Below are 57,294 nucleotides of genomic sequence, written 5' to 3'. Positions count from 1 at the left end.
GGCACGCTCGCGCCCCACACCCGGCTGCCGTCCGAGCGCGACCTCGCCGCAGCGCTCGGCGTCTCGCGCACCACGACGGCCGCCGCCTACCGCCGCCTGCGCGAGCTGGGCTTCGCACGCTCGCGCACGGGGGCGGGCACCGTCGTCGTGCTCCCGGACGGCGGCCGGCGACGTCCTGCCGCGCGGACAGCGGGCGGGGACGTACCCGCCGGGACACCGGGCGACGGGACGCCCGTCGACCTGGCCGACCTGTCGCAGGCGACCTCGGCGGCGCCGTCGGGACTGCACGCGGCGTACGCCCGCGCGCTGGAACGCCTGCCCGCGTACCTGGGCGACGGCGGCTACGAGCCCTACGGCGTCGCCGCCCTGCGCGAGGCGGTCGCGGCCCGCTTCACCGAGCGCGGCACACCGACGGGGGCGGACCACGTGCTCGTCACCACGGGCGCGCAGCACGCCATCACGACGCTCGCCACGACCCTCCTGCGCCCGGGCGACCGCGTCGTGGTGCAGTCGCCCACCTACTACCACGCGATGGAGGCGCTGCGCCGCGCGGGGGCACGCCTCGTCCCGCTGCCCGTGGGGCGGGGCGGGCCCGGTGCGACGCCCGGCTTCGACGTCGAGCTCTTCGAGTCCACCCTCCACCAGGTCGCGCCGCGGCTCGTCTACCTCGTGCCGGACTTCCACAACCCCACCGGCTACACGCTCACTGCCGCGGAGCGCGCCGGCGTGCGGGAGGCCGCGGCGCGCCACCGCGTGACCGTCATCGGTGACGAGACCCTGACGGACCTCGCGCTCGACGCTCCACCGGACGCGACGGACGACGTCGCCCCACCGCTCGCCGGGGACGGCGCCTCGCCCCACGTCGTGACGGTCGGCTCCGCGTCGAAGTCGTTCTGGGGCGGCCTGCGGGTCGGGTGGGTGCGCGCCCACCCCGACCTCGTCGCGCGGCTCGCCCGCACGCGGCAGTCGGCGGACATCGCCACCGCCGTGCTCGAGCAGCTCGCCGTCGTCGAGCTCCTGCGGGAGCGCGGCGCGGTCCTCGCCGAGCGCCGCGCCGCCCTGCGGGCGCAGCGCGACCTGCTGTGCGGGCTCCTCGCGGACGCCGTGCCGGACTGGCACGTGCCCGTCCCGGCGGGCGGCCTGTCCCTCTGGGCCGATCTCGGCGCGCCCCTCGCGCACGCCGTCGCGGCAGCGGCCGCGGCGCAGGGCGTGCTCGTCAACGCCGGGCCGACGTTCACGCCCGACGCGAGCTCGACCGACCGGCTCCGCATGACGTTCTCGCGGCGCCCCGAGGACCTCGAGCGGGCCGTACCCCGGCTCGCCGCGGCGTGGTCGCGCGTGCAGGGCTGACGTCGCGGACGACCGGGGTCAGCCGGCGCGCAGCTCCACGGGGGCCGTCGCGAGCGCGCCGTCGTGCAGCAGCCGCGCCACCACGGCGCCCGACGCCGCGAGGGACCGCCACGTCTCGCCGAGCCACTGCTCGGCGTCGAACTGCGTCGTGAAGACGGGGCTCACGGGCGCCGCGAGCGGTCGGCCCTCCGCGTCGTCGAGCTCCCAGACCCACTGCGGGCGGATCATCGCTGCGTGCCCTCCCCTGCCGTGCCGGTGGCGCCGGCCCTCGCGTCGTCGCCCGAGCGGGTGCTCGTGCCCGTGCCGCTCGCGCCGGCCGCGTCCGCCCCGAGGTGCAGCCGCGGCTCCGGGTGGCGCACGAGCGAGCGGTTGATGCGCGCGGCCCAGAACGGCCCCTGGTAGAGGAAGCCCGTGTATCCCTGGACGAGATCCGCACCGGCGTGCAGGTAGTCGCGCGCGTCGTGCGCGGTCGTGATGCCGCCGACACCGATGATCGCGCGCCGGGCGCCGAGGCGCTCGCGCAGGCGCGCCACCACCGCCAGCCCGCGCGGACGCACCGGCGGGCCGGACAACCCTCCCGGACCGCGGTCGTGGTCGACGGTGGTGTTCACGGCGACGACGCCGTCGAGGTCGAGCTCGTCCACGAGGTCGGCGACCGCGTCGACGTCGGCGTCGGCGAGGTCCGGGGCGATCTTCACCAGCAGCGGCACCCGGGGCAGGCCGGCCGATCGCGTCGCGACGTCCGCGGCCTCGCGCACCGCGACGAGGATCGGCCGCAGCGACTCGACCTCCTGCAGGTCCCGCAGTCCCGGGGTGTTCGGGGACGACACGTTGACCACGAGGTAGTCGGCGAACGGGGCGAGCAGGCTCGCGCTCGTCGCGTAGTCGCCCGCCGCCTCCGCGGCCGGGGTGACCTTGGTCTTGCCGATGTTGGCGCCGACCAGGACGGCCCGCCCGGCGGACGTCGAGCGCAGCGCCTCGAGCCGGCGGGCCGCCGCGGCAGCGCCCTCGTTGTTGAAGCCCATCCGGTTGCGCACGCCCCGCACGTCGAGCTCGCGCCACAGGCGGGGCCGCTCGTTGCCGGGCTGGGCGTGCGCGGTGACCGTGCCGACCTCGACGAACGCGAACCCGAGCATCGTCAGCCCCCGCACGCCGCGCGCGTCCTTGTCGAACCCGCCCGCGAGCCCGAACGGTGCGGGGAACACGCGCCCGAGCACCTCGACGCTGCCCGGGCCGCCCGCGCCACGCCCGAGGTACGGCGCGAGCGCACCCTGCACGACGTCGCGCAGCAGCGGGACGGCGCCCACGGTGCGGACGAGCGCGAACGCGACCTCGTGGGCGCGCTCGGGGTCCATGCGCCGGAAGACCGTGTCGAACAGGATCGAGTACAGGAACGGGCGGCGGCTGCTCACGCGGCGTCCTCCGGGGTAGGGGTCTCGGACGGGTCGGTGCGGACGTGCGCGGGCGGCACCGCCGCGTGCCGCGGGCGGGTGCGCCACAGCCACCACAGCCCCACGAACGGCAGGACCAGCGGCACGTAGCCGTAGCCGCTGCCGAAGCCCGACCACACGGTCGCACGCGGGAACGCCGCAGGGTCGACGAGCGACAGCGTGCCGACGGCGAGGACGCCCACGAGCTCGAACCCGACCGCCGCCCACGCCACGCGACGCGCGGTGGCGCCTCCCCGGGCGAGCGCGACGGTCGCCACCACGTACACCGCGGCCGCGAGCGCGGACAGGGCGTAGGCGAGCGGCGCCTCGTGCCAGTCGCGCAGCAGCTGGACGGCGGCGCGCGCCGTCGCCGCGAGGGCGAGGATGCCGTACGCCGCGACGAGGACGCGGCCGAAGCCGGTCCCCGTGCGCCGGGCGGTGCCGGGTGCGGTCATCGCGTCCTCCGGGTCACGAGTTCCAGATCTGCCACAGCCGCCACTCCAGGAAGGCGACCGTCAGCGCGGCGACGGCCAGCACGACGGAGCTCCAGCGCGAGCGCTCGGCGAACGCCCACAGCGCGGCGACGGGCAGGATGACGAGCGCAGTCACGTAGTAGCCCCACAGGAGCACCGGGTCCGACGGCGCCGTGCCGGTCGCGCCCAGCACGGCCAGCACCACCCCCTGCACCAGCAGGAGCCCCTCGACGACCGCGCCGCCCCAGAGCTGGCGGAGCACGACGGCACGGTCCTGCACGACGAACACGACCGCCCACGCCGCGAGAGCGAGGCTCGTCGCGACGACGACGAGCAGGAGGGCGAGGACCACGGCCCCGAGCGTACCGGCGCGCGGACGGCCGGACGGAATCCCGGGCCGGCCGTCGCCGTCGCGGTGCCCGCACCGGCTCGCGGGATAGCATCACGGCTGTGGCTGAACTGACCGTCTCCAGCAAGAGTCCCGCCGGTGCCAAGGTCGACGCGCTCGTCGTCGGCACCCACACGACCTCGGACGGCGTCGCGATCCTCGGCGACGACCTTCCCCGCGCGGTCGTCACCGCGCTCGAGGGCCTGGCCCCGACGCTCGGCGTCACGGGCGCGGCCGACGAGGTGCGCAAGGTGCCCGCCGGGCCCGACCTCAAGGCCGACGTGCTCGTCCTGGTGGGCCTCGGCGCCCGTCGTGCCGACGGCACCTTCGGCGCCGAGTCGCTGCGCCGCGCCGCCGGCGCGGCAGTGCGGTCCCTGGCCGGCACCGGGTCGGTCGCCGTCGCGCTGCCCGTCGAGGACGACGCCCAGCTCGGCGCCGTGGCCGAGGGTGCGCTGCTCGGCGCCTACGCGTTCACGCGCTACCGCACGGGCGAGTCCGCGACGTCCGCGGCGTCCCGGCCGCCGGCGACCGTCGAGGTGCTCGCGCCCAACGCCCGCAGCGCCGCCGCGCGGACGGCCGTCGAGCGGGCGCACGTCGTCGCCGACGCGGTCAACGCGACGCGCGACCTCGTCAACGCCGCACCCAACGACCTGTTCCCCGCGGCGTTCGCGGACGTCGCCAAGCAGGCCGTGAAGGACTCCGGCGCGAAGGGCCTCAAGGTCACCGTGCTGGACGACAAGGCGCTCGTCGCGGGGGGCTACGGCGGCCTCGTGGCTGTCGGCCAGGGGTCCGCCCGCGGGCCGCGCCTCGTCAAGGTCGCGTACACCCCCGCCCGGCCGGCGGCCAAGGTCGCCCTCGTCGGCAAGGGCATCACCTTCGACTCGGGCGGCATCTCGATCAAGCCCGCCAAGGGCATGGAGGCGATGAAGTCCGACATGGCCGGCGCCGCCGCGGTGCTCGGCACCGTCGTCGCCGCGGCGCGGCTCGGGCTCCCCGTCGCCGTGACCGGCTGGCTGTGCCTCGCGGAGAACATGCCCTCGGGCACCGCGCAGCGTCCCTCCGACGTCATCACCATCCGCGGCGGCAAGACCGTCGAGGTGCTCAACACCGACGCCGAGGGCCGGCTCGTCATGGCCGACGGTCTCGTCGCCGCGATCGAGGAGAAGCCCGACGTGGTCCTCGACGTCGCGACGCTCACGGGCGCGCAGGTGGTGGCGCTCGGCAACCGCGTGTCCGCGGTGATGGGCGCGGACGACGTCCGGGCCGAGGTCGTGGCGGCGGCCGACGCGGCGGGCGAGCAGTTCTGGCCGATGCCGCTGCCCGAGGAGCTCGGCGCGTCCCTCAGGTCGAAGGTCGCCGACCTGGCGAACATCGGCGACCGGTTCGGCGGCATGCTCGTCGCCGGGCTGTTCCTCCAGGAGTTCGTCGGCTCCACGCCGTGGGCCCACCTCGACATCGCCGGCCCGGCCTTCAACGAGGGCGCGGCGCACGGGTACACGCCCGTGGGCGGCACCGGCGTGGCGGTCCGCACGCTGCTCGGTCTCGTCGAGGCCCGCGCGGCCGGCTCAACGGCGCCGCTGGGCGGAGTTCCAGTCCCGCATGCGCTGCGGGTACCCGGTGAACCGGACGTTGTACACCGGCACGCCGAGGGAGCCCGCCACGTCGAAGGCCGTCCGCTCGTCGGGCACGCGTCGGCGGGTCCACTCGCCCGTGGTCGCGATCAGCAGGAGCGTGGCGCTCGTGTCCTGCGTGGGCGGCTCGACGTAGGCCTCGACGCCGACGCGGGTGCGCACGAAGTCCTCGAGGTGCACGAGCGTCGCGCGGCGCGCCTCCCCCGCCGAGGCCGGTGCGCCCGGCTCGGCCGCGCGCGCGGCGGGTCGGCGGGAGAACAGTCGCGAGAGCCGGGACACACGGGCAGGGTACAGGCCCTCGCCGGGAGCTTCCCGGGCGCCGACCGGGAGCGAGCGGGGAGCGTCCCGGTGCCGCCGCGGCGGGCGCCCGCCGCGCTGCGGGACGCGGCGCAGGGGCGTGGCTGTCTGCATCGTCACAGCCCTGGTCCGCGGGTTCGATTGGGGAGGCGGTCCCCGAGGTGCCAAGATGGCTCACGGAGAACGTCCACGCACCGCGGTCGGCCGCCGGCCGGTTCCTTCCCGCCGAGACCGTGCCGCGGGTGACGCTGGACGTCCGACACCGCTCTCCCCTGCTGAAGGAGTCGTACGTGGCCGATCCGGGCACACCCTCGGACGTCGTCGTCCTGGGCGGAGGCAGCGCCGGTTACGCGACGGCGCTGCGAGCCGCCCAGCTCGGCCTCGACGTCGTGCTGGTCGAGCAGGCCAGGCTCGGCGGCACGTGCCTGCACGACGGCTGCATCCCGACCAAGGCGCTGCTGCACGCCGCGGAGCTCGCGGACGGTGCGCGCGAGGGTGAGAAGCTCGGCATCCGGACCACGTTCGACGGCGTCGACATGGCGGGCGTGAACCGCTACAAGGACCAGGTCGTCGCAGGTCTGCACAAGGGCCTGCAAGGACTCGTCGCGTCGCGCGGCATCACGTACGTCGAGGGCCGCGGCCGGCTCGTCGCGCCGGACACGGTCGAGGTCGACGGCACCCGCTGGACCGGCCGCCACGTCGTCCTCGCCACCGGGTCGACCTCGCGCACGCTGCCCGGCCTGGAGATCGGCGGCCGCGTCATCACGTCCGACCAGGCGCTGCGGCTCGACCGCGTGCCCGCGTCGGTCGTCGTGCTCGGCGGAGGAGTCATCGGCTGCGAGTTCGCGAGCGTCTGGCGCTCGTTCGGCGCCGAGGTCCAGATCGTCGAGGCCCTCGACCACCTCGTCCCGAACGAGGACGTCGCGCTGTCCAAGGCTCTGGAGCGCGCGTTCCGCAAGCGCGGCATCGGGTTCTCGCTCGGCGACCGGTTCGCCGGCGTCAAGGAGACCGACTCCGGTGTCACCGTCACGCTCGAGTCGGGCCGGACCGTCGAGGCAGAGCTCTTGCTCGTCGCGGTCGGCCGCGGTCCCCGCACCGCCGACCTCGGCTACGAGGAGCAGGGCGTACGCCTCGACCGCGGGTTCGTCCAGGTCGACGAGCGCCTGCACACCGGCGTCGGCGACGTCTGGGCCGCGGGCGACATCGTCCCCGGCCTCCAGCTCGCGCACCGCGGCTTCGCGCAGGGCATCTTCCTCGCCGAGCAGATCGCCGGCCTGTCCCCCGCACCGGTCGTGGAGTCGTCGATCCCGCGCGTGACCTACTGCGACCCGGAGGTCGCGTCCGTGGGCCTCACCGAGGCCGACGCGCGCCGCACCTACGGCGAGGACGCCGTCGAGACCCTCGAGTACAACCTCGCGGGCAACGGCCGGAGCAAGATCCTCGGGACGAGCGGCTTCGTCAAGCTCGTGCGCCGCGTGGACGGCCCCGTCGTCGGCGTGCACATGATCGGCGCACGAGTCGGCGAGCTCGTCGGCGAGAGCCAGCTCATCGTGGGCTGGGAGGCGTACCCCGAGGACGTCGCCTCCCTGGTCCACGCCCACCCGACCCAGAACGAGGCACTCGGAGAGGCACACCTGGCCCTGGCCGGCAAGCCTCTGCACGCCCACAACTGACCCCCACAACGATCGAAGGAGACCAGGCAGGTCATGTCTGAGAACGTGCAGATGCCGGCACTCGGCGAGTCCGTCACCGAGGGCACCGTCACCCGGTGGCTCAAGTCCGTCGGCGACACCGTGGAGGTCGACGAGCCCCTGCTCGAGGTCTCCACCGACAAGGTCGACACCGAGATCCCCTCCCCCGTGGCAGGCGTCCTCGAGCAGATCCTCGTCCAGGAGGACGAGACCGTCGAGGTCGGCGCCGACCTCGCCGTGGTCGGCTCGGGCGAGGGCGGCGGCGGCGCCGCGCCCGCCCAGGACGAGCAGCCGCAGCAGGCCGAGGAGCCGCAGCCCGAGGCTCCGGCCGAGCAGCCCCGGCAGGAGGCCCAGGAGCAGGCCCCGGCCGAGCAGCAGCCCGCGCCGGCCGCGGACACCGCCCCCGCGGGGGACGGCGGCGAGGAGATCAAGCTCCCCGCGCTCGGGGAGTCCGTCACCGAGGGCACCGTCACCCGGTGGCTCAAGTCCGTCGGCGACACCGTGGAGGTCGACGAGCCCCTGCTCGAGGTCTCCACGGACAAGGTCGACACGGAGGTGCCCTCGCCCGTGGCGGGCACGGTCCAGCAGATCCTCGTCCAGGAGGACGAGACCGTCGAGGTCGGGGCCGTGCTCGCGATCGTCGGCTCGGGCGCTCCTGCCGAGCAGCAGGCGCCCGAGCAGCAGGCGCCCGAGCAGCGGGAACCCGAGCAGCCGGCCGCCCCCGAGGCGCCGACCGAGCAGGAGCCGCGTCAGGAGGCGTCGCCGGTCGAGGCACGGACGCCGGCCTCGGAGGCCGACGTCCCGGCGCAGTCCGCGCAGGAGAGCACCCCGGCGGCCCCGCAGACGGCGTCCACGCAGGCACCGGAGCAGCAGCGGTCCGAGCCGGCCGCCGCGCAGTCCGCCCCGGGCGCCACCCCTGCCCCGGCCGCGAAGGCGGGCGGGACGTACCTCACGCCGCTCGTGCGCAAGCTCGCGGCGGAGAAGGGCGTCGACCTGTCGTCGCTCGAGGGCACGGGAGTCGGCGGGCGCATCCGCAAGGAGGACGTCCTCGAGGCGGCGCGCAAGGCCGAGGAGTCGAAGGCTCCCGCGGCGGCCGCGCCCGCTGCGGCCCCGGCCGCCGCGAAGAAGCCGTCGGTCCCCGCGGTCTCGCCCCTGCGCGGCACCACCGAGAAGACGAGCCGCCTGCGCAAGCTGGTGGCGAGCCGCATGGTCGAGGCGCTGAGCACGCAGGCCCAGCTCACGACGGCCGTCGAGGTCGACGTCACGCGCGTCGCCGCGCTGCGCAACCGCGCCAAGGCGGACTTCAAGGCGCGTGAGGGTGCCAACCTCACGTTCCTGCCGTTCTTCACGCTGGCCGCGGTCGAGGCGCTCAAGGCGTTCCCGAAGATCAACGCGACCTTCGGCGAGGACGAGATCGTCTACCACCCGCAGGAGAACGTCGGGATCGCGGTCGACACCGAGCGCGGCCTCGTCGTGCCGGTGATCAAGGACGCGGGCGACCTCAACCTCGCCGGCATCGCGCGCAAGATCGCGGACCTCGGTGCGCGCACGCGTGCCAACAAGGTCGGCCCGGACGAGCTCGCCGGCGCGACGTTCACCATCACGAACACCGGTTCGGGCGGCGCAGTCTTCGACACCCCGATCGTCCCCGTCGGCCAGGTCGCGATCCTCGGCACGGGCACCATCACCAAGCGCGCGGTCGTCGTGACCGACGCGGACGGCAACGACACGATCGGCATCCGCTCGACGTGCTTCGTGTTCCTGTCCTACGACCACCGCCTGGTCGACGGCGCGGACGCCGCCCGCTTCCTCACCGCGATCAAGAACCGCATCGAGGAGGGCGCGTTCGAGGCCGAGGTCGGCCTCTGACGGACCGCTCGTCCCGCCGAGGGCCCCGACCGCGTCGCGGTCGGGGCCTTCGGCCGTCCCGCTCGGGCACGTCTCCGACCAGCGGTGTCCGGGACGGACGCCGACCCGTACCGTGATCCCCATGGACATCGTCGTGGCAGGCTCGCACGGGCTCATCGGCAGCGAGCTGCTCGAACGGCTGCGCGCGGACGGGCACCGCGTGCGCCGGCTCGTGCGCCGGCCGCCCCAGACCGCGCACGAGCGGGAGTGGGACCCTGATCGCGGCATCCTCGACCCCGCGGCGCTCGAGGGCGCGGACGCGATCGTCAACCTCGCCGGCGCGGGCATCGGCGCCCGACGCTGGACCGCCGCCTACAAGCGCGTGCTGCTCACCTCGCGCACCCGCACGACGGAGCTGCTCGCCCGCACGACGGCCGGGCTCGACACCCCGGTGCCGGTGCTCGTGCAGGGGTCGGCGATCGGCTACTACGGGGACCGCGGCGCCCAGGTCCTCACCGAGACCTCCAGCTCCGGCGACGGGTTCCTCGCGCGCCTGGTGCGCGAGTGGGAGGCCGCCACGCGGCCCGCGGAGGAGGCGGGCGTGCGGGTCGTGCACGCACGCACCGGCATCGTCCTGGCGCCCGAGGGCGGGGCGCTCGGTCGGTTGCTGCCGTTCCTGCGGCTCGGCGTCGGCGGTCCGCTCGGGCGTGGGACGCAGTACTGGAGCTGGATCACCCTGCGCGACGAGGTGGCCGCGCTGTGCCACCTGCTCACCGCGCCCGTCCACGGGCCCGTCAACCTGTGCGCCCCCCAGGCGGCGACGAACGCCGACGTGACCCGCGCGCTGGCCCGCGCGCTGCGCCGCCCGTCGGTCGTGCACGTCCCGTCCGTGGCGCTGAAGGTCGTGCTGGGCGAGCTCGCGACCGACATCCTCGGCTCGCAGCGCGCGCGGCCGACGGTGCTGGAGGCGAGCGGATTCCGGTTCGGCGACACGGACCTCGATGCCGCGGCGCGACGGGTCGTCGAGCGCTGACGTCAGCGCACCTCGGCGACACGCCAGGAGTCGTCCGTCCACCGCAGGACCAGGACGACCGTGGTCCGCGGTCCCTGCGGCACGTGGACGTCCTCGCCGCCCGAGCGCTGCCGGTGTGCGGCGACCGCGTAGTCCACCTCGACCGCGACGTCCTGCTCCTCGTCGGTCCCGTCCACCGCCGCGTCGTCCGGACCGTCGGGCGACGACGCCGGGGCCGCGCGCACCTCGAAGACCTCGGCGCGGGCGTCGAGCACCTCGACGCCCTCGAGCTCTTCCAGCAGCGCGGTGTCGCTCGCCTCGGCAGGTGATCCCGGGACGACGACGGAGCCGAGCTCACCCGGCCCGCCTGCCAGGAGCGCGAGACGCCGCACCGTGAGCTCGCGCGCGGCGGCGAGGGGATCGGCACGGTCGGCCGTCGGGTCCTGCCCCGGTGCGGCCGTGCTGCCGCCGGGACGCGCACCCAGGCCGTCGTCGGCGACCACGGTCGCCGTGCCGTCGGGCGAGGAATCGTCGCCCGTCATCCGCAGTCCCACGACGACCAGCACGGCGCAGCCCACGAGGACGCCAGCCGTCGTCAGCACGGCCCGCCACGGACCGGGAGCCGCACCGCTCCCGGTCGATCCACCGGGAGCGGTGCGGCCGTGCGCGCTGCGGACGGTCGTCGGCCGGGACGTCCCACCGGCGCCCCGCCGCGTCCCGCGGGCGTCACGCCGGGAGGGGACCGTCGGTGCCGTCGCCTCGCCCCGCGGGCGCCGCCGCCCTCCACCGAGGGCGACCGCGACCAGGTGCGCGGGGTCGGGCATCGTGACCGGGTGCGGCTCCGCCGCGTCGTAGCACCGGGCCGCGAACGTGCCGGCGGCAGGGCGCCCCCGCGGGTCGTCCCGCAGGGCCACGACGAGCTCGGCGTGGAGGGACGCGAGCGCCTGCGCCTCCTCGGTGTCGGCGGGCGCACCGGCCGCTGCGGGATGGCTGGACACGGGCGGCGGGACGAGGTCGACCACGAGCCGCGCGAGGTCGCGCACGTCGTCCTCCGCCGTGCCGGACGCGGGCTCCAGCGGGGGGTGCACGACGGCACGACCGTCCGCGGACAGCGTGACCGCTCCGGGCCCGACGCGCCCGTGCGCGCGGCCGGTGCGGTGCAGCGCCGCGAGCGCCTGCGCGACCGGCACGAGCACGGTCACGGCCTCGCCCGCGGAGAAGGGTCCGCGCGCCGCGGCGAGCTCGTCGAGCCGCAGCCCGTCGACGTGCTCGGTGAGGACGGCGAGCCCCGCGTCCCCGACCTCCACCACGGCACGTACTGCGGCGAGGTGCTCGTCGTCGTGCCCCAGCGCCTCGAGGTGCGCGACGAGCGCGGCGCGTGCCGCCGGGTCGTCCGGGACGTGGACCAGGCCGACGGTGCACTCGCTGCCGGACGCGTCGCGCGCGAGGAGGTCGCCGTGCCGCCCGGGGTGGTCGCGCACGCTCCAGCCCGCCGCGTCGAGCGCGGTCCGGACCTCCTCGGTCCCGACGGGGTCGGGGACCGCCGCGCGGCGGGCCGACGCGTCGCGCCGGTCGGTGCGGCGCGAGGGCCGCGGTCGGGGGTCGGGCGCGACGGGCATGTGCCCATCCCACCCCATCCAGGACCGCGGCCCGCGGTTGTCCACAGGACGGGGGCGCCACCGCCTCACACGCTGAGGCGACGACCCTCGGCCGCGCTGCGGCGGGCCGCGTCGAGCACCTCGGCCGTGCGGACCGCGTCCCACGGGTCGACGGGCACGGGCCCGTCGGCGAGCAGCCAGGCCGCGACGGCGCGGTAGAAGTCGGCGTGGCCGCCGTCGGCGCGCGGGACCGCCGCGCGCTCGCGGCCGTGCGTCAGCCACCCCTCGGTGCCCTCCGGTGCGCCGTCGTCGAGCGCCTCGAACGGCGAGGCGTCGTTCTCGAATGTGGTCACGACGTACGCGCCCGCCGTGCCGAGCACGCGCGTGCGCGGCCCGGGCGCGCCGACGACCGAACCGGCCCACAGCCGGCTGACGACCGCGTTCCCGGACGCGTCGGGCGCGTGGTGGAGCACGAGGAACACGTCGTCCTCCGTGGGCGTGGTCAGGCTCCGCAGCTCGGCCCACACGGACGTGACGGGGCCGAAGAGCTGCGTGGCCGAGTCGACGAGGTGGGGCCCGAGGTCGAGGAGCAGCCCGCCCCCCACGGGATCGTTCTCCTTCCAGCGCTGCTGCGGCACGGGGCGCCAGCGCTCCCAGCGGCGCTCGAACGTGTGCACGGTGCCGAGCCCGCCTCCCTCGAGGACGCTGCGCAGGGTGAGCTGCTCCGGGTCCCAGCGCCGGTTCTGGAACACCGTCAGGGGCGCGCCCGCGGCCTCGGCGGCCTCGACGACCGCGCGCGCCGACGCGGTGTCGAGCGCGAGCGGCTTGTCCGCGACGACGGGCAGGCCCGCGGCGACGACGGTCGTGACGTGCTCGGCGTGCAGCGCGGTGGGGCTCGCGACGACGACGACGTCGTACGCGTCGCGGTCCGCCACCAGCGCGGCGAGGTCGTCGTGCAGGTGCACCCGGGGCCAGTCCTGGGCGGCGGCGGCGCGGCGCTCGGGCGAGCGCACGACGACGGCCGTGACCGTGTGGCCCGCCTCCCTCACGAGGCGCGCGTGGATGCCGCGCCCCGCTCCCCCGTACCCGACGATCCCGACCCTGAGCGAACGACCCGCGCTGTGCATGGCGACCAATCTAGCGGGCGCCCGCCCGCTGACCACGACGGCCGCCGGCCTGCCGAGAGTGGTCCACGGCCGGCGTCCTCGCGGATGGTCGGGTGTTGCGGAATGTACCTGTTGGTCCGGTATGGTCTCCACCGTGCCGGGTCGGCACGATGGGTACCCGGTGTCGTCGTGGGGAAGGTTCGGTCGGTGAGCGCCACGCGTGGTCGGGTCCCCCGCCGCACGGTCCTGCGGTACTCCCTCATCTGCCTGGCGCTGCTCATCGTGCTGGCGAACGTGCTCGGGGAGCGCTCGGCGGCGAGCGACGCCGACGTCGCCGGTCCCGTGCCCGGCAGCGCGCTGGAGGCCCTGGCCGGGCTCAAGGTCGCAGGGCCCGCGTCGGGCACGGACTTCTCCCGCACGGCCTTCGGCGGAGCCTGGACCGACGCGGACGGCGACGGCTGCGACGTGCGCGACGACGTCCTCGCACGGGACCTCTCGAACGCCACCTTCTCGACCCACGGGGACCCGTGCCGGGTCCGCACGGGCACGCTCGTCGACCCGTACACCGGCGAGGCGCTCGTGTTCCACCGCGGGCTCGACGCGGCCGGCTCCGTGACGGTCGACCACGTGGTGCCGCTGCTCGACGCGTGGCACACCGGCGCGCGGGCCTGGGACGACGGTGCGCGCGAGCGCTTCGCCAACGACCCGCTCAACCTCCTCGCGGCCGACGAGGGCGCGACGCGGGCGAAGGACGCGCGCGACGCCTCCGCCTGGCTGCCGCCGGACCACGCGTCCCGCTGCCCGTACGTCGCCCGGCAGATCGCGGTCAAGTCGGTGTACGGGCTCGCCGTGACTCCCGCGGAGTCCGACGCCATGGCCGCCGTGCTCCGCGACTGCCCGTCCGAGCCGCTGCCCCGGGGCTGACCGTCAGCCGGCCGTCACCCGGCCCCGGTCCGCCCGGCCCAGCGCGCTCGGCCACCACGACCGGCGCCCGATGTCGTGCACGAGGGCCGGCACGAGCAGGCTGCGCACCACGAGCGTGTCGAGCAGCACGCCGAACGCGACGAGGAACGCGATCTGCGCGAGGAACAGCAGCGGGATGATCCCGAGCGCGGCGAAGGTCGTGGCCAGCACGACGCCCGCCGACGTGATGACCGAGCCAGTCACGGCGAGCGCGAGCAGCACCCCTCGTCGCGTCCCCACCCGCAGGCTCTCCTCCCGCACGCGGGTCATGAGGAAGATCGAGTAGTCCACGCCGAGCGCGACGAGGAAGCAGAACGCGTAGAGCGGCACCGCGGGGTCCGCCCCGGGGAAGCCGAGCAGGTGCTCGAACACCAGCGCCCCCACGCCGAGCGCGGCGCCGAACGACAGCACGTTGGCCGCGACGAGCAGCAGCGGTGCGAGCACCGAGCGCAGCAGCAGCACGAGGATGACCAGGATCACGGCGAGCACGACGGGGACGATGACCCGCAGATCGCGCTGGCCGGCGAGCTGCGTGTCGAACCGCTCGGCCGCGGCGCCGCCCACGAGCGCGTCGGGCGAGACGTCGTGGACCGCGGTGCGCACCGCGGACACGGTCTCGACGGCCTCCTGGCTGTCCGACGGCGCGTCGGTGGTGACGTCGACCCGCACCCGGCCGTCGACGACGAGCGGGTCTCCCTGCGGCGGTGCGCCGGGGGCGGCGGCGGGCTGGTCGGTCACGGGGGTGGCGGCGGCGACGCCCTCGGTCGCGGCGGCCGCGTCCACGACGGCCTGCAGGTCGTCCTGCGGGGCGACGACCGTGACGGGCTGCGCGGAGACGCCCTCGAAGTGCTGCGTCAGCACCTCCTCGCCGTCGACGGAGTCCACCTGGGTGAGGAAGACCTCGGAGTCCCCGGTGCCGTCCGCGTCGAGCGTGGGGACGAAGGCCGCGCACGCGGCGAGCACGAGCGCGGTGACCACCCACACGCGGCGGTCGTGCCGCCCGACGAAGCTCGCGACGCGGGACCACAGCCCGTGCCCCTCGACCTCGACGCGGTCGTCGCCCTCGGCCTGCCCCCGCTCCTCCGCTCCCACCGCGTGATCGCCGGCGTACCGCGGCATGCGGGGCCAGAACAGCGCGCGCGACCGCTGTCCCGCGACGAGCAGCAGCGCGGGCAGCAGGGTGAGCGACGCGACGAACGCGGCGGCGATGCCGATCGCCGCCACGGGACCGAGGCTGCGGTTGGACGACAGGTCGGACAGCAGGAGGCACAGCAGGCCTGCGACGACCGTGCCGGCGCTCGCCGCGACGGGTTCGACCGAGGCGCGCACGGCGCGGCGCAGCGCGGTCGTGGTGGACCGCACCGTGCGCAGCTCCTCGCGGTAGCGCGCGACGACGAGCAGCGAGTAGTCGACCGCGGCCCCGACGACGAGGATCGACAGGATGCCCTGGGACTGCCCGTTGAGCGTCAGGACGTCGTTCGCGGCCAGGTGGTAGACGACGAGCCCGGCGAGGGTGAGGGCGAGCACCGCCGTGAGGATCACGAGGAAGGGCAGGACGGGCGACCGGTACACGACCGCGAGGATGACGAGCACCGCACCGAGCGCGACGAGCAGGAGGACGGTGTCGATGCCGCCGAACGCCGTGACGAGGTCGGCGACGAACCCCGCCGGACCGGTCACGTAGACGTCGAGGCCCGTGCCGGCGAGCCCGCCCTCGGCCGCGTCGGCGGCGGCGAGGTCGCGCAGCGCGCCGACGGCCAGCTCGCTGATGCTGCTCTCGTCGGCGCCCACGCGGTCGGACGCCACGGCGGCGTCGAGCGAGACCACGACGAGCGCCGCCTCGCCGTCCTCGGACGGCACGACGACGGGGTCGGCGACGGACACGTCCCCGACGGTGGCGGGCTCGTCCCCGGTGGTGCCGTCCAGGGGGGCGTCGGGGACGGCGGCGGCGTAGGCCTCGAGCGCGGCGAGCCCGTCGGGCGCGAGGGCGGACCCGTCACCCGTCGTGGCGACGACGAGCGCGGGCAAGGCCTCGCTGTCGACGAACTCCTGCGCGAGCTCGGCGGCGCGCGTGGACTCCGCGCTGGCCGGCAGGAACGCTGCCGCATCGTTCGTCTGCACCGTGCTGAGCCGCCCCTGGGCCTGGCCCCCGAGCGCGCCGATCGCCATCCACAGACCGATGACTGCGACAATGATCAGTCCGCGGAGGAAACCGCTCGTCCGTTTGCTCAGCATGCTGAGCAATGGTGCCATGGTCGAGGGAGGAATGCACGTGGAGCGACCGCTCACCGGCGTCACCGACGGGTCCGAGGCCGACCCGGTCTTCGCCGACCCCGCCTCGAGCGACCCGGCACGGTGGCCCACGGGCCGCCTGCTGTTCGCCGTCGCCCGGAGGATCGAGCGCGAGTGGAACGCCCACCTCGGTCAGTGGGACCTCAACCACGCGGGCTTCCCCGTGCTGATGCACCTCCTCGCCGGTGCGCGCTCCCAGCGCGAGCTCGCCGCCGAGTCGGGCGTGACGGAGCAGACGATGAGCCGGATCGTCGCCCGCCTCGAACGCTCGGGGTACGTCACGCGGACCGGCGACCCCCTCGACCGGCGCCGTCGCGCGGTCGGCCTCACCGACGCCGGCCGCACCGCGGCGACCGCCGCCGCCCGCCGCCGGCCCGCCGAGGAGCTCGCGACGCGCGGCCTCGACGACGCCCAGGTCGCCGCGCTGCGCGAGGCGCTGGTCGCGATGCTCGAGCACCTTCCGCGCGACCCGCGCGAGGACGGCTAGCCTGGCCCGATGGAGGTGCTCACCCTGCCGGGGCTGACCGACTACCACGACGCGTGGGCGCGCCAGCGGGCCGTGCACGAGGCGGTCGCCGCCGGCACGCAGGAGGACACGCTGCTCCTCGTGGAGCACCCCGACGTCTACACCGCCGGGCGGCGCACGAACCGCTCCGAGCGCCCCGACGACGGCACCCCCGTGGTCGACGTCGACCGGGGCGGCAGGATCACGTGGCACGGCCCCGGCCAGCTGGTCGCCTACCCGGTGGTGCGCCTCGTGGAGCCGGTGGACGTCGTCGCGTACGTCCGCGCGCTCGAGGACGCGGTGATGGCGGTGTGTGCGGACCTCGGGCTCGCGACAATGCGCGTGGAGGGCCGCAGCGGCGTGTGGGTCGCCGCCGACGCGACCCGCCGCGAGCGCAAGGTGTGCGCGATCGGCGTGCGCGTGGCCCGCGGCGTGACGATGCACGGTCTCGCGCTGAACTGCTGCCCGGACCTGGCGCGCTTCGACCGCATCGTGCCCTGCGGCATCGACGACGCCGACGTCACCTCGCTGACCGCGGAGCTCGGACGCACCGTGGCTCCCGACGACGTCGCCGCGCCGCTGGTGGACGCGCTCGGCACCGCCCTCGCGCCGCTGCGGGCCGCGCCGGCGGCGCCCGTCGCCCCCACGGCAGGCTAGCGGCGGCGCTCGCGCGCACCGGCCCTGCGGCGCCGCGCGCTACCCTGGAGGCACAGGGACGTCTTGCGCGCCGGAGTACGGGTGGGTCGGCGCGCGACTGGTCGAACCCTGGACACCCCATGTCGCGCACCGCTCCCCGTCCCCCGGCGACCCCTCCTGCGGCCCACGCCGCCGGGGCACCGGCGGACGGGCCCCCGCACCCGCCCGCACGCACCGGCCCCTACGCCAGGCTCCCCCGCCTCGCCGGACCGTGGTTCCTGCCGGTCGCGTTCCTCGGCCGCCTGCCGTTCTCGATGCTGACCATCGGCACGCTGCTGCTGGTCACGACCTCGACCGGGTCCGTCGCCCTCGGCGGCCTCGCGTCCGCGGCGACGGCGCTCGGCACGGCGCTCGGCGGACCGGTGCAGGGCGCGGTCGCGGACCGCGTCGGCCAACGACGCGTCGTGCTCGCGTGCGCCCCGGCGTCCGCGCTCGCCGTGCTCGGGCTCCTCGCGGCGAGCTCCGTGCCCTCGACCCCGGGGATGCTCGCCGCAGCGGCCGTCGTGGGTGCGAGCGTGCCGCAGGTCGGACCGCTCGCGCGCGTGCGCTGGCTCGCCCTCGCCGCGGACGAGCCCCGCACGCTGTCGGCGGCGATGAGCTACGAGAGCACCGCCGACGAGGTGAGCTTCGTCCTCGGCCCCGCCCTCGTCGGGGTGCTCGCGGCGGCGGGCTCGCCGCAGGTGCCGATGGTGGTGGCCGCGGCGCTGCTCGCCACGGCCGGCACGGCCTTCGCCCTGCACCCGACGGCGCGCGTGGCGGCCGGCCCGGGGACGGCGCCGTCCGCGGCGCCCGGCGGGTTCGGTGCGGCGTGGCGGCTCGTGCGCCTCGAGGCCGTGGCCGTCGTCGGCATGGTGGCGATGGGACTGCTGTTCGGCGGGACGCAGGCCGCGCTGACCGCCCTCACGCGCGACGCCGGCTCGCCGGACCTCGCGGGCCTCGTCTACGCCGTCATGGGCGTCGGCTCGGCGGCGACCGCGCTGGCCGTCGTCGCGCTCCCCGAGCGCTGGTCCCTCGCCGGCCGCTGGACGGCGTTCGCCGGCGGGCTGCTGCTCGGCACCGCCGCGCTCGTGGGCGCCGCCGCGACGGGCTCCGTCGGCCCCGTGGTGGCCGTGGTCGCGGTGGTCGGCCTGTTCGTCGGTCCGGTCATGGTCACCGTCTTCACGGTCGCGGGCGAACGTGCACCGGTCGGCCGCACGGCGGCCGCCATGACGCTGGTCGCGAGCGCGAACGTCGTCGGGGTCGCCCTCGGCGCGTCGGGCGCCGGGCAGCTCGCCCAGGGCGTGTCGACGACGGCGTCGTTCGCGGTCCCCGTCGTCGCCGCCGCCCTGCTGCTCGCGTGCGGGGTGTCGCTGACGTCACGTCCACGGGCTGGTCGTCGACCGGGGGTCGACGTCGACGCTGCCGTACGCTGACCTGAGTCCGACGTCGTACCGGGCGCCGCGCCGACCAGGCACGACACCCACCGGGCCGCTCCGCGGTCGGACGCCGGCGACCAGCACCGCCACGACGACCGGGAGACCCCGTGACGATCGCACCAGAGGGCCGGCGCATGCTGCGGGTCGAGGCCCGCAACGCCGCGACGCCGATCGAGAAGAAGCCGGAGTGGATCAGGACCCGCGCGTCGACGGGCCCGGAGTACTCCGAGCTCAAGGGCCTCGTGCGGCGCGAAGGACTGCACACGGTCTGCGAGGAGGCGGGCTGCCCCAACATCTACGAGTGCTGGGAGGACCGCGAGGCGACGTTCCTCATCGGCGGCGACCAGTGCACGCGACGCTGCGACTTCTGCCAGATCGACACCGGGAAGCCCGCCGACTTCGACGCGGACGAGCCGCGCCGCGTCGCGGAGTCCGTCCAGGCGATGGGGCTGCGCTACTCGACGGTCACCGGGGTGGCGCGCGACGACCTGGCCGACGGCGGCGCCTGGCTCTACGCCGAGACGGTCCGCCAGATCCACGCGCTCAACCCGGGCACCGGCGTCGAGCTGCTCATCCCCGACTTCAACGCCGTCCCCGAGCTGCTCGACCAGGTGAACGAGTCCCGGCCCGAGGTGCTCGCGCACAACCTCGAGACCGTGCCGCGCATCTTCAAGCAGATCCGCCCGGGCTTCCGGTACGAGCGCTCGCTGTCCGTGCTCACCCGGGCCCGCGACGCGGGCCTGGTCACGAAGTCGAACCTCATCCTCGGCATGGGTGAGACGACCGACGAGGCGCGGGCCGCGCTGCGCGACCTGCACGAGGCCGGCTGCGACCTCGTGACGATCACGCAGTACCTGCGGCCGTCGCTGCGTCACCACCCGGTGGACCGCTGGGTGCGGCCCGAGGAGTTCGTCGAGCTGTCGCAGGCCGCGGAGGAGATCGGGTTCCTCGGCGTCATGTCGGGCCCGCTCGTGCGGTCGTCGTACCGCGCCGGGCGGCTGTGGGGCCAGGCGATGGCCCGCCGCGGCATGCCGGTCCCGGCCGCCCTGGCGCACCTGGCCGAGCCGACGACGTCGCGCCAGGAGGCCGCGAGCCTGCTGGCCCGCGCACCCCACTAGACTGACCACCATGGCCCGCAAGAACTCTGGCAGCACCGGCGCGCCCGCCGCCGGCGAGCAGGTCGCCACGCAGAAGAAGCCCAAGAAGCAGCGCTGGTACCACCAGGTGTGGGCCGCCTACCAGATGACGCGCAAGCAGGACCCCGCGGTGACGTGGGTGATGCTCGGCGTGTTCGTCGGGGTCCTCGCCGTCGCGCTGGGGATCGGCCTGTGGTGGGGCCAGTGGGTGTACACCCTCATCGTCGGCGTGCCCTTCGCCGCGCTCGGCGCGATGTTCGTGCTGACGCGCCGCGCCGAGCGCGCGGCGTACCGGCAGATCGAGGGGCAGCCGGGCGCCTCCCGTGCCGCGCTCGGCACCATCCGCCGCGGCTGGACGTTCGACGAGGAGCCCGTCGCGGTCGACCCCCGCACGCAGGACCTCGTGTTCCGCGGCGTGGGTCGCGCGGGCGTCGTCCTCGTCAGCGAGGGCCCGCCGCACCGCGCCAAGCGCCTGCTCGAGAGCGAGCGCAAGCGCGTGACGCGCGTGCTGCCGAACGTGCCGGTCACCCTCGTCCAGGTCGGCGACGACGAGGGCCAGGTGGCCCTGCCGAAGCTGCCGCGGACGGTGCAGAAGCTCCGGCCGACGCTCACCAAGCCCGAGACCGCGGAGGTCTCCAAGCGGCTGCGCGCGCTGGGTGCCGCCCGGCTCCCGATCCCCAAGGGCGTCGACCCGTCGCGCGCGCGCCCCGACCGCAAGGGGCTCAAGGGCCGCTGACGGCTCACCGGACACCGGCGGACGTCGGACGCACGCGGGGCGCGGACCACGAGGTCCGCGCCCCGCGTCGTGCTCGGTGCCCGGCGCTCGGCACCCGGTCAGGTGCGGAGATCAGGTGCGGACGAGCACGGTGCCGGCGGCGCGGTCGTGCAGGCCGCGGCCGTCGGCGTCCCAGACGACGGCTGGGATGACGAGGCACAGCAGCACGGTGCGCAGCAGGGCGCGCCCGACGCCGACCGTGCGCGCCGGCTCGGCGACGCGCCGCACCCGCATGCCGAGCAGACGGTGCCCCACCGTGAAGCCGAGCGTGCTCACGAGCAGCACGTTCTCGACCGCGAACACGAGCGGCTGCGACCACGCGGGCAGCGCGGAGATGCTCTCGAAGAAGCCGCTCGCGTCCGGCCGGAAGAACAGGAACGCCACGAGCGTGGCGAGGAGCCAGTCGACGACGAGCGCGACCAGGCGCCGGCCGATCGTGGCGAGGCACCCGGGCCCGTCCGGCGGGAGGCCGAGGCGCTGGCCGCGTCCGTCGTCGCGGCCTCCCGGGGTGCCCTCCAGCCACGAACCCATGTCCTCGCGTGAAACCACGGTCCCAGCCTACGTGCCGCGACGTGGACACCCTCGACCCCACCGGCCGGGACGGCGATAGGGTGCGTCCGGCGCACCAGAGCGCCGAGGGCTGAGCGCGCCCCCGCGTAGCACGACCGTCACACGGGGACGCCGGACGTAACACGACGGAAACAACGGGTACACGGCGGGGAAACCGCTGCGCCCTAGGTTCGTGGGCACCACGTCAGCGGCTCGTCGCCGCGCAGCCCGACGGCACCACCCGATCAAGGAGCAACGGATGTTCAACAACGCGGAGGAGGCAATCGCCTTCACGCGGAACGAGGGCGTCGAGTTCGTCGACGTCCGCTTCTGCGACCTGCCCGGCATCATGCAGCACTTCAACATCCCCGTCGCACAGTTCGACGAGGCCGCCTTCGAGGACGGCCTGATGTTCGACGGATCGTCGATCCGCGGCTTCCAGGCGATCCACGAGTCGGACATGAAGCTCGTGCCGGACGTCAAGACCGCGTTCGTGGACCCGTTCCGCAAGCGCAAGACGCTCGTCGTGAACTTCTCGATCGTCGACCCGTTCACCGGTGAGCCGTACTCGCGCGACCCCCGCAACATCGCCGCGAAGGCGGAGGCGTACCTCGCGTCGACCGGCATCGCCGACATCGCGTACTTCGCGCCCGAGGCCGAGTTCTACGTCTTCGACGAGGCCCGCTTCGCGACGAACCAGCACTCGAGCTTCTACCACCTCGACTCGGTCGAGGCGGCGTGGAACACCGGTCGCGAGGAGGAGGGTGGCAACCTCGCGTACAAGACGCGCTACAAGGGTGGCTACTTCCCCGTCTCCCCGTCGGACCGCTTCGCCGACCTGCGCGACGACATGGTGGCCGTGCTCGGCCAGGTGGGCCTCGACGTCGAGCGCGCGCACCACGAGGTGGGCACCGCCGGGCAGCAGGAGATCAACTACCGCTTCAACACGCTCCTGCACGCGGCCGACGACCTGATGAAGTTCAAGTACGTCATCCGCAACGTGGGCTTCGAGGCCGGCAAGTCGGTGACGTTCATGCCGAAGCCGATCTTCGGCGACAACGGCTCGGGCATGCACTCGCACCAGTCGCTGTGGCTGAACGGCGAGCCGCTGTTCTTCGACGAGAAGGGCTACGGCGGTCTGTCCGACACGGCCCGCTGGTACATCGGCGGCCTGCTCAAGCACGCGCCGTCGCTGCTCGCGTTCACGAACCCGTCGGTGAACTCCTACCACCGCCTGGTCCCCGGCTACGAGGCCCCGGTCAACCTCGTGTACTCGGCGCGCAACCGCTCCGCGTGCATCCGCATCCCGGTCACCGGTTCGTCCGCGAAGGCCAAGCGCGTGGAGTTCCGCGTGCCCGACCCGTCGGCGAACCCGTACCTCGCGTTCGCGGCGCAGCTGCTCGCCGGCATCGACGGCATCAAGAACCGCATCGAGCCGCCGGAGCCGATCGACAAGGACCTCTACGAGCTGCCGCCCGAGGAGCACGCGCAGATCGCGCAGGTCCCCGCGTCGCTCGGCGAGGCGCTCGACGCGCTCGAGGCCGACCACGACTACCTGACGCAGGGCGACGTGTTCACGCCCGACCTCATCGAGACGTGGATCGACTACAAGCGCACCAACGAGATCGACCCGATCCGTCTGCGCCCGCACCCGCACGAGTTCGAGCTCTACTACGACATCTGATCGGACCGGCTCCTCGTGAGCTCCTGATCCTCAGCGTGGCCCCCGACCGCCGACCGGTGGACGGGGGCCACGGTCGTGCCCGGCGCCGCGGCGGCTCAGAACGACCAGATCAGCGGGACGTACAGGACCGCGGCGGCGAGGAAGACGAGCGCGAGGGGCAGGCCGAGGCGCCAGTAGTCGCCGAAGCGGTAGCCGCCCGGCTGCAGCACCATGAGGTTGACGGGTGTCGCGATCGGGGTGAGGAAGGCCGCGGCACCGGCGACGGTGAGCGCCATCATGAACGGCTGCACGCTCACGTCGAGCGTCTGCGCGAACGACGCCGCGACCGGGGCCATGACGAGCACCGTCGCGACGTTCGAGATGAACTGGCCGAGCACGAGGGTGAGCACGCACACCACGAGGAGTGCGAGCCGGGGCGAACCGCCGCCGATGAGGCCGAGCACGAGGTCGGCGATGACGTCGGCCGCGCCGGAGGCCACGAACGCCCTCGAGAGCGGGATCAGCGCAGCGATGAGTACGACGGTGTCCCACGAGATCGCGCGGAACCCCTGGGGAACGGCGACGACCCGGGTGACCACGAGGGCCATCGCCGCGAGGAGCCCCACGATCACCGGCTGGATCACGCCGGTCGCGAGCAGCACGATCGTCACCGCGAGCACCGCGAGGCAGCGACGCCACCCGCGCCCGAGCGGGACGCCGCGCTGCAGGCTCAGCGGCGGGTCGACGGCGATGACGTCCGGCGACTGGGTGTACCGGTGCAGCGCTTCCCACGGGCCGCGCACGAGCACGGAGTCGCCTGCCTGGAGGGTCATCGCGCCCGACGGGGCGGCAGTGCCCGGAGCGGTCGACCGCCCGTCGCCGCGGCGGAGCGCGACGACGACGAGGCCCTCGTCGCGCGTGGTCATGCCGGGGCTGACGGTGCGCCCGACGAGGGTCGAGCGTGGGGCGATGAGCACCTCGGCGACGCCCGACCCGCCGGTGAACAGGCTCCGGGGGTCGAGGTCGGTCGCGTAGCTCTCCCGCCACGAGCGCACCCGCTCCCGCGGGTCGGTCGCGGTGCCAGCGTCACGACGAGCACGGCCGTCACGAGGACGAGCGGGACGCCCACGAGCGCGAACTCGAAGTAGCCGAACTCGCGCCCACCCGCCTCGGCCGCCGCCTCGGAGACGATGATGTTCACGGGCGTCCCCGTGAGCGTGAGCAGCGAGCCTGCGCCGGCGGCGAAGGCGAGCGGGATGAGCATGTGGGACGGGACCATGCCGGCCCGCGCGGCCGCGACGACCGCCACCGGCAGGAGCGCCGCGACGGCGCCGTTGATGCTGATGACCGCCGCGAGCACGGCCGCGACGCCCACCATGACGAGGAGAAGCCCCGTGCGTCCCCACGAGGCGCGCCGCTCGAGCCACTGCCCGATCCACGCAGTGATCCCGGTGGAGTCGAGGGCCTCGCTGAGCACGAACAGCGACGCGATGAACAGCACTATGGGGTCGCTGAACCCGGCGAGCGCGTCGCCGAGCGGGAGCACGCCGGTCGCCCACAGCGCGACGGGGACGAACAGCGCGACAACCACGAGCGGTAGCCGGTTGCTCATGAAGCCCGCGACCGCCAGCGCCAGGACCGCGAACGTCGCGACCGCCGGATCGACCATGCGCACCCTCCCGGGACGTCGGACGTCAGGATGCCATGCGCCGTCGGACGGGCCGGCGCGTCACGGGCGAGGCGGCACGCTCAGTCCTCGCCGTAGAAGAGCCGCTCCATGACGGTGCGTGCGCGGCGCGCGGTGCGCAGGTAGAGCTCCTCGAGCTCCGCGCCGGTCGCGACGTCGGGCAGGTCGAGCACCCGCGCGAGACCGAAGAGCGCCTGGCGGTCGTGCGGCAGCACGTCGGCGGTCGAGCCGCCGGTCCGCCCCGACCACAGCACGAGCGCGCTGCGCAGGCGCGACGCGAGGTGCCACGCCTCGCCCAGCACGGCGGCGTCGTCGGCGTCCACGAGCCCGGCGTCCACGGCGGCCTCGAGCGCCTCGACGGTCGACGTGGTCCGCAGGCCGGCGACCTCGTGCGCGTGCTCCAGCTGGAGCAGCTGGACGGTCCACTCGACGTCGGACACTCCCCCGCGGCCGAGCTTGAGGTGGCGCGACGCCTCGACGCCACGTGGCAGCCGCTCCGACTCCACGCGGGCCTTGATGCGACGCACCTCCCGCACCTGCGCCGCGTCGAGACCGCCGGCCGGGTACCGCACCGCGTCGACGACGGTCCGGAACTCCTCCCCCAGCCCGCCGACGTCGCCCGCGACGGGCCGAGCCCGCAGCAGCGCCTGGGCCTCCCAGACGCTGGACCAGCGCTGGTAGTACTCGGCGTAGGACGCGAGCGAGCGCACGAGCGGTCCGTTGCGGCCCTCGGGTCGCAGGTCGGCGTCGACGGGCAGCGCCGGCTCGGGCCCGACGGCGGACAGCAGCTGGCGCAGCCGTGTCGCCACGGCCGTGGCGTACGCCTGGGCGTCCGCGTCCGACGCCCCGGGGGCGGGGTCGTGCACGAACATCACGTCGGCGTCCGACCCGTAGCCCATCTCGCAGCCGCCGAGGCGGCCCATGGCCACGACGAGCATCCGTGCGGGCGCCGTCGCCGGGTCCTGCTCGACGTACCCGAGCTCGCCGCGCGCGACGAACTCGGCGACGCGCAGCGCACCGACGAGGACGACGTCCGCGGCCTCGGAGACGCTGCGCGCCGCCGTCACGGCGTCGATGGTCCCGAGCAGCTCCGCCGCGCCCGTGCGGGCGAGCTCGCGGCGACGCACGGCGCGCAGGCTCACCGTGGCCGGCTCCACCTGGTCGGCGCGCGTGAGGATCGCGTCGGTCTCGGACGCGAGCCGCTCCGCGCCGCGCGGCACGAGGTCCGCGTCGTCGGCCAGCCACCGCACGGACTCGGGCGAGCGCGCCAGCGCCTCCGCGAGGTAGCGCGAGCTCGCGAGGATCTGCGACAGACGGTGCGCCGCCGACCCGGAGTCGCGCAGCAGCTTGAGGTACCAGTGCGTGCTGCCCAGCTTCTCGGACAGCGTGCGGAACGCGAGCAGACCGGCGTCCGGGTCCGCCCCCTCGGCGAACCAGCCGAGCATGACGGGCAGGAGCTGGCGCTGGATGGCAGCGCGCCGGCTCACGCCCTCCGTGAGCGCGTTGACGTGGCGCATCGCCCCCGCCGGGTCGCGGTAGCCGATCGCGGCGAAGCGCGCCTTGACCGCCTCGGGCGCGAGGCTCACCTCGTCGGGCGAGAGCTGGGCAGTCGCCGGGAGGAGCGGGCGGTAGAACAGCTCCTCGTGCAGCCCGCGCACCTCGCGCCGCGTCGCCCGCCACCGCTCGACGAGCCCCTCGGCGCCCTCGGTGCGCATGCCGAGCGACCGGGCGAGGCGGCGCAGCTCGTCGTCGGCCGTCGGGACGAGGTGCGTGCGGCGGAGCCGGAAGAGCTGGATGCGGTGCTCCAGGGCGCGCAGGAACCGGTAGCACACGGCGAGCCGGGCGGCGTGCTCGCGGCCGACGTACCCGCCCGCGGCGAGCTCGGCGAGCGCCGTCAGGGTGCTGCGGCTACGGATCGTGTCGTCGGCCCGGCCGTGCACCAGCTGCAGCAGCTGGACCGTGAACTCGACGTCGCGCAACCCGCCCTTGCCGAGCTTGAGCTGCCGGTCCGCCTCCGCGGCGGGCACGTGGTCCTCGACGCGGCGGCGCATCGCCTGCGAGTCCTCGACGAAGTGCTCGCGCCCCGCGGCCGACCAGACGAACGGCGCCACGGCCTCCTCGTACTCCCGGCCCAGCGCGCGGTCGCCCGCGACCGTGCGCGCCTTGAGCAACGCCTGGAACTCCCAGGTCTTCGCCCAGCGCTCGTAGTACGCGACGTGGCTCGCGAGCGTGCGTACCAGCGGGCCCTGCTTGCCCTCGGGGCGCAGGGCGGCGTCCACGGTCCACAGCGCCGGCTCGCCCGACGTCCCCGAGCACACCCGGGCGAGGGCCGTCGCGAGCCGCGCGCCGACGCTCGTCGCGTACGCCTCGTCGGCGTCGTCGGTGGGCTCGACGACGTAAATGACGTCGACGTCGGACACGTAGTTGAGCTCGCGGGCACCGCACTTGCCCATGCCGATGACCGCGAGGCGCACGCCCGCGCCGTGGTCGTCGAGCTCGGCACGGGCGACGGCGAGCGCCGCCTCGAGCGCGGCACCGGCGAGGTCCGCGAGCGCCGCGCCGACGGCGGGCATGCGGGTCAGCGGCTCCGCGACGGTGAGGTCGGTGGCGGCGATCCGCAGGAGCCGCTCGCGGTACGCCCGGCGCAGCGCGTCGACGCGGGCGGGCCCGGCCTCGTCCGCGACGGGCACGTCGGCGCCCGGGTCGGCGCCGACGGCGCGCAGGAGCTCGGCGCGCACGGCGCCGGAGTCCACACCCGTCCCGGAGGTCGGGTCGGCGAGGAGCCGCAGCAGCCCGGGGCGCCGGACGACGTCGTCCCCGAGCGCGACGGACGCCCCGAGCACGGCGAGCAGGCGCTCACGCTCCGTCCCCGGCGCGAGGCACCGCCGCGCGAGCGCGAGGAGGTCCGGGTCGTCGTCCCGCAGCAGCGCGGTCGCGAGCCGGACGACCTGGAGGAGCGCGAGGTCCGGGTCGGCGCTCGCGCCGAACGCCGCGAGCAGGTCGTCGTCCGCCGCGCCCGCACCGGGCGCCGGCCCGCCCTGGGCCGCGGCCCCCGGTGCGCCGTCGAGCAGCCGCGCCAGGTCGGCGTCGTCGAGCAGGCCCGCCGACCGGGTGATGTCGGCGAAGCCGTAGCGCGCGAGCCGTGCCGTGCGCGTCGGGCGCCGCGGGGGGCCGGACGGGCCGGGCGTCGTCGTGCTCACAGGACCTGGAGGAACCGCTTCAGCTCGAACGGCGTGACCTGGGCGCGGTACTCGTCCCACTCCTGGCGCTTGTTGCGCAGCACGTAGTCGAAGACGTGCTCCCCGAGCGTCTCGGCCACGAGCTCCGACTTCTCCATGACGGCGATGGCGGCGTCGAGCGACTGCGGGAGCGGCTTGATGCCGAGGGCGCGCCGCTCGGCGTCGGTGAGCTCCCAGACGTCGTCCTCGGTGGCCTCCGGCAGCTCGTAGCCCTCGTCGATGCCCTTGAGCCCGGCGGCGAGCATGACCGCGAACGCGAGGTACGGGTTGGCGGCGGAGTCGAGCGCGCGGTACTCCACGCGGCTCGAGTTCCCCTTGCCCGGCTTGTACATCGGCACGCGCACGAGGGCGGAGCGGTTGTTGTGGCCCCAGCACACGTAGCTCGGCGCCTCGGCGCCGCCCCACAGGCGCTTGTAGGAGTTGACGTACTGGTTGGTGATCGCGGTGATCTCGGCCGCATGGACCAGCAGGCCCGAGATGAACTGGCGCGCCGTCTTGGACAGCTCGAACTGGGCACCGGGCTCGTGGAACGCGTTGCGGTCGCCCTCGAAGAGCGACAGGTGCGTGTGCATGCCCGACCCGGGCTGGTCGGCGAGCGGCTTCGGCATGAACGACGCGAACACGCCCTGCTCGAGCGCGACCTCCTTGACGACGGTGCGGAACGTCATGAGGTTGTCCGCCGTGGTCAGGGCGTCGGCGTACCGCAGGTCGATCTCGTTCTGGCCCGGCCCGGCCTCGTGATGGGAGAACTCGACCGAGATCCCCATCGACTCGAGCATCGTGATCGCGGCGCGGCGGAAGTCGTGCGTGGACCCGCGCGCGAGGTGGTCGAAGTACCCGCCCTGGTCGACGGGGACGAGCGGCGCGTCGGTCGTGGCCGGCTGGTTGAACAGGTAGAACTCGACCTCGGGGTGCGTGTAGAACGTGAACCCCTTGTCGCTCGCACGGGCCAGCGCACGCTTGAGGACGTTGCGCGAGTCCGCGAGGGACGGCTCGCCGTCGGGCGTGAGGATGTCGCAGAACATCCGCGCGGTGCCGTGCCGGTCCCCGCGCCAGGGCAGCACCTGGAACGTCGTGGGGTCCGGCTTGACGATCATGTCGGCCTCGTACACGCGCGTGAGGCCCTCGATCGCGCTGCCGTCGAACCCGATGCCCTCCGCGAACGCGGACTCGAGCTCCGCCGGAGCGATGGCCACCGACTTGAGCATCCCGAGCACGTCGGTGAACCAGAGCCGGATGAAGCGGATGTCCCGTTCCTCGACCGTGCGGAGCACGAACTCCTGCTGCCTGTCCATGCGGTACATCCTGCCTGATCCGCGCGCCCGACGAGTGACGCGCCCGGGTGGCGGACCCGGTGCGTCCCGGACGGGGCGGACGTCGGGTGCTCGTCTAGGCTGGCGGCATGGCTGATCTGCGCGTGGCGCTGGCACAGGTCGACACGTGCGTGGGGGACCTCGACGGCAACGCCGCTCTCGTCCTCGAGCGCACCCGGCAGGCCGCCGCGGCCGGGGCCGACCTCGTGGTCTTCCCCGAGATGACGCTGACGGGCTACCCCGTCGAGGACCTCGCGCTGCGCGCCTCGTTCCGGCGGGCGGCGTGGGCCGCGGCCGCCGAGGTCGCGGCGCAGCTCGCCGCCGAGGGGCTGGGCGCCACGACCGTCGTGCTCGGGACGGTGGGCACCGCCGGCGCGCCCCGCGGTGCGGGTGCCGCGGAGCGCGAGGCGTCGGGCAGCCCCGCCGACCTGCCGACCAACCGCGCCGTCGTGCTGCGCGACGGCGCGGTGCAGGCCGCGTACGACAAGCACCACCTGCCGAACTACGGCGTGTTCGACGAGTTCCGCATCTTCGCGCCCGGGCGCACGACGACGGTCGTGGAGGTCGCCGGTCGCCGTGTCGGCGTCGCGATCTGCGAGGACATCTGGCAGGACGGCGGCCCCGTCGCCGAGATGGCCGCGCTCGACGAGGCGGGCGACGGGCTCGACCTGCTCGTCGTGCTCAACGGGTCGCCCTTCGAGGAGGGCAAGGGGCACGTCCGCACCGACCTCGCCGCGCGCCGGGCCCGCGAGGTCGACGCCCCGGTCGTCTACGTCAACATGGTCGGCGGGCAGGACGACCTCGTGTTCGACGGCGGCTCGTTCGTCCTGGACCGCACCGGCGACCTGCTCGCCCGCGCGCCGCAGTTCGTCGAGGACCTCCTCGTGTGGGACCTGCCGGACGGCGCACCGCCGGGCCGCGGCCCCGTGGCCCCCGAGCTGCACCCCGACGAGGAGGTGTACCGGGCGTGCGTCACCGGCCTCGCGGGCTACGTGCGCAAGAACGGCTTCCGCTCCGTCGTGCTGGGCGCGTCCGGCGGCATCGACTCGGCGCTCACCGCGACGATCGCCGCGGACGCGATCGGCGGGGAGAACGTCGTCGCCGTGTCCATGCCGTCCGTCTACTCCTCCGAGCACAGCAAGGACGACGCCGCCGACCTCGCCAAGCGCCTCGGGGCGGACTACCGCGTCCAGCCCATCGCGCCGATGGTCGACGCGTTCCAGGGCGAGCTGCACCTGACCGGCGTCGCCGAGGAGAACCTCCAGGCCCGTGTGCGCGGCGTCGTGCTCATGGCCGTCTCCAACACCGAGGGGCACCTCGTCATCGCCCCGGGGAACAAGTCCGAGCTCGCGACCGGGTACGCGACCATCTACGACGCCGGCAGCATCGGCGGCTTCGCGCCCATCAAGGACGTGGACAAGTCCCGCGTGTGGCAGCTCGCGCGGTGGCGCAACGACGCGGCGCTCGACGCGGGCGAGATCCCGCCCATCCCCGAGTCGTCGATCACCAAGCCCCCGTCGGCCGAGCTGCGCCCGGGGCAGAAGGACCAGGACTCGCTGCCGCCGTACGACCTGCTCGACGAGGTGCTCGACGCGTACATCGAGCACGCCGAGGGGCGCGCCGAGCTCCTGGCGCGCGGGTTCGACCCCGAGGTCGTGGACACGGTGGTCCGGCTGGTCGACCGTGCCGAGTGGAAGCGCCGCCAGTACCCGCCGGGCACCAAGGTCACCGCCCTGGCGTTCGGGCGCGACCGCCGCCTGCCCATCACGTCCCGCTGGCGCGAGCCGCTCGCCTGAGCCGCGCGCCCTGGCCGGTGGCGCGACGCGCCGCCGTGCCGACCGAACCCCACCGTGGAAAGGCCGTCATGTCCGCACACACCGCCCCCGAGCCGTCGGCACCGGACCGCGCACCGACCCCCCGCCGCGTGCGCGTCCACCACCTCGCGGAGGCGAAGGCCCGCGGCGAGAAGATCACCATGCTCACCGCCTACGACGCCGTCACGGCGCGCCTGTTCGACGACGCGGGCATCGACGTGCTGCTCGTCGGCGACTCGATCGGCAACACGATGCACGGGCACGCCACCACGCTCCCCGTCACCGTCGACGACATGGTCCCGGCGGCACGCGCCGTGGCCCGCGCCGCCCGGCGCGCCCTGGTCGTCGTCGACCTGCCGTTCGGCTCCTACGAGGCCGGGCCGGAGCAGGCGCTCGCGACCGGCGTGCGGTTCCTCAAGGAGACCGGCGTGAGCGCGGTCAAGCTCGAGGGCGGACGCCGGGTGGTGCCGCAGGTGCGGGCGCTCACGGAGGCGGGCATCCCGGTCGTCGGCCACCTGGGGTACACGCCGCAGTCGGAGAACGCGCTGGGCGGGCCGCGCGTGCAGGGCCGCGGGGACGACGCCGCGGAGCGGCTCAGCGAGGACGCGCTCGCCGTCGCGGAGGCCGGGGCGATCGCGGTCGTCCTGGAGATGGTCCCCGTCGAGGTGGCCGCACGCGTCACCGAGATCCTCGCCGTGCCGACCATCGGCATCGGCGCCGGGCCGCAGTGCGACGGCCAGGTGCTCGTGTGGACGGACATGGCGGGGATGACGGACTGGTCGCCCCGGTTCGCGCGGCGCTACGCGGAGCTGGGGCAGGCGCTGCAGGGAGCGGCCCGGGCGTACGCCGACGACGTGCGCGCGGGCGCCTTCCCCGACGACGGCCACAGCTTCGCCCAGTGACGCGGCGCGTCCGTCAGCCGCCCGAGCCGGTGCCGTCGCGGTCCGCGGCCCACGCGACGAGCCCCGCCGCGACGGCCGCGGCGTAGCGCTCGCGCCCGTCCTCGGACTCCATGAGCGCCGCCTCCTCGGGGTGGCGCATCTGGCCGAGCTCGAGCATCACGGCGGGGCGCTCGGCGTGGTTGAGCGTCGCCAGGTCCGCGCGGCGCGAGATCGCGTCGTCGTACCGGTCGGACGGCACGAAGCCGGCCGCTCCGAGCGCGGCGACGAGGTCCGCCGCGAGCGCGGCGCTCGGCTCCCCCTGCGCCTCGTGGACCGGCGGGTCGGCCACGATCGCGAAGAAGCCGCGCACGCCGCGGTCCTCGGCACCGTCGGCGTGCAGGGACACCAGGACGTCGGCGCCGTGCTCCTGCGGGAAGCGGCCCCGCGCGTCGACGCACGGGCCGACGCCGTCGTCGTCGGACCGCGTGAGCACCACGACGGCGCCGAGCGCGGTCAGTCGCTGCGTCAGCCGGGACGCCGCGTCCCAGGCGAACGCGTGCTCCGGGTAGCCGCCGTCGGTAGCCGTGCCGACGGTGTTGCACGCCTTCGTGCTGCCGCGGCCGTCCGGGACGGGGGCGTTCACGGTGAGGGGGTGCTCGGCGTTCGCGCCGTTGTGCCCCGGGTCGAGGGCGATCGTCAGGCCGGCGAGGGGGGCGGCGTCGTCGGCGGACCCCTCCTCGGTGTCGCCGGCCCCGGTGTCGTCCGAGGCGCCGTCGGTCGCCTCCGGCGTCCGCGGCCCCGGGGCGGTGGCGGACGGCGACGCGGTGGTCGCCGGGTCCCCCGACGTCCCCGCCCGCACCTGGAGCGCGACGAGGAACGTCAGCGCACCGACGGCGATCCCGGCGAGGAGCAGACCGAGCCGGCCCGCCCACGCGCGGCGTGGTGAGGGCACCGGCGCGTGCGTCACTCCTCGCGCTCGCGGCGGTCTTCCTCGTCCCACGCCTCGGAGCGCTCGTGCGCCGTCTGGAGCGCGCGCTCGGCCTCCTCGCGCGTCGCGTACGGACCCATGCGGTGCGACCACGAGCCGCTCGGCCCCCGGTGCACCTCGCCCGTGCGCGTGTCGAAGTAGTACTGGTCCTGGCTCGCCGGGTCGCCGTCGTCGGAGAAGCGTGAGGTGCTCATGTCCTCGATCCTCCCGCAGATCGGTACCGCGCACACGCCTTCGTAGACTGGCCGTCATGCCCCCGACGTCCCCCGCCGCCCACCCGGGCGCGACCCACTCCCCGACCGGCCGCCCTCCCGGGCGGCGTGCGCCGCTGCAGCCCGGGACGGTCGGACCGCAGCGCCCGGTGCCGGCGTCGATCGTCCGGCCCGAGTACGTCGGGCGGCCCGCTCCGCGGCCGTACACCGGCAGCGAGGTCAACGACCCCGAGACGATCGAGCGCATCCGGACCGCGTCGCGGGTCGCCGCGCAGGCGCTCGCCGAGGTCGGGCGGCACGTGGCGCCCGGCGTCACCACCGACGAGCTCGACCGCGTCGGGCACGCGTTCCTCCTGGACCACGGCGCGTACCCGTCCACGCTCGGCTACCGCGGCTTCCCGAAGTCGCTGTGCACGTCCGTCAACGAGGTGGTCTGCCACGGGATCCCGGACTCCACCGAGCTCGTCGAGGGCGACATCGTCAACGTCGACGTCACGGCCTTCGTCGGCGGCGTGCACGGCGACAACAACGCGACCTTCGCCGTCGGCGAGGTCGACGAGGAGTCCGCGCTGCTCGTCGAACGCACGCGCGAGGCGCTCGAGCGCGGGATCAGGGCCGTCGCCCCCGGCCGGGAGGTCAACGTCGTCGGCCGCGTCATCGAGCGCTACGCCGCCCGGTTCGGGTACGGCGTCGTGCGCGAGTACACCGGTCACGGCGTCGGGCGGGCGTTCCACTCCGGGCTCGTCATCCCCCACTACGACGCCGCGCCGTCGCACAGCACCGTGATCGAGGCGGGCATGGTCTTCACCATCGAGCCCATGCTCACGCTCGGCACGTCCGAGTGGCGGATGTGGGACGACGGGTGGACCGTAGTCACCGCAGACACGTCACGGACGGCTCAGTTCGAGCACACCCTGCTGGTGACCGACCACGGAGCGGAGATCCTCACACTCCCATGAACGCGCACACCTCCTCGCACGGCGACGCGGACACGTCCCGACCCGCCCTGGCGTTCGGCGTCGACGTCGGCGGCAGCGGCGTCAAGGGGGCGCCGGTCAACCTCGCCACGGGCGAGCTGGCCCAGGACCGACGCCGCATCCCGACGCCGCAGCCCTCGACACCGCAGGCGGTCGTCGAGGTCATCGCGACGCTCGTCGACGACTTCGACCTGCCCGCGGACGTCCCCGTCGGCGTGGCGTTCCCCGCACCCCTCCAGCACGGCGTCGTGCGTTCCATGGCGAACCTCGACCAGTCCTGGACGGGCGTGGACGTCCCGGCGCTGCTCCACCGCGAGACCGGGCGCCACGTCGTCGCCGTCAACGACGCCGACGCGGCCGGTGTCGCCGAGGTGCGCTACGGCGCGGCCCGGGACACCGAGGGCGTGGTGCTCGTGGCGACGCTCGGTACGGGGATCGGCAGCGCCCTGGTCGTGGAGGGGCACCTGCTGCCCAACAGCGAGCTCGGGCACCTGGAGATCGACGGGTACGACGCCGAGACCCGGGCCTCGGACGCCGCACGCGACCGCGAGGACCTCGACTGGGAGCAGTGGGCCGAGCGCCTGCAGCGCTACTTCGGGGTGGTCGAGGACCTGCTGTCGCCCGACCTCATCGTCGTGGGCGGCGGCGTGAGCAAGAAGCACGAGAAGTTCCTCCCGCTGCTCCACCTGCGCGCGCCCGTCGTGCCGGCGCGCCTGCGCAACGCCGCAGGCATCGTAGGAGCCGCCGCGCTCGCCGCGGAGGACGCCCGCCGCAGCGCGGACGCCCGCTGACGCGAGCTCAGCTGGCGACCTCGCGCCCCGAGGTGACCTCGTGCTGGTCGGTGTCGAACATCTCGATGACGCCGAGCATCTCGAGCACGTCCGTCACGACGCTCGGCGGGTTGCGGAGCGTGACCGACAGCCCCTCCTCCGAGCCGATCGTGTAGAACTGCACGAGGAACGCGATCCCGGTGGAGTCCATGAACGTCACCTTCGAGGTGTCGATGACCACCGGCACGTCGCGCTCGAGCGCGTTCGCGAGGGCGGCGCTCGCCTCGCTGCGCAGGGCGACGTCGATCTCGCCCCACATGTCCACGACGCTGGCCCCGGGCTCCTCGATCAGCCGGATGCCGCCCGTCTCGAGCGTCGTTCCCCTGGTTCCTGACTGGTGCATCGGTACCGCCCCGCCTTCTGCTGCCCAACCCCGCCCCCGACGGGGTCGACGTCGCCTGCCCGACGTCACGACCGGACGGACCGCCTCGTGCGCGTCCTCGAGCACGAGAGTGGCCCACGCGGCCGGTTCGACGCCAGCGTAGCCCATGAATGCCACCGACAGGGAGCCCTCTGGCCGAATCTTTACCTTCGACACCGAATCGCCGACCACGGCGGACGACGGTTGACGATTCATTCACCGGATGGACGCTCGTCCAGTACGCGGACGGCCGCCGGGCGCGGGCGTGTGCCCGCTCCCGACGGCCGTCCCGACCGTGCGCCGAGGATCAGCCCGTGTTCTGCAGGCCGGCGGCGACGCCGTTGACGGTCAGGAGCAGCAGGTGCTGGAGCTCGTCCTTCACCGGCCCCTCAGCGCCCGCGCGCAGACCGCGCAACGCGCGGACCTGCAGGAGCGACAGGGCGTCGACGTACGGGCTGCGCAGCTGCACGGCCCGGCCGAGCACGCGGCGCCCGGCCAGCGGCCACGCGTTGCCGGTCACCGCGAGCACCTGCTCGCGCGTCAGGCGCATCTCGTCGAGCACCGCGGCGGCGAGGTCGTCGCGGTCGCCCAGCGCCAGGTAGCGCTCGGCGATGCGCTCGTCGCTCTTGGCGAGCGACATCTCGACGTTGTCGAGCAGCGTCGCGAACAGCGGCCACTCGCGGTGCGCCTCGCGCAGCAGCTCGAGGTCGCCGAACTCCGCGAGCGCGGTGCCGAGCCCGTACCAGCCGGCGAGGTTGATGCGGGCCTGCGACCAGGAGAACACCCACGGGATCGCCCGCAGGTCCTCGAGCGACTCCACCGACAGGCCGCGTCGGGCCGGGCGGGAGCCGATCGGCAGCAGGCCGACCTCCTCCAGCGGGGTCACCTCGGAGAACCACTGCGGGAAGCCCTCGGCGCGCACGAGCTCGTGGAACCGGCGGCGCGAGGAGGCGTCGAGCGCGGTCGCGAGCTCGCGGTACCGCTCCGTCGCCTCGGCGTTGCGCCGCTCCGTCGACGGGGCGGACGCGAGCAGCGTCGCCGCGGCGACCTGCTCGATGTGGCGCGAGGCGATCGTCGGGTCGCCGTAGCGGGCGAGGATGACCTCGCCCTGCTCGGTGAGCTTGAACCGCCCGTCCACCGAGCCCGGGGGCTGCGCAAGGACGGCGCGGTTCGCGGGGCCGCCGCCGCGACCGAGCGCGCCGCCACGGCCGTGGAACAGCGTGAGCGTGATGTCGTGACGCTGCGCCCACTGGGCGATGCGGCGCTGCGCGTCGTGCAGCGCGAGGGTCGCGGAGACCGGGCCGACGTCCTTGGACGAGTCCGAGTAGCCGAGCATGACCTCGACGCGGCGCCCGTTCTCCGCGAGCCGACGCTGCACCTGGGGCTGCGTCAGCATGGCCTCGAGGATGTCGACGCTGGCCGCGAGGTCGGCGAAGGTCTCGAACAGCGGGACGGCGTCGACGACCGGGACGTCCGTGCCCTCGAACGCGAGTTCGGCGAGCTCGTACACCGCCGCGAGGTGCTCCGGCTTCTGCGTGAACGACACGATGTACCGGCGGGCCGCGCGCTGGCCGTAGCGCTGCTGGACGGCGCCGAGCGCGCGGAACGTGTCGAGCACCTCGCGCGTGCGGTCGGAGAGCTCGCCGTGCACGCCCTTCTCGGCGATCTCCGCGAGCGCCGCCTCGTGCACCTGCGAGTGCTGGCGCACCTCGAGCTCGGCGAGGTGGAACCCGAAGGTCTCCACCTGCCACACGAGCTGCTGCAGGTCGCCGTACGCCGCGCGCGGTGCGCCCGCGGCGACGAGCGAGTCCTGGACGACGCGCAGGTCCGCCTCGAGCTGCTCGGGGTCCGGGTAGGCGAGATCGGCGTCACGGGCGCGCGTCGCGGCGATGCGGTCGGCGACCACGAGCAGCACCGCGCGGTGCGGCTCGCGCGGCGAGGCCTCGGCGGCGGTCGCGGTGACGACCTCCGAGAGCTGGCGCTGGCGCTGCCACAGCGCGCGGAGCCCGTCGGAGGGCGGCGTGCCCTGCTCGTCGAGCGTGAGCTTGCGGCCCACGCGGCGGGCCTGCTCCTCGAGCGCGGTGAGCGCGTGCTCGGACGCGACCGCCGCGGCCCGGCGCGTGACCTCCGCCGTGACGTTGGGGTTGCCGTCGCGGTCGCCGCCGATCCACGTGCCGAGGCTGACGAACGGCCGCACGAGCGGCTCCTCGCGTCCTGCCTCGTCGCCCAGCAGCCAGTCGTCCAGCCGCCGGTACACCGCGGGGAACGTGTCGAACATCGTCGCGTCGAACACGCCGAGCGCGGTCTTGACCTCGTCGAGGACCGACGGCTTGTGCTCGCGGATCGGTGCGGTCCGCCACATCGTGTCGATCTCGGCGAGCAGGCGCCGCTCGTTCTCGGCGAGCGAGGTGCCGCCGAGGTGCTGCGCGTCGCGCTCGTCGAGCAGCGTCGCGATGCGTCGCACGGCTCCCGAGACGGCGCGGCGCCGCGCCTCCGTCGGGTGCGCCGTCAGCACCGGGCGGAACTCGAGGCGGCGCAGCCGGCGCAGCGCCTCCTCGCGGCCCACCTCGGCAGTGAGCTGCTCGAACGCCTCGGGCAGGGAGTCGTCCTGCGTCACCGCGTCCTGGGCGAACTCGGCCTCGCGCTCGCGCAGGACGCGCACGCGGTGGTACTCCTCGGCGAGGTTCGCCAGGTGGAAGTAGCACGTGAAGGCGCGGGCCACCTGCTCGGCGCGCTCCATCGAGAGCCCGTCCACGAGGGCCTCGGCCTCGGCGAGCACGGAGCCGGTCGGGTCGTCGTACGCGCGGATCGCGAGCTCGCGCAGGCGCTCGACGTCGTCGAGCAGTCCCTGCCCTCCTGTCTCGCGCAGCACGGTGCCGAGGAGACCGCCGAGGAGGCGGACGTCGTCGCGGAGCGGGGCGGGGACGTCGTGGCGGGCGAGCCCGCGACCTGCGTCCGGGGACAGTTCCGGTAGGGAGAGGTCGTTCACGGGGACGAGGGTATTCCTTGACCGGCACCGGACGCGCGTCCCGTCCGGTGGATGATCGCGCCAGCGGACGGTACGGACCCCGCCGGGGCCGTCGAGCGACGGTCGCCGGCGGGATCCCGCCGCAGGTCAGCTGCTGTACGCGCCCTGCCAGACCGTGTCGAACGGGGTCGCCGCGGGAACCCGCGCGGCGATGCCCTGCGTCACGACCTCCTTGGCCACCTCGACCGCCGAGCGCACGTCCGCGCCCCGTGCGAGCTCGGCCGTGATGGCGGCGGCGAACGTGCACCCGGCGCCCGAGACCCGCTCCTGCCCGACCTTGGGCCGCGTCAGGACGAGCACCTCGTCGCCGTCCACGAGGACGTCGACCGCGTCGGGGCCGGGCAGCTCGACGCCGCCCTTCGCGACGACGTAGCGCGGGCCGAGGTCGCGAATGCGCCGCGCGGCGTCGACGAGCTCGTCGACCGTCTCGATCGAGTCCACGCCCGCGAGGGTGCGCGTCTCGAAGAGGTTGGGCGTGACCACGGTCGCGAGGGGCAGCACCTTCTCGCGCAGCGCGGTGTCGGTGTCGAGCGCCGCGCCCGGCTCCTGCCCCTTGCAGATGAGCACCGGGTCGACCACGACGTGGTCCCAGGGCCGCGACGCGAGCGAGGCCGCGACGACGTCGATCGTCGCGGGCGTCCCCAGCATGCCGACCTTGACGACGGACGGCGCGTGGGTCGCGACCGCGGCCTCGAACTGGTCGGCGATCACCTGCGGCTCGACGGGGACGAAGCGGTGGCCCCAGTCGTTCTTCGGGTCGAACGAGACGATGCACGTCAGCGTCCCGACGCCGTAGGCGCCGAGCTGCTGGAACGTCTTGAGGTCGGCCTGGATGCCGGCCCCGCCGGTCGCCTCCGAACCGGCGATCACGTAGGCGATGGGCGGCTGCTGCGTCATGGGTCTCCTGAGCACGGGTGTGCTGGTCGTCGGCACGGCCGCGCCGCGGCGCGCCGTTCCGGTGCGGACGGCTCGTGTGCGGACGAGCCGGTCTGTACGCCGGGTTCTGTTCCCGCGCGCGGTCACCCCCGCGCGGGCGACGGTCATCCATCTAGGGCGTGCGTCGCCGCACGCCTCGAGCGGTCTACCCGGGAGCTCGGGCGGGCCGCCCTCGAACGCTCCCTGTCTGACCTTGCTCCAGGTGGGGTTTACCGAGCCGGACCGGTCACCCGGCCCGCTGGTGGTCTCTTACACCACCGTTTCACCCTTACCGCGCCTGCCGGGGCCGGAGCCTCGGCGAGCGTGGCGGTCTGTTCTCTGTGGCACTGTCCCGCGGGTCACCCCGGGTGGGCGTTACCCACCACCTCGCCCTACGGAGCCCGGACGTTCCTCGGCGGGAGGTCCTGCGACCTGCCCGACGCGACCGTCCGACCGACTCGTCCGCCCCCCAAGGCTACCGGCTGCGCCGCGGCGCCCCGGACGTCAGTCGTCCGAGCCCGGCACGCCGCGACGTCAGACGTCGACGCGGTACGGCAGCACGAGCTCGTCTCCGCTCACGCCGCGGATGCCCCAGCTCTCGGGCGGCGCCTCGAGCACGACGAGCTCGAGGTCGTCCGCGGACAGCCCGAGGGCGGGGGCGACGTCGTCGTACAGCGCGGCCACGAGCGCCCGCTTCGCCGCGCGCGAGCGGCCCGCGAAGCACACGACCTCCACGACGAGGTACGCGTCCGAGCGCGGGGCGACCAGGTCGTCGTCGTCCAGGAGGAGGAAGCGGTGGAACCGCTTGTCCTGCGGCAGCCGCCACGCGCGCACGAGGGCGCCGTGCAGCGCCTCGGACACCTCCGCGCGCCGCTCGCCCCACACGCTGCGTCGTCCGTAGATCTTGACCTGCGCCATCGCGCGAGCGTAGCGGCTCGCCGTGACGCAGCCCACGCCGGCCGCCGCTCCCCCGCCGCCGGTCCGGCGCACCGGGACTCGTACAGTGGGCCGGTGCTCGTGCTCCTCCCCCCGTCCGAGGGCAAGACCCCGGCGCCCGACGGCGCCCGCCCGGTCGACCTCGGGTCGCTCAGCTCCCCGGTGCTCGGTCCGCAGCGCGAGCGCGTGCTCGACGCGCTCGTGGCCGCGAGCGCCCTGCCGGAGGCCGTCGAGGTGCTCGGCGTGAGCCCGGGGCTCGAGCCGGAGGTGCGCCGCAACACCGGGCTCCGCTCGGCACCGGCCGCTCCGGCGGCACAGGTCTACACGGGCGTGCTGTTCGCCGCCGCGGACCTCGCGGGCGCGCTGGACGCGGGCGGGGAGACGGCCCGCCGGGCGTCGGACGGCGTGCGCGTGGTCTCGGGGCTGTGGGGCGCCCTGTCCCCCGCCGACCGGGTTCCCGCCTACCGCCTGTCGATGGGCGTGACGCTGCCCGGCGTCGGGCGGCTCGCGACCGCGTGGCGCCCGCACCTGGCCGAGGTGCTCGACGCGCGGGCTGCGGGCGACGTCGTCGTCGACTGCCGGTCGGCGACGTACGCCGCGGCGTGGACGCCGCGCACGTCCGGCGAGGACGCGCCGCAGCACGTCGCGGTGCGCGTCCTGCGCGAGCAGGACGGCCGGCGGACCGTGGTGTCGCACCACGCGAAGCACACGCGCGGCGTGCTGACCGGGCACCTCCTGCGACGCCCCGGCGTCGTGGCCTCCGTCGACGACCTCGCGAAGGCCGCGGACGAGCTCGTGGGCACGGCGCTGCTGGACGCCGCCGTCACCGAGGGCGGCCGGGGACGCCTCACGCTCGAGCTCGTCGTCGCCTGAGCCGGCGGCTCAGAGGTCGCCTCAGGTCAGAGATCGCTCGGGACGCCCTGCGCGACGAGCTCGCTCGTCCCGTCGGCCCACAGCCGCAGCAGGCTGACGGACGCCGTCGGCACGCGCAGCCGCGACCACTGGGCGGGCGGCGCCTGGATGCTCGCGCCGATCGTGGCGCGCACCTGCACGGCGTGCCCCACGACGACGACCGTCCGCCCGGCGGCGGGCGCGCCGTCGAGGTGCGTGCGGACGAGGTCGTCGAGCGCGCCGCGCACACGCACCCCGACGTCCGCGACCGACTCGCCGTCCGGCGCCGTGACGGTTCCCGTCGTGTACCACTGCTCGCGCAGCCCGGGCCACCGCTCGTCGATCTCGGCCGCGGTCAGGCCGTCCCAGGCCCCGAAGTCCACCTCGGCGAACCGGGGGTCGGTCGTCACCGGCAGGCCGAGGCGGCGCCCGACGGCGCCGGCCGTCTCCTGCGCCCGCAGCAGCGGCGACGCGACGAGCGACGTCGGGCGCGGCACGTCGGCCCACGCCGTGCGACCGACGCGGAAGACGAGGTCGGCGGCCTGCGCCGCCTGCGTGCGCCCGCGCGACGTGAGCGCCGGGCCGGGCGCCGAGGAGCCGCTGAACGCCCCGGCGACGGTGTGGGCGGTCTGGCCGTGCCGCACCAGCACGACGGTCAGCGCCGGGAGGTCGTCGAAGCGGACCGCCGCGCCGGACGGCCACGCGGCCCCGGCGGTCGGCACCGCCGTCGTCACCGAGGTCTCCGTCCGCGAGGACCCCGCGCCGGGCGCAGCCTCGAGCGGGACGTGCACGGACCCTGCCCGGGCGTCGTCCGCGGGCGCGTCGTCCGGCCCGCCGTGGTCGCGCGCGATGTCGGCGCCGGTGTCCATCGCCTCGTTCGCGAGGCGGTCGGCGGCGGCGTTCTGGGCGCGCGGGACCCACTCGTACGTCGCGTTCCCGGGCGGCAGGACGGCGGCCGCCTCCGCGGCCAGCCGGCGCATGTCGTCGTGCTTGATCTGCCAGCGCCCGGACATCTGCTCGACGACGAGGCGCGAGTCCATCCGCACCGTCACGTGCGCGCCGGGGTCGATCTGCGCCACCGCGCGCAGCCCGGCGACGAGCCCCGAGTACTCGGCGACGTTGTTCGTCGCGACGCCGAGGAACCCCGCGCGCTCGGCCAGGAGCGCGTCCGTGGCGCCGTCGCGCACGACCGCGCCGTAGCCGGCGGGACCCGGGTTGCCGCGCGAGCCGCCGTCGGCCTCGACGACGAGGTGCCGGCCGGAGGCGCGGCCGTCGGGCGCGGGACGAGCGTCGCTCACGCGCTCACGGCCTCCGGACGCACGACGATGTGGCCGTAGTCCTCGAGGCGGACCACCTGCTCCGGCGCGGCGGACGTGATGGCCGCGAGCTCCGCGCGGCTGAGGTCGACGTTGAGGCCCTCGACGCGCTGGCCGCGCAGCGCCACGACGCCCCGGCCCCCGTTCTGGTCGCGCACGCGCTCGTAGAGGGCCAGCAGCGTGGCGTCGAGGCCCGTGACGGCGCCGCGCCGGCGCTCGGCGACCTGCCCGGCCTCCTCGTCGAGCTCCGCGAAGCGCGCGTCGCGCTCCGCGACGACCTCGGCCCGCGCCGACTCCAGCTCCGCGTGGGCGGACTCGAGACGCGCGAGAGCCTCCTCGTGCGCCTCGAGGCGCTCCATGACGTCGAGCTCGACCTCCTCCAGCGCGGCCTGACGGCGGGCGAGCGACTCGAGCTCGCCGACGAGCGCCTGCGCGTCCTTCGCGCCGACCTGCCCGGCGTCGAGCCGCGCCTGGTCACGGGCGGCCCGTGCCCGCACCTGCTCGACGTCGCCCTCGGCCTTCGCCAGCTCGCGCCGCAGGTCGGAGGCCGCGGTGCGGGACTCGACGAGGGAGGAGCCGAGGTCCTTGAGCTGGGCGTCGAGCTCGGCGATGCGCGCGAGCTCGGGCAGGTTGCGGCGCCGGTGCGCGAGCTGCTGGGCGCGCGTGTCGAGCTCCTGGACGTCGAGCAGGCGGAGCTGGTCGGCCGGCGGTGCGGTGGCCACGTGGTGTTCCTCTCGTCGGACCCGGTCGGGTCAGGGCGTCGGTCGGGCGGCCGCGGACGGCGCCGACGGGATGCGGGCCGTCCACGGGTCGGTGGGGGTCGTGCTGACCCGCGTCTCCACGTGCTCGCCGCGCTCGGCGAGCGCCCGCACGAGGTCCTCGGCAGCGTAGCGGAGCCACGGCCACTCGGACGCGAAGTGCGGGACGTCCACGAGGTAGGGCGTGGCCGGCCCGCCGGTCGTCGCGGCCTCGAGGACGGCGCGCTCGCGCAGCTCGGAGACCGGGTGGTGGCGCAGGTCGGACGTGACGTACACGTCGGCGCCGCTCCCGCGCACGGCGTCGAACAGCGAGTCCCCGGAGCCGCCCACGACGGCGACCGACTCGACCCGCGCGTCGAGGTCGCCCGCGACGCGCACGCCCTGCGCCGTCGCGGGCAGGACCGCGGCGACCTGCTCGGCGAACGCGCGCAGCGTCGTCGGGGCGGCCAGCCGGCCGACCCGCCCCGTGCCCGTGGTGACGGCGCGCGGCGGCCCGCCGGCCCGCTGCGGTGCGGCGTGAGGCACGAGCGGCACGCGGTGCAGGAGGTCGAGCGCGTCCGCGAGCGCGTCCGCGACGCCCCGCTCGGCCGCGTCGGCGTTGGTGTGCGCGACGTACAGGGCGCACCCCCCGCGGATGAGGCGGTGGACGAGCGAGCCCTTGAACGTCGTCGCGGCGACGGAGTGGACCGGCCGCAGGAACAGCGGGTGGTGCGTCACCAGGAGGTCCGCGCCCCAGTCGAGCGCCTCGTCGGCGACGTCCTCGACGGGGTCGACGGCGAGCAGCACCTTGCGCACCCGCGCGCCCGGGTCGCCGGCGACGAGGCCCACCGCGTCCCAGTCCTCGGCCGTCGACGGCGGATAGAGCCCGTCGAGCGTCCGCACGACCTCGGCGAGCGTCGGGGTGGTCGCGGGAGCTGGGGGTTCGGACGCCATGGCCGCAGGCTAACGTCGCCCGGGCGGCGGTGCGCGGTCGTGCCGCACCCGGCCGCCGGCGCGCGGTCGACGACGGGTCGCCCCGCCCGTCACTTGGCCTGCGCGTAGTCCTCGACGACCGCGACGCTCAGCGGGAAGTCGACCGGGAAGTCGCCGAACAGCAGCCGCCCGGCCTCCGCCGCGGCGTCCCGCACGACCGCGGCCACCGCGTCGGCGAGTGGGGCCGGGGCGTGCACGATCACCTCGTCGTGCAGGAAGAAGACGAGGTGCGGGCGCGCGGCGAACGGCGCGGGCGCCGCGCCGTCGTCGTCCCCCTCGCCGAGCGCCCACAGCCGCCGCCGGATCGACGCGAGCCAGCACAGGGCCCACTCGGCCGCGGTGCCCTGCACCACGAAGTTGCGCGTGAAGCGCCCCCAGGCCCGGGCCTGCGACCGCGCCGCTGTCGCCGCACCCTGGTCGGCGTCGTCCTCGGCCGCGTAGGCGCCGGACTGCGCCGCGCGCCACGCCGCGTCCGGGGGCGGGGAGCTGCGGCCGAGCCGCGTCGTGACGACCTCGCCCCGCTCCCCCGCACGCGCCGCCCGCTCGACGAGGTCGATCGCGGCGGGGAACGCGCGCGCCAGGCGGGGCAGGACGAGCGCGCTGTCGCCCGTCGTGCCCCCGTACATGGCACCGAGCATCCCGACCTTCGCGTGCTCGCGCGACGCGACCGCGCCCGACGCCACGATGCCCGCGTACAGGTCGACGCCGCGCCCGGCGTCCGCCATGCGCTCGTCCCGGGCGAGACCGGCGAGGACGCGCGGCTCGAGCTGGGCGGCGTCCGCGACGACGAGCCGCCAGCCCGGGTCGGCCACGACCGCGCGCCGCACCTGGCGGGGCAGCTGGAGCGCTCCCCCGCCGCTCGACGACCACCGCCCGGTCACGACGCCGCCCACCACGTACTCGGTGCGGAAGCGGCCGTCGCGCACCCACGTGTCGAGCCACGCCCAGCCGTTCGCCGTCAGCAGCCGCTGCATCGCCTTGTACTCGAGCAGGGGCGCGACCACAGGGTGGTCCAGGCGCTCCAGCTCCCACCTGCGCAGCGAGCGGGCGCCGACGCCGGCGTACTCCATGGCCCGCAGCAGGTCGGGGTGGGAGTCGGGGTTGAGGGTCGGCGGAGCGTCGAGCGCCTCGCGGATCGTGCGCACGAGCTCCTCCATGCGCGCGGGCCTCTCGCCCGCGCGGGGCCGTGGGCCGAGGACGCCCGCGAGGACCGCGTCGTGCACGTCGGCCCGCCACGGCAGACCCGCGTGGTGCATCTCGACCGCGACGAGCGCCCCCGCGGACTCGGCAGCGAGCAGCAGCCGCAGCCGTCCGGGGCCGTCCGGCCCGGCGGCGGCCTCGACGGCCTCTGCCTGGGCGCGCAGCTCGGCGCCGGGGTCGAGGCCCGCCGACGCCGTGCCCGTCACCGCCCGCGTCGTCGTCGGCAGGTCGAACAGGCCCTCGGCCGGCGGCGCGGCCCCCGGGACCGGCCCGACGGGCACGGGGGCGAGAGCGTCCCACGGCCCCCGCGGCGCCCGGGCGTAGGCGGTCGCCGCCGTGAGCACGGACCGCCGCAGGACGGCCCGCGCGAGGCGCAGGTCGTGCGCCCGCTCGACCCGCACGCCCGCCGTGAGCAGACCGGGGTACCAGGCGTTGGTGTCGTCCCACGTCCACCGCCCGGCGTCGCCGCCCGTACGGACGAGGTCCGCCGGGTCCCCGCGCCGCGGCAGCGGCACCTCCGCGTCGTCGCCGTCGACGGCCGTCAGCGACGCGCCGCCGGAGGGGTCGTCGGACAGGACCAGGTGCACGGCGCCAGTGTGCCCCGCGCCACCGACGCGCGCGGCGGGCACCGTCAGTCCCGGACGGCCCGCGGGTCCTGCGAGCGCTCGAGCTCGAGCTCGGCCGTGAGCACCCCGCCGACGAGCACGGCGATGCTCGTGAGCCACAGCCAGAGCACCCCCGCGAGCACCAGCCCGAGCATCTGCGCGGCGGCCTGCACGACGGCGGCCGCCGCGGCGTCGACGCCCGGCGTCGAGGGCACGGCGAGGGCGAGGTAGAGGCGGAAGCCCGACGACACGAGCAGCACGCCGAGCGTGCCGACGACCGCACCGGGCACGCAGCGCGCCCACGTCGTGGAGACGTTCGGGGCGTACCGGTAGAGCAGCGTGAGGTAGCCCGTGCACACCGCGACGACGACGGGCCAGCGCAGCACGTCCCACGTCACGTGGAACGCCCGGTCGAGACCGAACCGCTCCGCGAGCGCCGCGCCGTCCCCGAGCAGCGGGCCCACGACGACCATCCCGAGCACCGCGACGACCGTCGCGACCGCGCCGAGGGCGAGCGAGAGCCCGAGGACGTACTGGCCGACGATGCTGCGCCGGTCCTCCACCCGGTAGGCGTCGTCGAGCGCGCGCACCGCGGCCCGGAACACGCGGCTCGCGAGCCACAGGGCGACGACGAACGCGCCGAGCGCGAAACCGGCACGCTCCTCAGCCAGCAGCCCGTCGACGAGCGGCGCGAGGACGTCGCTCGCGACCTGCTCCGCGAAGACGGTCGTGAGCCCGTCGACGACCGTGGTGCGGATCTGGTCGACGCGGGCGTCCCCCAGCAGCGGGCGCAGGAAGCCCAGGCTCGCGCCGAGCGCCGTCGTGAGCGGCACGAGGGAGACGAGCCCGTAGTACGACATCTCGGCGGCCAGGCCCGTGACGCGCACGTCGGTGGAGCGGTACGCGGCGCGCAGCGCGACCTCGGCGACGGGGACGCCCCGCACCCGCAGGCCGGTGCGCGAGGCGCGGTCGAGCAGGCGGTCGCGCAGGTCGGGGGTGCGCTCGTCGCGGGCCCGCCGCCACGCGCGCAGCGGCCGGACCACGTGCACCGACGCCCACGAGCCCGCCGCGACGGCGGCGGTCGCGAGCACGAGGGTCGCGAGTGTCGCGAGCACGGTGCGGCGCCCGGAGGCGTCCACCGTCGTCCCGGCCAGCAGGACGGCCGCCGAGGCGCCGACGAGCACCAGGATCGTCGAGGTCGCGGTGCTGGTGGTCTCGCGCACCGGCGGCACGCGCCGGGCGACGACGGCCAGGACGAGGGCGAGGGCGGTCACGGCGACGAGCACGCTGGGCCGCCTCCCGGGGTCGGTGCGGACGGTGGGCGGCCGGGCGGTGCGGCCGTCGGCGGACGGTGCCGAGCGGCGCACGGGCGACGGCCGTCGCGGTGGGCCCGGAGGGACTCGAACCCCCGACATCCACGGTGTAAGCGTGGCGCTCTGACCAGCTGAGCTACAGGCCCCGGAAACGCGGTGCACAGCCTACCGGCTCGCGCGGGCGCACGGCCGCGCGCGACCGGCGGGCGCCGCGTCCCGGTGGAGGTCAGAGCCGCTCGAGGGCGCGCCGGTACTCGTCGAGGTCGCGGCGCCGCCCGCGCGGGTTGACGACCGACCAGCGCACGACGCCGTCGGGGTCGACGAGGAAGGAGCCCCGCAGCGCGATGCCCTGCGCCTCGTCGAGCACGCCGTAGGCCCGGGCGACCTCGCCGTGGGGCCAGAAGTCCGAGAGGAGGTCGAACCCGAACCCCTCCTGCTCCGCCCACGCCTTCTGCGCGAACACGGAGTCGCACGAGACGGCGAGCAGGGTCACGCCCGCGGACTCGAAGTCCTCGACGTTGTCGCGCAGCTCGCACAGCTCGCCCGTGCAGATGCCGGAGAACGCGAACGGGTAGAACACGACCAGCACCGGGCCGCCGCGCAGGTCGGCGAGGTGCACCGGCGTCCCGTGGGTGTCCGGCAGCGTGAAGTCGGGTGCGGGGTCGCCCGGCCCGGGCCGGGCCGGGGCGTCCGCCGCCGTGGGGGCCTCAGCGCCCGCGGCCACGCGTCCCCAGCCGCGTCGCGGACCAGTCCGGCGCGATCGCGAAGGTGCTCGTCGCGTGGAGGCCGGCGGTCGTCGCGGCCTCCTGGATCTCGTTGTGCCCGACGTGACCCGGACGGCCCGGCTTCTGCGTGAGCACCCAGATGAGGCCGCCGTCGTCGAGGACCGTCTGGACGTCCACGAGCGTGTCGGTGAGGTCGCCGTCGCCCTCGCGCCACCACACGATCACGCCGTCGGTGACGTCGTCGTAGTCCTCGTCGACGAGCTCGCCGCCGACGAGCTCCTCGAGGTCGGCGCGCAGGTCGTCGTCGACGTCCTCCGACCAGCCGAACTCCTGGACCACGTTCCCGGGCGCGAACCCCAGGCGGTCCACCCCGCGGGATCCTGCGGTGTCCGTCACAGTCGTGCCGTTCCTTTCCTCGTCCGTCAGCGTCGTGCGCGGCCGGTGGCGGGACCACCGTGTGCCGTGTCTGGCAAAGGTAGCCCACCGCACGACGCGATGCTTGGCAACGCGCGCGTCGTGGACGCGGCGTCCGGCCCCGGGGCCGGGGCGGTGTTCCGCGGGAGCGCGTGTCGCCCAGATCACGCCGTCTTGACCACTCGTTGGTGTGACTTCGTGCCCGGATGAGAACACAATGGGAGGACCACCCTGGTCTCGTGACGAGGCGCGGCCGCCACCAGCGGCCGGCGCCGCACGCCCGGAGTGGCTCCGAGACGGACGTCGGGCGTGCACCACGCGACCGGCGTCCGGCATCCGACGAGATATGAGGTTGCTGGTGGCTTCGTACGACGAGACCGGACCGCTGATCAACGGCCTGCTCAGCCAGGTACCGGACATCGACCCCGCCGAGACCGGTGAGTGGGTCGAGTCCCTCGACGGCCTGATCGACGACCGCGGGGGCCCGCGCGCCCGCTACGTCCTGCTGAACCTGCTCAAGAGGGCCCGGGAGCGCAACGTCGCCGTCCCCGCCTCGCTCACGACGCCCTACGTGAACACGATCGGTGTGCACGAGGAGCCGTACTTCCCCGGCGACGAGGCGCTCGAGCGCCGCTACCGCTCCTGGATCCGCTGGAACGCCGCCGTCATGGTGACGCGCGCGCAGCGGCCGGGCATCGGGGTCGGCGGCCACATCTCCTCGTACGCGTCGGTCGCGACGCTGTACGAGGTGGGCCTGAACCACTTCTTCCGCGGCAAGGACCACCCGGGCGGCGGCGACCAGGTCTACTTCCAGGGTCACGCGTCGCCCGGCGTGTACGCGCGCGCTTTCCTCGAGGGCCGCCTCTCGGCGGACCAGCTCGACGGGTTCCGCCAGGAGAAGTCGCACGCGGGCGGCGGCCTGCCGTCGTACCCGCACCCGCGCCTCATGCCGGACTTCTGGGAGTACCCCACGGTCTCGATGGGTCTCGGGCCGGCCAGCGCCATCTACCAGGCGTGGACCGACAAGTACCTGACCAACCGCGGCATCAAGGACACGTCCCAGCAGGACGTGTGGGCGTTCCTCGGCGACGGCGAGATGGACGAGCCCGAGTCGCGCGGCATGCTCCAGCTCGCGGCGCAGCAGCAGCTGGACAACCTCACGTTCGTCGTCAACTGCAACCTGCAGCGCCTCGACGGCCCCGTGCGCGGCAACGGCAAGATCATCCAGGAGCTCGAGGCGCAGTTCCGCGGCGCGGGCTGGAACGTCATCAAGGTGATCTGGGGCCGCGAGTGGGACGTGCTGCTCAACGCCGACAAGGACCGCGCGCTCGTCAACCTCATGAACGAGACGCCCGACGGCGACTACCAGACGTACCGTGCCGAGAACGGCGCGTTCATCCGCGAGCACTTCTTCGGCCGCGACCCGCGGACCAAGGCGCTCGTCGAGAACATGACCGACGACGACATCTGGAACCTCAAGCGCGGCGGTCACGACTACCGCAAGATCTACGCGGCGTACCACGCGGCGCGCTCGCACACGGGCCAGCCGACCGTCATCCTGGCGCACACGGTCAAGGGCTACGCGCTCGGGCCGAAGTTCGCGGGCCGCAACGCGACCCACCAGATGAAGAAGGTCGCGCTCGACGACCTCAAGGTGCTGCGCGACTCGCTGCGCATCCCGATCAGCGACGCCGAGCTCGACGCCAACCCGTACGAGCCCCCGTACTTCCACCCGGGCCCCGACGCGCCGGAGATCCGGTACCTCCTCGACCGCCGCCGCGGCCTCGGCGGGTTCGTCCCGGAGCGTCGCTCGAACCCGGCCCCGGTCAGCCTGCCCGACGAGAAGGCCTACGAGGTCCTCAAGAAGGGCTCCGGGCAGCAGGAGGTCGCGTCGACGATGGCGTTCGTGCGCCTGCTCAAGGACCTCATCAAGGACAAGGAGTTCGGCAAGCGCATCGTGCCGATCATCCCCGACGAGGCGCGCACGTTCGGCCTGGACTCGATCTTCCCGTCGGCGAAGATCTTCAACACGCAGGGCCAGCACTACCTCGCCGTGGACCGCGAGCTCATGCTGAGCTACAAGGAGTCCGAGGCCGGGCAGATCATGCACACCGGCATCAACGAGGCCGGCTCCGCGGCCGCGTTCCAGTCGGTCGGCACGTCCTACGCCACGCAGGGCGAGGTCATGGTGCCGGTCTACATCTTCTACTCGATGTTCGGCTTCCAGCGCACGGGCGACCAGTTCTGGGCCGCGGGCGACCAGCTCACGCGCGGCTTCATCATCGGCGCCACCGCCGGCCGCACGACGCTCACGGGCGAGGGCCTGCAGCACGCGGACGGCCACTCGCCGCTCCTCGCCGGCACCAACACGGCGATCGTCCAGTACGACCCGGCGTACGGCTACGAGATCCGCCACATCGTGCGTGACGGCCTGGAGCGCATGTACGGCCCGGGGACGAACGGCCGCGGTGCCGATGGTCGGGACCAGAACGTCATGTACTACCTGACGGTCTACAACGAGCCGATGGTCCAGCCGGCGGAGCCGGAGGACGTCGACGTCGAGGGCATCCTGCGCGGCATCCACCGCGTCGCCCCCTCCGACATGGCGTCCGACGGCGACACGCCCCGGGCCCAGCTCCTCGCCTCCGGCGTGGGCGTGCCGTGGGCGCTCGAGGCGCAGCAGCTCCTCAAGGAGGACTGGGGCGTGTCGGCCGACGTGTGGAGCGTGACGAGCTGGAACGAGCTGCGGCGCGACGCGCTCGCCGCCGACCAGGCCGCGTTCCTCGACCCGGCCGCCGAGCCCCGCACGCCGTACGTGACGGCGAAGCTGCAGGGTGCCGAGGGCCCGTTCGTCGCCACGAGCGACTACGACCACCTGGTCCCCGATCAGATCCGCAAGTGGGTCCCCGGCGACTACGAGGTGCTCGGCGCGGACGGCTTCGGCTTCTCCGACACGCGCGCCGCGGCACGCCGCCACTTCAAGATCGACGGCCCGTCGGTCGTGGTGCGCACGCTCCAGGCGCTGGCCCGTCAGGGCAAGGTGCCCGCGGACGCGTCCGCGAAGGCGATCGAGAAGTACCGCCTCATGGACGTCACGGCCGGTACGTCGGGCAACGCCGGCGGGGAGTCCTGACGCCGCCGGACCACCGGTCCACGGCCTGACCGCACGACGACGGCCGGTCGCCTCCCTCGGGAGGTGACCGGCCGTCGTCGTGCTGGGTCCGCGGTGGGGTCCTGTGCCGGAGAACCGGTGGGTCAGGTGCCGGAGCGGTGCTGCTCGGCCTGGGCGACGGCACGCTCGAGCTCGGCGTGCAGGCCGGCCACGGCCTCCGGGTCCTGGTAGGCGGAGAGCGCGTCGAGGTGCTGCCGGGCCTCGAGCGGACGGTCCGCCTCGATCGCGGCGAGGACGAGCTGGCGCCCGACCTCGGGCTCGTGCTCGCGCGCCCGCCAGTGCCCGACGCCGAGGCCCAGCGCCTCGTTCGGCAGACCGGCGTCGCGCAGGACCTCCATCGCCTGCGCCAGGGCGCGTCCGGTGTGGTCGCGCTCGGCCGCGGTGGCGAACCGGCGCAGCGCGGACTCCGGGTCGTCGTCGATCGAGAGACGACCGAGCTCGATGAGCGGGTACCAGCCCTTGGGGTGGCCGGCGAGCTCCTCCGCGAGGGCCCACACGGCGAGGTCCGCCGCACGCTGCTTCTCGGAGTCGTCGACGGGTGCGGCGAGCGGGTCGTCGGCCGGCGGCCCCTCGGCCGCGCGGCGGCGGACGAGCTCGGCGAGCGCGCGGAAGGCGCGCTCGTCGTTCGGGTCGTCGACGAGCATCGCGCGCAGCGCGTCCTCGTGGACGGTGTCACCGCGCTTCTCGCCCGACCTGGGACGGCGCGTGCCGACGGTCGACGCGGACGTCGGTCGTCGCATGAGCTGGCGCAGACGGGGCATGAGAGCCATGCCACGACCCTAACGGTTCCCCGCAGGCCACACCCGGTCGACGGCCCTCGCGGACCGGTGCGACGTCCCGCCCGCCGCCGGCTTTGTGGACTGTCCACAACGCCGGACCGTATGCTCGGTGCGTGACGGCGACCTCCACGCCCGCCTCCGGGCGGCCCGGCACCCCCGGCATCGCGGGCAACGCCGACAACCTCCAGGGTCTGCGCGACGGCAGCGGCCTGCTCATGGCCGCGGCGCTGCGCCGCCTCGACGAGGAGATCCGCTGGTACCGCGAGCTGCCCGCGGAGGACCGTTCGTACGTCGGGCTCGTCGCGCAGTCGGGCATCACGGCGTTCGTCTCGTGGTACGCCGACCCGAAGGCGCCGCCGCACGGCGTGAGCGAGATCTTCGCCGCGGCGCCGCCCGAGCTGACGCGCTCCATCTCGCTGCAGAACACCCTCCAGCTCGTGCGCATCGTCGTCGAGGTGGTCGAGACCCACTCCGACCAGCTCGCCGCGCCGGGCGGGGAGCGCGACCTGCGCGAGGCCGTCCTGCGCTACTCGCGCGAGGTCGCGTTCTCGGCCGCCGAGGTGTACGCCCGTGCGGCGGAGGTGCGCGGCGCGTGGGACGCCCGGCTCGAGGCGCTCGTCGTGGACGCGCTGGTCCGCGGCGACGGGGACGACTCGTTGCGCTCGCGCGTGTCCGCGCTCGGCTGGGGCGGACGCGGCTCGGCGCTCGTCATGGCGGGGACGACGACGCCGGGCCTGGACGAGGTCCGCACCGCCGAGCTGCGCCGCGCGACCCGGCGTGCGGCGGGCGACGCTCTCGTCGGGATCCACGGCGACCGGCTCGTGCTGGTCCTCGGCGGCGAGGGCGACCTGCAGGCGGCGGCCGCGTCCCTGCTCCCCCGGTTCGGGCCCGGGCCGGTCGTCATCGGCCCGACCGTGCCGGGGCTCGAGGAGGCCGGCCGCTCCGCGCAGGCCGCCCTCGCCGGCCTGCGGGCGGCACCGGCGTGGCCGCAGGCTCCCCGGCCGGTGCCGGCCGACGACCTGCTCCCCGAGCGCGTGCTCACCGGCGACACCACGGCGCGGCGCACGCTCGTCGCCCAGGCCTACCGCCCGCTCGCCGAGGCCACGGGGTCGGTGCTCGAGACGCTCTCCGCGTACCTCGGCACCGGTCGTTCCCTCGAGGCGGCGGCGCGCTCGCTGTACGTCCACCCGAACACCGTGCGCTACCGGCTGCGCAAGGTCTCCGAGATCACGGGGTGGGACCCGCTCGACGCGCGCGAGTCGTTCGTGCTGCAGGTCGCGCTCGCGCTGGGCCAGCTCTCGTCCGCGCGCTGACCGCCGCGTTGTAGGTTCGGCACAAACGCCTCGGTGAAGGTTGGTGCGCCCCGTGACGCCCCGCCCGGGCTCGGGGTTGGCACAGTTGACGGGTGCTCGCCGTCGTCTGCCCTGGACAGGGCTCCCAGTCCCCCGGAATGCTCACCCCCTGGCTCGAGCTGCCCGGCGTCCCCGAGAGCCTCGCGGCGTTCGGCGAGGCCGCCGGCACCGACCTGCTCGCGCACGGCACGACGTCGGACGCGGACACCATCCGCGACACCGCCGTCGCCCAGCCGCTGATCGTCGCCTCGTCGCTCGTCGCCCTGCGCGCGGTCCTCGACGGCCGGGACGCCACGGAGGTCGTCGACGTGACGGCCGGCCACTCCGTCGGCGAGCTGGCCGCGGCCGCCGTCGCCGGAGCGCTCGACGACGCGGGCGCCGTCGGCCTCGTGTCGCACCGCGCCCGCGCCATGGCCGAGGCCGCCGCGGCGAGCCCGAGCGGCATGAGCGCCGTCGTGGGCGGCACCCCGGACGAGGTGCTGGCCGCGATCGAGGCCGCCGGCCTGTGGCCCGCGAACGTCAACGGCGGCGGCCAGGTCGTCGCCGCGGGCGCGCACGAGAACCTCGCGCAGCTCGCCGAGAACCCGCCCGCGAAGACCCGGGTCATCCCGCTCCAGGTGGCGGGGGCCTTCCACACGCCGTTCATGCAGCCGGCGCTCGAGGCGTTCGCGCCGGTCGCGGCGGGGTGGACCGTCGCGGACCCGCGCCTGCCGTTCCTGTCGAACGCGGACGGCGAGCCCTACGGGCGCATCGACGTCGAGGGCAGCGCGCACGGCACCGCGCGCGACGTGGTGCGCCGCCTGACGGCGCAGATCGCCGCGCCGGTGCGCTGGGACCTGTGCCAGGAGACGCTCGCCGAGCTCGGCGTGACGGCGCTGCTCGAGCTCGCCCCGGGCGGGGTGCTGACCGGGCTCGCGCGGCGCGCCCTGCCGGGCGTCGAGACGGTCGCCGTGAAGTCGCCCGACGACCTCGACAGGGCGCGCGACCTCGTCGCGCGCCACTCCGTCGCCGGCGGCGCCGTGCCGGCAGGGTCGGGCGCGTGAGCGCGACGCTGCGGCAGGCCACCGGGCCTGCCCACTCGCGCATCCTCGCGATCGGCGGCGTGCGCGGCGAGCACGTCGTGACGAACGACGACATCGCGGGCCCCATCGACTCGTCCGACGAGTGGATCCGGCAGCGCACGGGCATCGTCACGCGGCGCCGCGCCGGGGCGGACGTCGACGTGCTCGACCTGTCGGAGGCCGCGGCGCGCGACGCCCTCGAGCGCGCGGGCCTGCAGGGCGCCGACGTGGACGCCGTCATCGTCTCCACGGTCACGTACTTCCACCAGACCCCGGCCGCGGCCGCCGTGCTCGCGGAGCGCCTCGGCGCGACGCCCGCCGCCGCGTTCGACGTGTCGGCGGCCTGCGCCGGCTACACGTACGCGATCGCCCAGGCGGACGCGCTCGTGCGCTCGGGCACCGCCCGCCACGTGCTCGTCGTCGGCGCCGAGAAGATGAGCGACTTCATCGACCCGACCGACCGGTCCATCTCCTTCCTCCTCGGCGACGGTGCCGGCGCCGCGGTCGTCGGCCCGTCGGACACGCCCGGCATCGGCCCGACGGTCTGGGGCTCGGACGGCGGCAAGGCTCAGGCGATCCGCCAGACCCACGCGTGGTCCGAGCTGCGCGAGGACCCCTCGCTGGGCTGGCCCACGCTCCGCCAGGACGGGCAGAGCGTGTTCAAGTGGGCGAGCTTCCAGATGGCGCCGATCGCCGCCAAGGCGATGGCCGAGGCCGGCGTCGCCCCCGGCGACATCCAGGCGTTCGTCCCCCACCAGGCGAACATGCGCATCATCGACCAGATGATCAAGCAGCTCGACCTGCCCGCGACGGTCGCCGTCGCGCGCGACATCGCGGAGACGGGCAACACGTCCGCCGCCTCCATCCCCCTCGCGACACGCCGTCTCCTCGACGAGGGGCAGGTCCGCTCCGGCGACCTGGCCCTGCAGATCGGGTTCGGCGCCGGCCTCGTCTACGCGGCGCAGGTCGTCGTGCTCCCGTAGGGGAGAATCACCCGGGGGCGGGCCGACGTCGACCGACGCACCGCGTCCGCCCTCCGTACCGCAGCACCGTTCGGGCCCGACCCGAGCGCCCGCCACAGGGACCGGTGACCCGGACCCACGACAAGGAGAAACCATGGCTTACACCGAGCAGGAAGTCCTCGCCGGCCTCGCGGAGATCGTCGCCGAGGAGACGGGTCTGCCGACCGACGCCGTCGCGCTCGAGAAGTCCTTCACCGACGACCTCGACATCGACTCCCTCTCGATGATGACGATCGTGACGCACGCCGAGGACAAGTTCGGGGTCCGCATCCCCGACGAGGAGGTCAAGAACCTCACGACGGTCGGCGACGCCGTGTCGTACATCACGGGCGCCCAGGCCTGAAGCACCCGGCCTGCCCGGCAGGCCCCGGGCGGGCCGGCGCGCGACGCCGGCCCGCCCGACCACCGTCGAACCACCCGAGGAGCATCCATGCCCGCCGTCCGTGAAGTCGTCGTCACCGGTCTCGGTGCCACCACGCCGCTCGGCGGGGACGTGCCCTCGACCTGGGCCGCCGCCCTCGCCGGCGAGTCGGGCGCGCGCCCGCTCGACAACGACTGGTCCGAGCGCTACGAGATTCCCGTCACCTTCGCGGCGACGATCAAGGTGAAGCCGGAGGAGGTCCTCACGCGCCCGGAGATCAAGCGCATGGACCCCTCCACGCAGTACGCGATCATCGCCGCGCGCGAGGCGTGGGCCGACGCCGGCGCGCCCGACGTCGACGGCGAGCGCCTCGGGACGGTGGTGTCCTCGGGCATCGGCGGCATCTGGACGACGCTCGACGGCTGGGACACGCTGCGCGAGCGCGGCGCGCGCCGCATGCTGCCGATGACGGTGCCGATGCTCATGCCGAACTCCCCCACCGCCTACGTCTCGCTCGAGCTCGGCGCCCGTGCCGGCGCGCACGCGCTGGTCTCGGCCTGCGCCTCCGGCGCGGAGGCGATCGGCTACGGCGTCGACATGATCCGCTCGGGCCGTGCGGACGTCGTCGTCGCCGGCGGCACCGAGGCGACGATCCACCCGATGCCGATCGCCGCGTTCGCGGCCTCGCGCACCCTGTCGCTGCGCAACGACGACCCGCAGGGCGCGTCGCGTCCGTACGACGTCGACCGCGACGGCTTCGTGCTCGGTGAGGGCGCGGCCGTCGTCGTGCTGGAGAGCGCCGAGCACGCCGCCGCCCGTGGCGCACGCGTGTACGCGAAGCTCGCCGGCGTCGGCCTGTCCGCCGACGCCTACCACATCACGTCGCCCGACCCGGAGGGCCGCGGCCAGGTCTCCGCCATGCGCCGCGCGCTCGAGGAGGCCGGGGCGACCGGGCGCGACGTCGTGCACGTCAACGCGCACGCGACGTCCACCAAGGTGGGCGACCTCACGGAGACCCGCTCGATCCGCTCCCTCCTCGGGGACGACGCCGACCACGTCCAGCTGTCGGCGACGAAGTCGATGACGGGCCACCTGCTGGGCGGCGCCGGCGCGCTGGAGTCGGTGTTCACGATCAAGGCCGTCGCGGAGCGTCTGGCGCCGCCGACGATCAACGTCGCCAACCCCGACCCCGAGCTGCAGGTGCCGCTCGTGCGCGACACGCCGTCGCCGCTGCCGGAGGGCGACGTCGTCGCGGTCAACAACTCGTTCGGCTTCGGCGGGCACAACGTCGCCCTCGCGGTGACGAACGCCTGACGCGACCCCCCGTACGCCGCGAGGCCGCCTCCCCGGTGGG

The 57,294-nt window shown here is 75.1% G+C and carries 49 protein-coding genes, 1 tRNA gene and 1 other RNA gene (1 of these 51 only partly in view); 23 read left to right on the top strand and 28 right to left on the bottom strand.

Annotated features, from left to right (window positions below; translation table 11 throughout):
- On the top strand, positions 1-1,350 hold the 3' portion of the coding sequence (locus ACFTZA_RS15535; protein ID WP_378196809.1) for a PLP-dependent aminotransferase family protein. It extends 171 nt beyond the left edge of the window; 1,350 of the gene's 1,521 nt are visible here — the last part of the coding sequence; the start codon falls outside the window, past its left edge; the stop codon is at positions 1,348-1,350.
- Positions 1,351-1,368: 18 nt separating this feature from the next.
- Here ACFTZA_RS15535 and ACFTZA_RS15530 read toward each other — a convergent pair whose 3' ends face one another.
- Genes ACFTZA_RS15530 through ACFTZA_RS15515 form a run of 4 tightly spaced genes read right to left on the bottom strand, consistent with a single transcriptional unit; the run spans position 1,369 to position 3,605 of the window.
- Positions 1,369-1,578, bottom strand: coding sequence for a hypothetical protein (locus ACFTZA_RS15530; protein ID WP_378196807.1), 210 nt, complete (start codon positions 1,576-1,578; stop codon positions 1,369-1,371).
- Positions 1,575-2,741 (bottom strand): quinone-dependent dihydroorotate dehydrogenase, encoded by a 1,167-nt coding sequence (locus tag ACFTZA_RS15525; protein ID WP_378196818.1) that lies wholly within the window; start codon positions 2,739-2,741, stop codon positions 1,575-1,577. The genes ACFTZA_RS15530 and ACFTZA_RS15525 overlap by 4 nt, the downstream gene beginning before the upstream one ends.
- 17 nt (positions 2,742-2,758) lie before the next feature.
- The gene (locus ACFTZA_RS15520; RefSeq protein ID WP_378196804.1) at positions 2,759-3,235 is read right to left on the bottom strand and encodes a hypothetical protein; all 477 of its coding nucleotides are present in this window, start codon (positions 3,233-3,235) and stop codon (positions 2,759-2,761) included.
- A gap of 13 nt (positions 3,236-3,248) precedes the next feature.
- Positions 3,249-3,605, bottom strand: coding sequence for a hypothetical protein (locus ACFTZA_RS15515; protein WP_378196801.1), 357 nt, complete (start codon positions 3,603-3,605; stop codon positions 3,249-3,251).
- A 98-nt stretch (positions 3,606-3,703) separates the two neighbouring features.
- Between ACFTZA_RS15515 and ACFTZA_RS15510 the strand changes: the two genes are divergently transcribed.
- The 4 genes from ACFTZA_RS15510 (at position 3,704) to ACFTZA_RS15495 (ending at position 10,141) form a co-directional block, all read left to right on the top strand.
- Positions 3,704-5,815 carry a leucyl aminopeptidase gene (locus ACFTZA_RS15510; RefSeq protein ID WP_378196798.1) on the top strand — a complete coding sequence of 704 codons (2,112 nt, stop codon included), beginning with the start codon at positions 3,704-3,706 and terminating at the stop codon, positions 5,813-5,815.
- Positions 5,816-5,859: 44 nt separating this feature from the next.
- Positions 5,860-7,242: a dihydrolipoyl dehydrogenase gene (gene lpdA, locus ACFTZA_RS15505; RefSeq protein ID WP_378196794.1), complete on the top strand. Its 1,383-nt coding sequence runs from the start codon at positions 5,860-5,862 to the stop codon at positions 7,240-7,242.
- 33 nt (positions 7,243-7,275) lie between these two features.
- On the top strand, positions 7,276-9,129 hold the full coding sequence (gene sucB, locus ACFTZA_RS15500) for a 2-oxoglutarate dehydrogenase, E2 component, dihydrolipoamide succinyltransferase (RefSeq protein ID WP_378196791.1): 1,854 nt from the start codon (positions 7,276-7,278) through the stop codon (positions 9,127-9,129).
- Positions 9,130-9,250: 121 nt separating this feature from the next.
- The gene (locus ACFTZA_RS15495; RefSeq protein ID WP_378196788.1) at positions 9,251-10,141 is read left to right on the top strand and encodes a TIGR01777 family oxidoreductase; all 891 of its coding nucleotides are present in this window, start codon (positions 9,251-9,253) and stop codon (positions 10,139-10,141) included.
- A 2-nt stretch (positions 10,142-10,143) separates the two neighbouring features.
- Here ACFTZA_RS15495 and ACFTZA_RS15490 read toward each other — a convergent pair whose 3' ends face one another.
- Together ACFTZA_RS15490 and ACFTZA_RS15485 are read right to left on the bottom strand one after the other, a co-directional pair.
- A complete protein-coding gene (locus ACFTZA_RS15490) occupies positions 10,144-11,739 on the bottom strand; it encodes a hypothetical protein (protein WP_378196785.1) in 1,596 nt (531 codons plus the stop codon).
- 65 nt (positions 11,740-11,804) lie between these two features.
- Positions 11,805-12,845 carry a Gfo/Idh/MocA family protein gene (locus ACFTZA_RS15485; RefSeq protein WP_378196782.1) on the bottom strand — a complete coding sequence of 347 codons (1,041 nt, stop codon included), beginning with the start codon at positions 12,843-12,845 and terminating at the stop codon, positions 11,805-11,807.
- A 186-nt stretch (positions 12,846-13,031) separates the two neighbouring features.
- Between ACFTZA_RS15485 and ACFTZA_RS15480 the strand changes: the two genes are divergently transcribed.
- The gene (locus ACFTZA_RS15480; protein ID WP_378196780.1) at positions 13,032-13,748 is read left to right on the top strand and encodes an HNH endonuclease family protein; all 717 of its coding nucleotides are present in this window, start codon (positions 13,032-13,034) and stop codon (positions 13,746-13,748) included.
- Positions 13,749-13,751: 3 nt separating this feature from the next.
- On the opposite strand, the gene ACFTZA_RS15475 is transcribed toward ACFTZA_RS15480, so the two are convergent.
- Positions 13,752-16,022 carry an MMPL family transporter gene (locus ACFTZA_RS15475; RefSeq protein WP_378196778.1) on the bottom strand — a complete coding sequence of 757 codons (2,271 nt, stop codon included), beginning with the start codon at positions 16,020-16,022 and terminating at the stop codon, positions 13,752-13,754.
- Positions 16,023-16,059: 37 nt separating this feature from the next.
- Here ACFTZA_RS15475 and ACFTZA_RS15470 point away from each other — a divergent pair, with 37 nt between their 5' ends.
- From ACFTZA_RS15470 to ACFTZA_RS15450, 5 genes are all read left to right on the top strand, one after another.
- The gene (locus ACFTZA_RS15470; protein WP_378196775.1) at positions 16,060-16,566 is read left to right on the top strand and encodes a MarR family winged helix-turn-helix transcriptional regulator; all 507 of its coding nucleotides are present in this window, start codon (positions 16,060-16,062) and stop codon (positions 16,564-16,566) included.
- Between the two features lie 9 nt (positions 16,567-16,575).
- The gene (gene lipB / locus ACFTZA_RS15465) at positions 16,576-17,241 is read left to right on the top strand and encodes a lipoyl(octanoyl) transferase LipB (protein WP_378196771.1); all 666 of its coding nucleotides are present in this window, start codon (positions 16,576-16,578) and stop codon (positions 17,239-17,241) included.
- 119 nt (positions 17,242-17,360) lie between these two features.
- Positions 17,361-18,692: an MFS transporter gene (locus ACFTZA_RS15460; RefSeq protein ID WP_378196768.1), complete on the top strand. Its 1,332-nt coding sequence runs from the start codon at positions 17,361-17,363 to the stop codon at positions 18,690-18,692.
- Between the two features lie 110 nt (positions 18,693-18,802).
- On the top strand, positions 18,803-19,813 hold the full coding sequence (lipA, locus tag ACFTZA_RS15455; protein ID WP_378196765.1) for a lipoyl synthase: 1,011 nt from the start codon (positions 18,803-18,805) through the stop codon (positions 19,811-19,813).
- 10 nt (positions 19,814-19,823) lie between these two features.
- Complete coding sequence (locus tag ACFTZA_RS15450; RefSeq protein ID WP_378196763.1) at positions 19,824-20,567, top strand: DUF4191 domain-containing protein; 744 nt, start codon at positions 19,824-19,826, stop codon at positions 20,565-20,567.
- 111 nt (positions 20,568-20,678) lie between these two features.
- Here the strand turns inward: ACFTZA_RS15450 and ACFTZA_RS15445 are convergent, their stop codons facing one another.
- Positions 20,679-21,155, bottom strand: a complete 477-nt coding sequence (locus ACFTZA_RS15445) for an RDD family protein (RefSeq protein WP_378196760.1) — start codon at positions 21,153-21,155, stop codon at positions 20,679-20,681.
- A 259-nt stretch (positions 21,156-21,414) separates the two neighbouring features.
- Here ACFTZA_RS15445 and glnA (ACFTZA_RS15440) point away from each other — a divergent pair, with 259 nt between their 5' ends.
- The gene (gene glnA / locus ACFTZA_RS15440) at positions 21,415-22,839 is read left to right on the top strand and encodes a type I glutamate--ammonia ligase (RefSeq protein ID WP_378196758.1); all 1,425 of its coding nucleotides are present in this window, start codon (positions 21,415-21,417) and stop codon (positions 22,837-22,839) included.
- A 95-nt stretch (positions 22,840-22,934) separates the two neighbouring features.
- On the opposite strand, the gene ACFTZA_RS15435 is transcribed toward glnA (ACFTZA_RS15440), so the two are convergent.
- The 4 genes from ACFTZA_RS15435 to glnA (ACFTZA_RS15420) all read right to left on the bottom strand — a co-directional run bounded on the left by ACFTZA_RS15435 (position 22,935) and on the right by glnA (ACFTZA_RS15420) (position 29,039).
- On the bottom strand, positions 22,935-23,744 hold the full coding sequence (locus ACFTZA_RS15435) for an SLC13 family permease (RefSeq protein ID WP_378196755.1): 810 nt from the start codon (positions 23,742-23,744) through the stop codon (positions 22,935-22,937).
- Positions 23,741-24,487: an SLC13 family permease gene (locus tag ACFTZA_RS15430; protein ID WP_378196752.1), complete on the bottom strand. Its 747-nt coding sequence runs from the start codon at positions 24,485-24,487 to the stop codon at positions 23,741-23,743. The genes ACFTZA_RS15435 and ACFTZA_RS15430 overlap by 4 nt, the downstream gene beginning before the upstream one ends.
- An 80-nt stretch (positions 24,488-24,567) precedes the next feature.
- Complete coding sequence (locus ACFTZA_RS15425) at positions 24,568-27,705, bottom strand: bifunctional [glutamine synthetase] adenylyltransferase/[glutamine synthetase]-adenylyl-L-tyrosine phosphorylase (protein ID WP_378196749.1); 3,138 nt, start codon at positions 27,703-27,705, stop codon at positions 24,568-24,570.
- Complete coding sequence (gene glnA / locus ACFTZA_RS15420) at positions 27,702-29,039, bottom strand: type I glutamate--ammonia ligase (RefSeq protein ID WP_378196746.1); 1,338 nt, start codon at positions 29,037-29,039, stop codon at positions 27,702-27,704. The genes ACFTZA_RS15425 and glnA (ACFTZA_RS15420) overlap by 4 nt, the downstream gene beginning before the upstream one ends.
- Positions 29,040-29,146: 107 nt before the next feature.
- Between glnA (ACFTZA_RS15420) and ACFTZA_RS15415 the strand changes: the two genes are divergently transcribed.
- Both ACFTZA_RS15415 and panB read left to right on the top strand, forming a co-directional pair.
- On the top strand, positions 29,147-30,853 hold the full coding sequence (locus ACFTZA_RS15415; RefSeq protein WP_378196743.1) for an NAD+ synthase: 1,707 nt from the start codon (positions 29,147-29,149) through the stop codon (positions 30,851-30,853).
- A gap of 68 nt (positions 30,854-30,921) precedes the next feature.
- Complete coding sequence (gene panB, locus ACFTZA_RS15410; protein ID WP_378196740.1) at positions 30,922-31,773, top strand: 3-methyl-2-oxobutanoate hydroxymethyltransferase; 852 nt, start codon at positions 30,922-30,924, stop codon at positions 31,771-31,773.
- Between the two features lie 13 nt (positions 31,774-31,786).
- On the opposite strand, the gene ACFTZA_RS15405 is transcribed toward panB, so the two are convergent.
- On the bottom strand, positions 31,787-32,704 hold the full coding sequence (locus ACFTZA_RS15405; RefSeq protein WP_378196737.1) for an N-acetylmuramoyl-L-alanine amidase: 918 nt from the start codon (positions 32,702-32,704) through the stop codon (positions 31,787-31,789).
- 11 nt (positions 32,705-32,715) lie between these two features.
- The gene (locus ACFTZA_RS15400; RefSeq protein WP_378196734.1) at positions 32,716-32,934 is read right to left on the bottom strand and encodes an SPOR domain-containing protein; all 219 of its coding nucleotides are present in this window, start codon (positions 32,932-32,934) and stop codon (positions 32,716-32,718) included.
- 56 nt (positions 32,935-32,990) lie between these two features.
- Here ACFTZA_RS15400 and map point away from each other — a divergent pair, with 56 nt between their 5' ends.
- Together map and ppgK are read left to right on the top strand one after the other, a co-directional pair.
- Positions 32,991-33,911 (top strand): type I methionyl aminopeptidase, encoded by a 921-nt coding sequence (gene map / locus ACFTZA_RS15395; protein WP_378196731.1) that lies wholly within the window; start codon positions 32,991-32,993, stop codon positions 33,909-33,911.
- Positions 33,908-34,720, top strand: coding sequence for a polyphosphate--glucose phosphotransferase (gene ppgK, locus ACFTZA_RS15390; protein WP_378196727.1), 813 nt, complete (start codon positions 33,908-33,910; stop codon positions 34,718-34,720). The genes map and ppgK overlap by 4 nt, the downstream gene beginning before the upstream one ends.
- A 7-nt stretch (positions 34,721-34,727) precedes the next feature.
- Here the strand turns inward: ppgK and ACFTZA_RS15385 are convergent, their stop codons facing one another.
- From ACFTZA_RS15385 to ACFTZA_RS15365, 5 genes are all read right to left on the bottom strand, one after another.
- Complete coding sequence (locus ACFTZA_RS15385; protein WP_378196724.1) at positions 34,728-35,102, bottom strand: STAS domain-containing protein; 375 nt, start codon at positions 35,100-35,102, stop codon at positions 34,728-34,730.
- A gap of 325 nt (positions 35,103-35,427) precedes the next feature.
- Positions 35,428-38,109: a phosphoenolpyruvate carboxylase gene (locus tag ACFTZA_RS15380; RefSeq protein WP_378196721.1), complete on the bottom strand. Its 2,682-nt coding sequence runs from the start codon at positions 38,107-38,109 to the stop codon at positions 35,428-35,430.
- A 126-nt stretch (positions 38,110-38,235) separates the two neighbouring features.
- Positions 38,236-39,045, bottom strand: coding sequence for a hydroxymethylpyrimidine/phosphomethylpyrimidine kinase (locus ACFTZA_RS15375; protein ID WP_378196718.1), 810 nt, complete (start codon positions 39,043-39,045; stop codon positions 38,236-38,238).
- Positions 39,046-39,124: 79 nt separating this feature from the next.
- Positions 39,125-39,524, bottom strand: an RNA gene (gene rnpB, locus ACFTZA_RS15370) — RNase P RNA component class A.
- A 73-nt stretch (positions 39,525-39,597) separates the two neighbouring features.
- A complete protein-coding gene (locus ACFTZA_RS15365) occupies positions 39,598-39,981 on the bottom strand; it encodes a tautomerase family protein (RefSeq protein WP_378196715.1) in 384 nt (127 codons plus the stop codon).
- A gap of 93 nt (positions 39,982-40,074) precedes the next feature.
- Here ACFTZA_RS15365 and ACFTZA_RS15360 point away from each other — a divergent pair, with 93 nt between their 5' ends.
- A complete protein-coding gene (locus ACFTZA_RS15360; RefSeq protein ID WP_378196712.1) occupies positions 40,075-40,872 on the top strand; it encodes a YaaA family protein in 798 nt (265 codons plus the stop codon).
- Positions 40,873-40,898: 26 nt separating this feature from the next.
- On the opposite strand, the gene ACFTZA_RS15355 is transcribed toward ACFTZA_RS15360, so the two are convergent.
- The 8 genes from ACFTZA_RS15355 to ACFTZA_RS15320 all read right to left on the bottom strand — a co-directional run bounded on the left by ACFTZA_RS15355 (position 40,899) and on the right by ACFTZA_RS15320 (position 48,175).
- Complete coding sequence (locus tag ACFTZA_RS15355; RefSeq protein WP_378196709.1) at positions 40,899-42,188, bottom strand: bifunctional RNase H/acid phosphatase; 1,290 nt, start codon at positions 42,186-42,188, stop codon at positions 40,899-40,901.
- Complete coding sequence (locus ACFTZA_RS15350; RefSeq protein ID WP_378196706.1) at positions 42,185-42,928, bottom strand: zinc ribbon domain-containing protein; 744 nt, start codon at positions 42,926-42,928, stop codon at positions 42,185-42,187. Before ACFTZA_RS15350 ends, ACFTZA_RS15355 begins: the two co-directional genes overlap by 4 nt.
- A 30-nt stretch (positions 42,929-42,958) precedes the next feature.
- Positions 42,959-43,897, bottom strand: a complete 939-nt coding sequence (locus ACFTZA_RS15345) for a Nif3-like dinuclear metal center hexameric protein (protein ID WP_378196703.1) — start codon at positions 43,895-43,897, stop codon at positions 42,959-42,961.
- Between the two features lie 89 nt (positions 43,898-43,986).
- Positions 43,987-45,723: a bifunctional 3'-5' exonuclease/DNA polymerase gene (locus tag ACFTZA_RS15340; RefSeq protein ID WP_378196701.1), complete on the bottom strand. Its 1,737-nt coding sequence runs from the start codon at positions 45,721-45,723 to the stop codon at positions 43,987-43,989.
- A gap of 44 nt (positions 45,724-45,767) precedes the next feature.
- The gene (locus tag ACFTZA_RS15335; RefSeq protein ID WP_378196698.1) at positions 45,768-47,015 is read right to left on the bottom strand and encodes a YihY/virulence factor BrkB family protein; all 1,248 of its coding nucleotides are present in this window, start codon (positions 47,013-47,015) and stop codon (positions 45,768-45,770) included.
- A 111-nt stretch (positions 47,016-47,126) separates the two neighbouring features.
- Positions 47,127-47,200, bottom strand: a tRNA-Val gene (locus tag ACFTZA_RS15330).
- Between the two features lie 80 nt (positions 47,201-47,280).
- A complete protein-coding gene (locus ACFTZA_RS15325; RefSeq protein ID WP_378196695.1) occupies positions 47,281-47,778 on the bottom strand; it encodes a peroxiredoxin in 498 nt (165 codons plus the stop codon).
- A complete protein-coding gene (locus tag ACFTZA_RS15320) occupies positions 47,762-48,175 on the bottom strand; it encodes a DUF3052 domain-containing protein (RefSeq protein WP_378196692.1) in 414 nt (137 codons plus the stop codon). Before ACFTZA_RS15320 ends, ACFTZA_RS15325 begins: the two co-directional genes overlap by 17 nt.
- A gap of 376 nt (positions 48,176-48,551) precedes the next feature.
- On the opposite strand from ACFTZA_RS15320, the gene aceE reads away from it, so the two are divergent.
- The gene (aceE, locus tag ACFTZA_RS15315; RefSeq protein WP_378196689.1) at positions 48,552-51,326 is read left to right on the top strand and encodes a pyruvate dehydrogenase (acetyl-transferring), homodimeric type; all 2,775 of its coding nucleotides are present in this window, start codon (positions 48,552-48,554) and stop codon (positions 51,324-51,326) included.
- A gap of 122 nt (positions 51,327-51,448) precedes the next feature.
- On the opposite strand, the gene ACFTZA_RS15310 is transcribed toward aceE, so the two are convergent.
- Positions 51,449-52,135, bottom strand: coding sequence for a hypothetical protein (locus tag ACFTZA_RS15310; protein ID WP_378196687.1), 687 nt, complete (start codon positions 52,133-52,135; stop codon positions 51,449-51,451).
- Between the two features lie 170 nt (positions 52,136-52,305).
- On the opposite strand from ACFTZA_RS15310, the gene ACFTZA_RS15305 reads away from it, so the two are divergent.
- From ACFTZA_RS15305 to ACFTZA_RS15285, 5 genes are all read left to right on the top strand, one after another.
- Positions 52,306-53,457: a PucR family transcriptional regulator gene (locus ACFTZA_RS15305; RefSeq protein ID WP_378196815.1), complete on the top strand. Its 1,152-nt coding sequence runs from the start codon at positions 52,306-52,308 to the stop codon at positions 53,455-53,457.
- Between the two features lie 92 nt (positions 53,458-53,549).
- Positions 53,550-54,539, top strand: a complete 990-nt coding sequence (locus ACFTZA_RS15300) for an ACP S-malonyltransferase (protein WP_378196684.1) — start codon at positions 53,550-53,552, stop codon at positions 54,537-54,539.
- Complete coding sequence (locus ACFTZA_RS15295) at positions 54,536-55,540, top strand: beta-ketoacyl-ACP synthase III (RefSeq protein WP_378196681.1); 1,005 nt, start codon at positions 54,536-54,538, stop codon at positions 55,538-55,540. The genes ACFTZA_RS15300 and ACFTZA_RS15295 overlap by 4 nt, the downstream gene beginning before the upstream one ends.
- A gap of 133 nt (positions 55,541-55,673) precedes the next feature.
- Positions 55,674-55,922 (top strand): acyl carrier protein, encoded by a 249-nt coding sequence (locus tag ACFTZA_RS15290; protein WP_069387563.1) that lies wholly within the window; start codon positions 55,674-55,676, stop codon positions 55,920-55,922.
- An 87-nt stretch (positions 55,923-56,009) separates the two neighbouring features.
- Entirely contained in the window at positions 56,010-57,254 is a 1,245-nt protein-coding gene (locus ACFTZA_RS15285) for a beta-ketoacyl-[acyl-carrier-protein] synthase family protein (protein ID WP_378196677.1), read from the top strand.
- Positions 57,255-57,294: the final 40 nt, after the last annotated feature.

This window comes from Cellulosimicrobium sp. NPDC057127 (assembly GCF_042670945.1).
In the GTDB taxonomy this organism is placed as follows: domain Bacteria; phylum Actinomycetota; class Actinomycetes; order Actinomycetales; family Cellulomonadaceae; genus Cellulosimicrobium.
This window is presented reverse-complemented; position numbering and strand designations above follow the sequence as displayed.

Bases quoted from the DNA above. Each gene is read 5' to 3' on its own strand.
- ACFTZA_RS15475 (WP_378196778.1), bottom strand. From the start codon at position 16,022: ATGCTGAGCAAACGGACGAGCGGTTTCCTCCGCGGACTGATCATTGTC.
- ACFTZA_RS15450 (WP_378196763.1), top strand. From the start codon at position 19,824: ATGGCCCGCAAGAACTCTGGCAGCACCGGCGCGCCCGCCGCCGGCGAG.
- sucB (WP_378196791.1), top strand. From the start codon at position 7,276: ATGTCTGAGAACGTGCAGATGCCGGCACTCGGCGAGTCCGTCACCGAG.
- lipB (WP_378196771.1), top strand. From the start codon at position 16,576: ATGGAGGTGCTCACCCTGCCGGGGCTGACCGACTACCACGACGCGTGG.
- ACFTZA_RS15290 (WP_069387563.1), top strand. From the start codon at position 55,674: ATGGCTTACACCGAGCAGGAAGTCCTCGCCGGCCTCGCGGAGATCGTC.
- ppgK (WP_378196727.1), top strand. From the start codon at position 33,908: ATGAACGCGCACACCTCCTCGCACGGCGACGCGGACACGTCCCGACCC.
- ACFTZA_RS15375 (WP_378196718.1), bottom strand. From the start codon at position 39,045: ATGACGCAGCAGCCGCCCATCGCCTACGTGATCGCCGGTTCGGAGGCG.
- map (WP_378196731.1), top strand. From the start codon at position 32,991: ATGCCCCCGACGTCCCCCGCCGCCCACCCGGGCGCGACCCACTCCCCG.
- ACFTZA_RS15435 (WP_378196755.1), bottom strand. From the start codon at position 23,744: ATGACCACGCGCGACGAGGGCCTCGTCGTCGTCGCGCTCCGCCGCGGC.
- ACFTZA_RS15400 (WP_378196734.1), bottom strand. From the start codon at position 32,934: ATGAGCACCTCACGCTTCTCCGACGACGGCGACCCGGCGAGCCAGGAC.
- ACFTZA_RS15485 (WP_378196782.1), bottom strand. From the start codon at position 12,845: ATGCACAGCGCGGGTCGTTCGCTCAGGGTCGGGATCGTCGGGTACGGG.
- ACFTZA_RS15495 (WP_378196788.1), top strand. From the start codon at position 9,251: ATGGACATCGTCGTGGCAGGCTCGCACGGGCTCATCGGCAGCGAGCTG.
- ACFTZA_RS15530 (WP_378196807.1), bottom strand. From the start codon at position 1,578: ATGATCCGCCCGCAGTGGGTCTGGGAGCTCGACGACGCGGAGGGCCGA.
- panB (WP_378196740.1), top strand. From the start codon at position 30,922: ATGTCCGCACACACCGCCCCCGAGCCGTCGGCACCGGACCGCGCACCG.
- ACFTZA_RS15490 (WP_378196785.1), bottom strand. From the start codon at position 11,739: ATGCCCGTCGCGCCCGACCCCCGACCGCGGCCCTCGCGCCGCACCGAC.
- ACFTZA_RS15285 (WP_378196677.1), top strand. From the start codon at position 56,010: ATGCCCGCCGTCCGTGAAGTCGTCGTCACCGGTCTCGGTGCCACCACG.
- ACFTZA_RS15520 (WP_378196804.1), bottom strand. From the start codon at position 3,235: ATGACCGCACCCGGCACCGCCCGGCGCACGGGGACCGGCTTCGGCCGC.
- glnA (WP_378196758.1), top strand. From the start codon at position 21,415: ATGTTCAACAACGCGGAGGAGGCAATCGCCTTCACGCGGAACGAGGGC.
- ACFTZA_RS15385 (WP_378196724.1), bottom strand. From the start codon at position 35,102: ATGCACCAGTCAGGAACCAGGGGAACGACGCTCGAGACGGGCGGCATC.
- ACFTZA_RS15415 (WP_378196743.1), top strand. From the start codon at position 29,147: ATGGCTGATCTGCGCGTGGCGCTGGCACAGGTCGACACGTGCGTGGGG.
- ACFTZA_RS15310 (WP_378196687.1), bottom strand. From the start codon at position 52,135: ATGGCTCTCATGCCCCGTCTGCGCCAGCTCATGCGACGACCGACGTCC.
- ACFTZA_RS15430 (WP_378196752.1), bottom strand. From the start codon at position 24,487: ATGGTCGATCCGGCGGTCGCGACGTTCGCGGTCCTGGCGCTGGCGGTC.
- ACFTZA_RS15460 (WP_378196768.1), top strand. From the start codon at position 17,361: ATGTCGCGCACCGCTCCCCGTCCCCCGGCGACCCCTCCTGCGGCCCAC.
- ACFTZA_RS15345 (WP_378196703.1), bottom strand. From the start codon at position 43,897: ATGGCGTCCGAACCCCCAGCTCCCGCGACCACCCCGACGCTCGCCGAG.
- glnA (WP_378196746.1), bottom strand. From the start codon at position 29,039: ATGGACAGGCAGCAGGAGTTCGTGCTCCGCACGGTCGAGGAACGGGAC.
- ACFTZA_RS15365 (WP_378196715.1), bottom strand. From the start codon at position 39,981: ATGGCGCAGGTCAAGATCTACGGACGACGCAGCGTGTGGGGCGAGCGG.